The 57671-nt window shown below is 39.0% G+C and carries 55 protein-coding genes (1 of these 55 running past the window's edge); 16 read left to right on the top strand and 39 right to left on the bottom strand.

What is annotated here, in order from left to right; genetic code table 11:
- Positions 1 to 467: the beginning of an LLM class oxidoreductase gene (locus MWU82_RS04690; RefSeq protein WP_247095419.1), read on the bottom strand. 508 nt of this gene lie to the left of the window's left edge; the window shows 467 of its 975 coding nt (coding positions 1-467); its start codon is at positions 465 to 467; its stop codon lies beyond the left edge, outside the window.
- Positions 468 to 1052: 585 nt separating this feature from the next.
- Here MWU82_RS04690 and MWU82_RS04685 point away from each other — a divergent pair.
- On the top strand, positions 1053 to 1442 hold the full coding sequence (locus MWU82_RS04685) for a DoxX family membrane protein (RefSeq protein WP_247095417.1): 390 nt from the start codon (positions 1053 to 1055) through the stop codon (positions 1440 to 1442).
- Positions 1443 to 1454: 12 nt separating this feature from the next.
- On the opposite strand, the gene MWU82_RS04680 is transcribed toward MWU82_RS04685, so the two are convergent.
- From MWU82_RS04680 to MWU82_RS04670, 3 genes are all read right to left on the bottom strand, one after another.
- Positions 1455 to 2276, bottom strand: coding sequence for an SDR family NAD(P)-dependent oxidoreductase (locus MWU82_RS04680; protein WP_247095416.1), 822 nt, complete (start codon positions 2274 to 2276; stop codon positions 1455 to 1457).
- Complete coding sequence (locus tag MWU82_RS04675) at positions 2273 to 3250, bottom strand: LLM class oxidoreductase (protein WP_247095415.1); 978 nt, start codon at positions 3248 to 3250, stop codon at positions 2273 to 2275. The genes MWU82_RS04680 and MWU82_RS04675 overlap by 4 nt, the downstream gene beginning before the upstream one ends.
- Positions 3251 to 3538: 288 nt before the next feature.
- Positions 3539 to 4213, bottom strand: coding sequence for an NAD(P)H-dependent oxidoreductase (locus MWU82_RS04670; RefSeq protein ID WP_247095414.1), 675 nt, complete (start codon positions 4211 to 4213; stop codon positions 3539 to 3541).
- 167 nt (positions 4214 to 4380) lie between these two features.
- Between MWU82_RS04670 and MWU82_RS04665 the strand changes: the two genes are divergently transcribed.
- The gene (locus MWU82_RS04665) at positions 4381 to 5265 is read left to right on the top strand and encodes an AraC family transcriptional regulator (RefSeq protein ID WP_247095413.1); all 885 of its coding nucleotides are present in this window, start codon (positions 4381 to 4383) and stop codon (positions 5263 to 5265) included.
- A 45-nt stretch (positions 5266 to 5310) separates the two neighbouring features.
- On the opposite strand, the gene MWU82_RS04660 is transcribed toward MWU82_RS04665, so the two are convergent.
- Positions 5311 to 6612 (bottom strand): MFS transporter, encoded by a 1302-nt coding sequence (locus MWU82_RS04660; RefSeq protein WP_247095412.1) that lies wholly within the window; start codon positions 6610 to 6612, stop codon positions 5311 to 5313.
- Positions 6613 to 6892: 280 nt separating this feature from the next.
- Between MWU82_RS04660 and MWU82_RS04655 the strand changes: the two genes are divergently transcribed.
- Complete coding sequence (locus tag MWU82_RS04655) at positions 6893 to 7999, top strand: Gfo/Idh/MocA family oxidoreductase (RefSeq protein WP_247095411.1); 1107 nt, start codon at positions 6893 to 6895, stop codon at positions 7997 to 7999.
- 67 nt (positions 8000 to 8066) lie between these two features.
- Here the strand turns inward: MWU82_RS04655 and MWU82_RS04650 are convergent, their stop codons facing one another.
- Positions 8067 to 8537 (bottom strand): RidA family protein, encoded by a 471-nt coding sequence (locus MWU82_RS04650; protein ID WP_247095410.1) that lies wholly within the window; start codon positions 8535 to 8537, stop codon positions 8067 to 8069.
- Between the two features lie 66 nt (positions 8538 to 8603).
- Positions 8604 to 9617: a zinc-binding alcohol dehydrogenase family protein gene (locus MWU82_RS04645; protein WP_247095409.1), complete on the bottom strand. Its 1014-nt coding sequence runs from the start codon at positions 9615 to 9617 to the stop codon at positions 8604 to 8606.
- Between the two features lie 397 nt (positions 9618 to 10014).
- Here MWU82_RS04645 and MWU82_RS04640 point away from each other — a divergent pair, with 397 nt between their 5' ends.
- Positions 10015 to 10230 carry a hypothetical protein gene (locus tag MWU82_RS04640; protein WP_215948133.1) on the top strand — a complete coding sequence of 72 codons (216 nt, stop codon included), beginning with the start codon at positions 10015 to 10017 and terminating at the stop codon, positions 10228 to 10230.
- A gap of 20 nt (positions 10231 to 10250) precedes the next feature.
- Positions 10251 to 10616: an ArsC/Spx/MgsR family protein gene (locus tag MWU82_RS04635; RefSeq protein ID WP_247095408.1), complete on the top strand. Its 366-nt coding sequence runs from the start codon at positions 10251 to 10253 to the stop codon at positions 10614 to 10616.
- A gap of 305 nt (positions 10617 to 10921) precedes the next feature.
- On the opposite strand, the gene MWU82_RS04630 is transcribed toward MWU82_RS04635, so the two are convergent.
- The 9 genes from MWU82_RS04630 to MWU82_RS04590 form a co-directional block, all read right to left on the bottom strand.
- Complete coding sequence (locus MWU82_RS04630) at positions 10922 to 12025, bottom strand: heparan-alpha-glucosaminide N-acetyltransferase domain-containing protein (RefSeq protein WP_215948131.1); 1104 nt, start codon at positions 12023 to 12025, stop codon at positions 10922 to 10924.
- A gap of 195 nt (positions 12026 to 12220) precedes the next feature.
- Positions 12221 to 12643 (bottom strand): OsmC family protein, encoded by a 423-nt coding sequence (locus MWU82_RS04625; RefSeq protein ID WP_247095407.1) that lies wholly within the window; start codon positions 12641 to 12643, stop codon positions 12221 to 12223.
- A 66-nt stretch (positions 12644 to 12709) separates the two neighbouring features.
- Positions 12710 to 13258, bottom strand: a complete 549-nt coding sequence (locus MWU82_RS04620; RefSeq protein ID WP_247095406.1) for a carboxymuconolactone decarboxylase family protein — start codon at positions 13256 to 13258, stop codon at positions 12710 to 12712.
- A 68-nt stretch (positions 13259 to 13326) separates the two neighbouring features.
- Positions 13327 to 14187 (bottom strand): helix-turn-helix domain-containing protein, encoded by an 861-nt coding sequence (locus tag MWU82_RS04615; protein WP_215948128.1) that lies wholly within the window; start codon positions 14185 to 14187, stop codon positions 13327 to 13329.
- 288 nt (positions 14188 to 14475) lie between these two features.
- Entirely contained in the window at positions 14476 to 15504 is a 1029-nt protein-coding gene (locus MWU82_RS04610; RefSeq protein WP_247095405.1) for an agmatine deiminase family protein, read from the bottom strand.
- Positions 15505 to 16386 carry a carbon-nitrogen hydrolase gene (locus MWU82_RS04605; RefSeq protein WP_215948126.1) on the bottom strand — a complete coding sequence of 294 codons (882 nt, stop codon included), beginning with the start codon at positions 16384 to 16386 and terminating at the stop codon, positions 15505 to 15507.
- 103 nt (positions 16387 to 16489) lie between these two features.
- Positions 16490 to 16696, bottom strand: coding sequence for a hypothetical protein (locus tag MWU82_RS04600; protein WP_247095404.1), 207 nt, complete (start codon positions 16694 to 16696; stop codon positions 16490 to 16492).
- A 14-nt stretch (positions 16697 to 16710) separates the two neighbouring features.
- Positions 16711 to 17811, bottom strand: coding sequence for an MBL fold metallo-hydrolase (locus tag MWU82_RS04595; RefSeq protein WP_247095403.1), 1101 nt, complete (start codon positions 17809 to 17811; stop codon positions 16711 to 16713).
- Positions 17812 to 17912: 101 nt separating this feature from the next.
- Complete coding sequence (locus tag MWU82_RS04590) at positions 17913 to 18485, bottom strand: TetR/AcrR family transcriptional regulator (protein WP_215948123.1); 573 nt, start codon at positions 18483 to 18485, stop codon at positions 17913 to 17915.
- Between the two features lie 196 nt (positions 18486 to 18681).
- Between MWU82_RS04590 and MWU82_RS04585 the strand changes: the two genes are divergently transcribed.
- Positions 18682 to 19071 (top strand): DoxX family protein, encoded by a 390-nt coding sequence (locus MWU82_RS04585; protein WP_247095402.1) that lies wholly within the window; start codon positions 18682 to 18684, stop codon positions 19069 to 19071.
- Positions 19072 to 19301: 230 nt separating this feature from the next.
- Here the strand turns inward: MWU82_RS04585 and MWU82_RS04580 are convergent, their stop codons facing one another.
- The 9 genes from MWU82_RS04580 to MWU82_RS04540 form a co-directional block, all read right to left on the bottom strand.
- Positions 19302 to 19751: a KTSC domain-containing protein gene (locus tag MWU82_RS04580; protein ID WP_215948122.1), complete on the bottom strand. Its 450-nt coding sequence runs from the start codon at positions 19749 to 19751 to the stop codon at positions 19302 to 19304.
- A 118-nt stretch (positions 19752 to 19869) separates the two neighbouring features.
- The gene (locus MWU82_RS04575) at positions 19870 to 20064 is read right to left on the bottom strand and encodes a cold shock domain-containing protein (RefSeq protein ID WP_031444295.1); all 195 of its coding nucleotides are present in this window, start codon (positions 20062 to 20064) and stop codon (positions 19870 to 19872) included.
- Between the two features lie 327 nt (positions 20065 to 20391).
- Positions 20392 to 20775 (bottom strand): DUF3037 domain-containing protein, encoded by a 384-nt coding sequence (locus MWU82_RS04570; RefSeq protein WP_247095401.1) that lies wholly within the window; start codon positions 20773 to 20775, stop codon positions 20392 to 20394.
- The gene (locus MWU82_RS04565) at positions 20765 to 21544 is read right to left on the bottom strand and encodes a HipA family kinase (protein WP_215948120.1); all 780 of its coding nucleotides are present in this window, start codon (positions 21542 to 21544) and stop codon (positions 20765 to 20767) included. The genes MWU82_RS04570 and MWU82_RS04565 overlap by 11 nt, the downstream gene beginning before the upstream one ends.
- Positions 21545 to 21656: 112 nt before the next feature.
- The gene (locus MWU82_RS04560; protein ID WP_247095400.1) at positions 21657 to 23207 is read right to left on the bottom strand and encodes an SDR family oxidoreductase; all 1551 of its coding nucleotides are present in this window, start codon (positions 23205 to 23207) and stop codon (positions 21657 to 21659) included.
- Positions 23208 to 23254: 47 nt separating this feature from the next.
- The gene (locus tag MWU82_RS04555) at positions 23255 to 24568 is read right to left on the bottom strand and encodes a DEAD/DEAH box helicase (protein WP_247095399.1); all 1314 of its coding nucleotides are present in this window, start codon (positions 24566 to 24568) and stop codon (positions 23255 to 23257) included.
- Between the two features lie 5 nt (positions 24569 to 24573).
- Positions 24574 to 25914 (bottom strand): DEAD/DEAH box helicase, encoded by a 1341-nt coding sequence (locus MWU82_RS04550; RefSeq protein WP_247095398.1) that lies wholly within the window; start codon positions 25912 to 25914, stop codon positions 24574 to 24576.
- A 270-nt stretch (positions 25915 to 26184) separates the two neighbouring features.
- Positions 26185 to 28695, bottom strand: coding sequence for an outer membrane beta-barrel family protein (locus tag MWU82_RS04545; protein WP_247095397.1), 2511 nt, complete (start codon positions 28693 to 28695; stop codon positions 26185 to 26187).
- An 89-nt stretch (positions 28696 to 28784) separates the two neighbouring features.
- Positions 28785 to 29594 (bottom strand): helix-turn-helix transcriptional regulator, encoded by an 810-nt coding sequence (locus MWU82_RS04540; RefSeq protein WP_247095396.1) that lies wholly within the window; start codon positions 29592 to 29594, stop codon positions 28785 to 28787.
- A gap of 421 nt (positions 29595 to 30015) precedes the next feature.
- On the opposite strand from MWU82_RS04540, the gene MWU82_RS04535 reads away from it, so the two are divergent.
- From MWU82_RS04535 to MWU82_RS04525, 3 genes are read left to right on the top strand one after another with little or no spacing between them, the layout of a single operon-like run.
- A complete protein-coding gene (locus tag MWU82_RS04535; protein WP_247095395.1) occupies positions 30016 to 30594 on the top strand; it encodes a TetR/AcrR family transcriptional regulator in 579 nt (192 codons plus the stop codon).
- Positions 30595 to 30619: 25 nt separating this feature from the next.
- Positions 30620 to 31618 carry an NADP-dependent oxidoreductase gene (locus MWU82_RS04530; RefSeq protein WP_247095394.1) on the top strand — a complete coding sequence of 333 codons (999 nt, stop codon included), beginning with the start codon at positions 30620 to 30622 and terminating at the stop codon, positions 31616 to 31618.
- Between the two features lie 45 nt (positions 31619 to 31663).
- On the top strand, positions 31664 to 32341 hold the full coding sequence (locus MWU82_RS04525; protein ID WP_247095393.1) for a type 1 glutamine amidotransferase domain-containing protein: 678 nt from the start codon (positions 31664 to 31666) through the stop codon (positions 32339 to 32341).
- Positions 32342 to 32563: 222 nt separating this feature from the next.
- Here the strand turns inward: MWU82_RS04525 and MWU82_RS04520 are convergent, their stop codons facing one another.
- The 4 genes from MWU82_RS04520 to MWU82_RS04505 form a co-directional block, all read right to left on the bottom strand.
- On the bottom strand, positions 32564 to 33457 hold the full coding sequence (locus MWU82_RS04520) for a DUF4382 domain-containing protein (RefSeq protein ID WP_247095392.1): 894 nt from the start codon (positions 33455 to 33457) through the stop codon (positions 32564 to 32566).
- 280 nt (positions 33458 to 33737) lie between these two features.
- Positions 33738 to 35765, bottom strand: coding sequence for a M3 family metallopeptidase (locus MWU82_RS04515; protein WP_247095543.1), 2028 nt, complete (start codon positions 35763 to 35765; stop codon positions 33738 to 33740).
- A 297-nt stretch (positions 35766 to 36062) separates the two neighbouring features.
- Complete coding sequence (locus MWU82_RS04510; RefSeq protein ID WP_247095391.1) at positions 36063 to 36575, bottom strand: hypothetical protein; 513 nt, start codon at positions 36573 to 36575, stop codon at positions 36063 to 36065.
- A 181-nt stretch (positions 36576 to 36756) separates the two neighbouring features.
- The gene (locus MWU82_RS04505) at positions 36757 to 38700 is read right to left on the bottom strand and encodes a helix-turn-helix domain-containing protein (RefSeq protein WP_247095390.1); all 1944 of its coding nucleotides are present in this window, start codon (positions 38698 to 38700) and stop codon (positions 36757 to 36759) included.
- 185 nt (positions 38701 to 38885) lie between these two features.
- Between MWU82_RS04505 and MWU82_RS04500 the strand changes: the two genes are divergently transcribed.
- Together MWU82_RS04500 and MWU82_RS04495 are read left to right on the top strand one after the other, a co-directional pair.
- Positions 38886 to 39278 (top strand): DUF2784 family protein, encoded by a 393-nt coding sequence (locus tag MWU82_RS04500; protein WP_247095389.1) that lies wholly within the window; start codon positions 38886 to 38888, stop codon positions 39276 to 39278.
- A 76-nt stretch (positions 39279 to 39354) separates the two neighbouring features.
- On the top strand, positions 39355 to 40092 hold the full coding sequence (locus MWU82_RS04495; RefSeq protein WP_247095388.1) for a phytanoyl-CoA dioxygenase family protein: 738 nt from the start codon (positions 39355 to 39357) through the stop codon (positions 40090 to 40092).
- 77 nt (positions 40093 to 40169) lie between these two features.
- On the opposite strand, the gene MWU82_RS04490 is transcribed toward MWU82_RS04495, so the two are convergent.
- The 6 genes from MWU82_RS04490 to MWU82_RS04465 all read right to left on the bottom strand — a co-directional run bounded on the left by MWU82_RS04490 (position 40170) and on the right by MWU82_RS04465 (position 46958).
- Positions 40170 to 41558 (bottom strand): FAD-binding protein, encoded by a 1389-nt coding sequence (locus MWU82_RS04490; protein WP_247095387.1) that lies wholly within the window; start codon positions 41556 to 41558, stop codon positions 40170 to 40172.
- A 55-nt stretch (positions 41559 to 41613) separates the two neighbouring features.
- Positions 41614 to 42096, bottom strand: coding sequence for a cupin domain-containing protein (locus MWU82_RS04485; protein ID WP_247095386.1), 483 nt, complete (start codon positions 42094 to 42096; stop codon positions 41614 to 41616).
- Positions 42097 to 42467: 371 nt separating this feature from the next.
- Positions 42468 to 43574, bottom strand: coding sequence for a nickel-binding protein (locus tag MWU82_RS04480; RefSeq protein ID WP_247095385.1), 1107 nt, complete (start codon positions 43572 to 43574; stop codon positions 42468 to 42470).
- A 164-nt stretch (positions 43575 to 43738) separates the two neighbouring features.
- Complete coding sequence (locus tag MWU82_RS04475; protein WP_247095384.1) at positions 43739 to 45157, bottom strand: nucleoside recognition domain-containing protein; 1419 nt, start codon at positions 45155 to 45157, stop codon at positions 43739 to 43741.
- A gap of 10 nt (positions 45158 to 45167) precedes the next feature.
- Positions 45168 to 45932: a FeoB small GTPase domain-containing protein gene (locus MWU82_RS04470; protein WP_247095383.1), complete on the bottom strand. Its 765-nt coding sequence runs from the start codon at positions 45930 to 45932 to the stop codon at positions 45168 to 45170.
- A 3-nt stretch (positions 45933 to 45935) separates the two neighbouring features.
- Positions 45936 to 46958: a DtxR family transcriptional regulator gene (locus MWU82_RS04465; protein WP_247095382.1), complete on the bottom strand. Its 1023-nt coding sequence runs from the start codon at positions 46956 to 46958 to the stop codon at positions 45936 to 45938.
- 359 nt (positions 46959 to 47317) lie between these two features.
- Here MWU82_RS04465 and MWU82_RS04460 point away from each other — a divergent pair, with 359 nt between their 5' ends.
- The gene (locus MWU82_RS04460; protein WP_247095542.1) at positions 47318 to 48094 is read left to right on the top strand and encodes a sugar phosphate isomerase/epimerase; all 777 of its coding nucleotides are present in this window, start codon (positions 47318 to 47320) and stop codon (positions 48092 to 48094) included.
- 135 nt (positions 48095 to 48229) lie between these two features.
- Here MWU82_RS04460 and MWU82_RS04455 read toward each other — a convergent pair whose 3' ends face one another.
- Positions 48230 to 50218 (bottom strand): heavy metal translocating P-type ATPase, encoded by a 1989-nt coding sequence (locus tag MWU82_RS04455; RefSeq protein ID WP_247095381.1) that lies wholly within the window; start codon positions 50216 to 50218, stop codon positions 48230 to 48232.
- A 55-nt stretch (positions 50219 to 50273) separates the two neighbouring features.
- Complete coding sequence (locus MWU82_RS04450; protein ID WP_215948099.1) at positions 50274 to 50687, bottom strand: transcriptional repressor; 414 nt, start codon at positions 50685 to 50687, stop codon at positions 50274 to 50276.
- Positions 50688 to 50946: 259 nt separating this feature from the next.
- Between MWU82_RS04450 and MWU82_RS04445 the strand changes: the two genes are divergently transcribed.
- From MWU82_RS04445 to MWU82_RS04435, 3 genes are all read left to right on the top strand, one after another.
- Positions 50947 to 52254 carry a dienelactone hydrolase family protein gene (locus MWU82_RS04445; RefSeq protein ID WP_247095380.1) on the top strand — a complete coding sequence of 436 codons (1308 nt, stop codon included), beginning with the start codon at positions 50947 to 50949 and terminating at the stop codon, positions 52252 to 52254.
- Positions 52255 to 52318: 64 nt separating this feature from the next.
- A complete protein-coding gene (locus MWU82_RS04440) occupies positions 52319 to 52696 on the top strand; it encodes a MauE/DoxX family redox-associated membrane protein (protein WP_247095379.1) in 378 nt (125 codons plus the stop codon).
- 84 nt (positions 52697 to 52780) lie between these two features.
- Positions 52781 to 53368 carry a pseudouridine synthase gene (locus MWU82_RS04435; protein WP_247095378.1) on the top strand — a complete coding sequence of 196 codons (588 nt, stop codon included), beginning with the start codon at positions 52781 to 52783 and terminating at the stop codon, positions 53366 to 53368.
- Between the two features lie 49 nt (positions 53369 to 53417).
- Here MWU82_RS04435 and MWU82_RS04430 read toward each other — a convergent pair whose 3' ends face one another.
- Both MWU82_RS04430 and MWU82_RS04425 read right to left on the bottom strand, forming a co-directional pair.
- On the bottom strand, positions 53418 to 54116 hold the full coding sequence (locus MWU82_RS04430; protein WP_247095377.1) for a protein-L-isoaspartate(D-aspartate) O-methyltransferase: 699 nt from the start codon (positions 54114 to 54116) through the stop codon (positions 53418 to 53420).
- A 169-nt stretch (positions 54117 to 54285) separates the two neighbouring features.
- Positions 54286 to 54981 carry a DUF1080 domain-containing protein gene (locus MWU82_RS04425; RefSeq protein WP_247095376.1) on the bottom strand — a complete coding sequence of 232 codons (696 nt, stop codon included), beginning with the start codon at positions 54979 to 54981 and terminating at the stop codon, positions 54286 to 54288.
- Between the two features lie 244 nt (positions 54982 to 55225).
- Between MWU82_RS04425 and MWU82_RS04420 the strand changes: the two genes are divergently transcribed.
- Entirely contained in the window at positions 55226 to 57514 is a 2289-nt protein-coding gene (locus MWU82_RS04420) for a DNA topoisomerase 3 (protein WP_247095541.1), read from the top strand.
- The last annotated feature ends 157 nt before the right edge of the window (positions 57515 to 57671 follow it).

Genomic DNA, 57671 nt, shown 5'->3' with positions numbered 1-57671 from the left:
TCAAAGGCCTCCCGAAACAATTCCCCACGGTTCTCATATTCGATTCCCATTGCGGGATATTCTTCAGATCTATCGCCTGAAGCCACTCCTAAAAGCAACCTCCCACCTGATAATTGGTCTATGGTGGCAGCTGATTTCACCACATGTACCGGATGGTGTAGTGGCAAAGCTATACTGGAAACACCCAATGCTATTTTTTTGGTTTTGGCTGCCAAAAATCCCAAATAAGTAAAGGGATCGTACATCTGGCCCGAATCGCCAAAGGAGGGTACATTAAAGGGTACGTCACGAATCCAAAGGGCCTTGAAGCCAAATTCTTCCAATAATTCCACACGTTCCAAGTGATGCTCCATGGTAGGCATTAATCCTTGATCGTAGTTCTCTATAGGCATTGCAATTCCAATGCTCAGTTCATCGGGTTGAAATACACTGTTATATGCCTTGTTAATAGGTTCAAAATCCTTCATACTCTTTTCTTCGGGGGTTTAACTATTTTATTCTATGAATCTGTCCTACAGCTTCATTAATACTCTGGCACCTGCTACCCTACTTTTTAATATAAACGTTATATCTCAATATACGTGGAAGCTGTCCAAAGTTGCACTTACCAAAAATAAGTTAGCGAACTATTATCCGGGTTTTAGGCATTTCCAAGTTGCTGTGCAATTTTCATACCGTTCCTGGATATTGATAGAACGCCTATCGTATACCCCAAACCATTAATGACCTATAGAACACATATCTACCTAAGTCACAGCCTTGAACGGTATAATTACTTGATTGAACTTGAGTATAAGGTTTTTGTCCTTTATGGATATAAAGCATTAAAAGGTTCCAATTTTAATTGGAAATCACAGCGTATTGTGTAAAACAATCCTGCCGTACTTTTTACAAAGATACTAAAAATCAATTTTACAGTATTTTTAAAGGTAGCAAGAATAAAAATTGACCGATAAATTGCACATCATCTAAAAGAGGGGGTAAAAACGTTCTTGACACTGTCAATATAAATGCACCCTCCCACATTTTTATATATTTGCTACAAAAAAGTAATGAACAATATTAGTTATTTAATGTTGCGCCTGGCGATAGGGTTAAGCATGTTTGGGCACGGATTGGTACGCTTGCCCAAACTTTCGGGTTTTAGTAAATGGATGGTCAAAAGTTTTGAGGGCTCCATGTTGCCAGAGATCATTATTGTGCCCTTTAGTTATGCACTTCCCGTACTTGAACTTTCTATAGGGCTTCTTTTGCTTATAGGCCTTTTTACCAAGCAAGCGATTCTTTTGGGGGCGCTGATCATGCTCATGTTGATCTTTGGAACCACTTTAATAGAGAACTGGTCTATATTACCGTCACAACTTTTCCATGAAGCCTTTTTTGCAGTACTGATGAATTATATTGACGATAATAGCTGGGCATTGGACCTCAAATTCAAATGAGCGGACAATCATTTAGGAGACTAGATTTCCCAAAATTTCATTGGTGATCCCTATAAGTTGTCTTATTTTATCTTGGTCATAAGCATCGGTATGGGCTGGGGCAAATACTCCTCTATCCTGTCCCATATCATTATTAAAATATTTTCCGGAATCGTTTTTATACATTTCTGAAATAGCCAGGTCCACTAATAAATTTGACCCTTTTTCAGCTGGGGCCCAATGCTGTCCGTAGGCTTCATTAGCCATTTTAGTGTTTAATAGGGAACCGGGGTTCACAGCAATTACTGTAATTGCTGGTTCTTTTTTGGCTAAATTGAAACTCCACATGGTCAAGGCCAATTTGCTCTGTGCATAGGATTCGTTTTCGGATAGCCGCGTTTTTCCAAACACAACGTCATCTGATACAGGGGATTGAGCAGCGGAGCTTAAATTAACAATTCGTGCTTCTTTCGATTTTTTTATATTGGGAAGAATGGCATTCGTCAACATATAAGGTGCCAGATAATTAACCACTATTCTAGTATCCAATCCATTTTTGTTGGTAGCGGTCTTGCTTTTAAAAATACCCGCATTATTAATGAGAACATCAATTTTGGGGATTTCGTTTTTAATTTGTTCGCCCATTAAAGAAACCTCATCCAAATCTGAAAAATCGGCCACAAACCCTTTTACATTTTCATTTTTTGAAAGTTCTTTAATTTCTGAAATCACCGCAGTGAGTTTTTTTTTATTTCTACCGTGTAGGTAAACTTTGTGGCCTTTTTTAGCCAATTGTATAGCGGCCACTTTTCCTATGCCGTCCGTGCTTCCTGTAATTACTATTGTTTTGCTCATATTATCGCTTTCTCTTTTTTAGTGGTATGAAATTCAGGCAATACTTTTTCTGCCAGTCGCTCCAAGGTTTCTTCCATGCGATTGGAATTGAACCTTAAATTTATACTTACATGATTTACGCCAATTGTTTTTAAATGTTGCAAATAAGTATTTAAATAATTTGCACCCGTTCTTAATCCCAAATGTATGGGTTGGGGCATAAAATTATCGTCTTCCTGAAGATCCACATATAAAGGTTGCATAAAAGGTTTGTCGAATTCGCCCGATTCGGCCACCAGTGCCCGCCATTCTTCAATTCTGTATTTCTGTTGTCGGGGATCCCTGGGGTAGTACATCCACCCATCCGCCTGTTCTGCATTCCACTCCAAGGACTGCTGACTAAAACCGGTCATCAACAAAGGAATTTTATGGTTTTTAGCTTTTGGAAGTATATCTATATGTCCTTTTAAATCACCAAAGTTTTTAGTTTCCAATACAGGAAAACTCTCCTGCGACCTACGAATGTATTGGAAGGCTTCCCGAAATAACTCCCCGCGATTATCATAATCGATGCCCATGGCGGGATATTCGTCAAATCGATCACCAGAAGCCACCCCTAAAAGCAACCTCCCGCCCGATAATTGATCTATGGTGGCAGCGGATTTCGCCACATGCACCGGATGGTGCAAGGGCAAAGCGATACTGGAAACACCCAATGCTATTTTCGACGTCTTGCCCGCCAAAAATCCCAAATAGGTAAATGGATCATACATTTGACCCGCATCGCCAAAGGAAGGCACATTAAAAGGTACATCCCTAATCCACAAGGATTTAAAGCCTAGATCTTCAATAAGTTCTACACGTTCCAAGTGATGCTCCATGGTAGGCATTAGCCCTTGGTCGTAGTTTTCTATAGGCACTACTATTCCAATGCTCAATTCATCAACTTGAAATACACTGTTGTAGGCTTTATTTATGGGTTCGAATTCTCTCATATTAAATTATCTTGTCAAAAAGCCAAACTTTCTATAATAAGCTTATATCTACTATAGAAAGATGGTGTAACCTTACTATCCTATCCTTAAAATCAAAATATTAATACTGCAAAGGTGTGAATTGAAAGAGCTTGAATATCAAGAAATCGGCCAATAGCCCAATATCTTAAGTGAATCAAGAGTAATTTCCAATAAGTTCAATTTGATGGTTATTATTTACTGACTTCAATAATCGCTTTAGACCAATAAATATTATGGCTTTAAAATTCCCTCTTTTTACGCTTATGACTACAACCAGGTAACTATATCTTCTTTATTCCTTCTCGATTTGGCAAAAGCTGGTTCTTCCTTTCTGTAACCAAATGCCGCCATATAGGATAAACCGTATTTATCCGTATCCACACCGAATTTCTCTCGCAATAGGGCTTCTGCTTTTTCTTGATGGAATCCTTCAATAGGACAACTGTCTATACCTATCAATGCCGCGGAGGTCATCATGTTTCCTAAAGCAATATAGGTCTGCTTTGAGGCCCAATCGAACAACTTTTTATCGTTATCCAGATTAAAATCGCGCTCCTGGAATTCCCTATAAAATTTGGAATACATTTCTATTACCTCTTCAGGTAATTGCTTTACATCCTTCATCATGGACATAATATATTCCGAATCCCATTTGGTCATGGGCGCCTTCATACTCAACCCCAATACAAAGTGGCTTGCAGTATCTAATTTTACAGGTGCTCCCCAAGCTACAGGTTTTAGTGCTTCCCTTAATTCCTTATCCTGGACCACTATAAAATGCCAAGGTTCAAAACCAAAAGAGCTGGGGGATAAATGAGCCGTTTCCAAAATGAAATTCATATCGACATCCGATACTTTCTTGGTAGCGTCAAATTCTTTGGTAGCGTGTCTAAATTGAAAAGCGTTTATAATGTCCTTTTTTGAAATGTTTGGTGTATTCATTTTTTATTTTTTTGATTCCGTTTTAAATTCAGGGACAAAGTTACCTGCACTGGCCACGAACTTTTTGGTAAAAAAATTGGGTATTTATGTATTTTTAAAGGTTAATGTTGTCTAAAAATGATTCCTTATGCTTATTTTATTTAATTTTGACCTTAAAATAGTTGAAAATGCAAGTATTACAGACATATAAACCTTTTGAAATACAAGAACTGGAATTATCGGAATGGAAACAGCGCCCGGTCAAAAACAACTTCTTTGAACTGGTTTTAATAAAAGAAGGAGAAGGTACGCAGTGTATCAACTATAATGAGGTTGCCTATTCTAGAGGCAGTATCTTTCTACTGCCTCCTCTAAAATGTCATTCTTTTACTATTGAACAACCCACAAGGTTCGTCTTTTTGAAGTTTACAGATTCATTTTTCAAAAATACCAAGGGCATGTCCATTATTAGAAATGAATGGTTCAAAGAAGCTTCCTATATACTTTCCAACTACAATCAGTTACCCGGAGATATCATTAAGAACGATTTGGACAAACGTCATATGGAAAGTTTAATTTCCATGATTTTGCAAGAATCCAGAGACTACGGCCAAGAGTCCATAAACCTGATAACAAGTCTAATGACCAGTATTTTGGAGATATTGATCAGGAACATCAAAAAAACCAATTATTTTGACCGACCAAAAAATAATACCGATGATAAAATCTCAAAGATGCTCACCTATATCAACGAGAATATTGATAAAACAGAGCTTTTAAAAGTAGAAAACTTGGCAGATGTCTTTATGTTGTCTACCACCTATGTAAGTGAGTATTTTAAAAAACAAGTGAATATGCCTTTACGTGAATATATTATTAAGGCCAAATTGAAATTGGTGGAAATCCGTTTACTGAACTCCGATTTTACACTGACCGAAATTGCACAGGAATTGGGCTTTACGGATGTTAGCCATCTTTCAAAAACCTTCAAAAAGTATGTAGGCATCTCCATTCGAGAGTTTAAGAACAACGGAGAATATAGGCTTTTAACCCGAAATGCCTGTACCGCATAAACCCGATGGCTATTCCATAACCAAGGATAAAAAATACACTGTTTCTTATTGTGGATTCTTCACCTTAAAAGACCCAATGATCAAAAACAATAAAAAAGCTAAGGTGATGTAACTTATATATCTATAAGATCCCAAGGTTGTATAGCAATAGCTAAAAAGACTAGGCGCAACGGCGCTGGCTATAACCAAAAAGCTCATTACTTTTCCTGAGATAGAACCTAAATACCTTCTGCCGAAAAAACTGGGCCATGTAACTGCATTGATTACTGCAAATAAACCACCCATGGTCCCTAGCCCCCCGACCAACAAATATACCCCTATAGGATTAGCGAGAAACAATAGTCCCAACGAGGCCACTACCCCACTTGCCAACATAATGAACAAATAGATTTTATGCTGAATGTAATCACTTAAAATGTTGCAGGTAGTTGATACGAATATTGCTATTATGGACATGGGCAAAAAAATAGCGATGGCTTCGGCCTTTGTGTAATCCTGACTTCCAAAAATAGAGACGATATGAAATGTAAATCCCGTTACATAAAAACTATTGAAAGCCAAAACTAGTCCAAACATCCAAAAGGCCCGGGTTTTTTTAGCTTCTTTTAAGGTGAAGTCGGTCTCGATTTCCTCAGCCTCTTGGTCCACTTCCTTCTTTTCATGTCCATCGGGAAGCAAATCGAAATCCTCCGGCCTATTTCTATAAAACAGTAAAATACAGAGGCAAAAAATAAAAAGGGACAGGGCCATTATTTGCCAACTGCTGGCCCAGCCATGGTCGTCTATAAGCCTATTCAACAGAATCGGGGCACTGGAAAAGCCTAGGGATACTGTAATACTGCTTATGGAATTAATTTTTCCCCTATTTTTCTTAAACCACATCATGATCATATTCCTAGAGGCCATGGTCAATACCCCCTGACCACTAAACCTAATTAAAAAAAATAAAAATGTGATCAATAAAAACGGAATCAACCAGGAATCAAAATTAAAAAGCGCCTTAATGGCCCCACTAATTTCAACGGAAACAGAAAATATTAATAGAGACACCCCCAAGAGCAGGGTGGCAAAGAATGCCACATATCTAGCACCATAGGCATCGAACCATCGCCCGGCCCGCGCCACCAAGGCAGAACTCAACAAGGTACCGATCATATACGCGTTACTAAACTCATTTCTTGATAATCCCAAAGCATCTTTTACGGGATCCGTAAAAACAGATACGCCTATGGTCTGCCCCGGAATACTCGCTAAAATGCCAATACTACCAATAAAAAGAACCACATAACCATAGAAAAAAGGAAACTCTTGAGGCTTTATTAAGGAAATTCTATTTTGATTTTGCATGTGCCGATAAAAGCCTGCAAAGGTAACCTTTTATCAGGATCTACTGTCCACTGCACTTTAAAACGCTACCATGGGTTCCTTAATAGTCCATTTAAACATTGATATTTTTCAACGCCGAAATAGGTTTAGGCTTTGTATTGGCCAAGGACAGAACGCCTAATTTTTCGTCGTCAATGAATATGGATTTCAGAAGGTCTCCAAATTTTGACAAAACATTTCTTTATCTATTGCCGGTATAACTTCATTTTAGTTATTTTTAGGACACACAAATACGATCATTATGGGTTCTAGAAGAGATTTTTTGGGAAAATTAACCGTTTCCGCAATCAGTTTACCAATTTTATACAGTCCAGCAAAGCTGTTTGCTGCTTCCAGCAAGCCTTATGATGGGCCCATTTTAAGGGTTGCCATAATGGGACTTGGAAGTTATGGTACTCGAGTTGCCAAAGGCATGGAATCTTGCCAGAGAGCCAAGCTGGTGGGACTTATAAGTGGTACTCCATCAAAAGTGGTGGACTGGCGTGCCAAGTATGGCATACCCGAAAAAAATTGTTATAACTACGACAACTTTGATCAAATTAAAAACAACCCGGATATAGATGCCGTTTATGTTATTACCCCTAACGGACTGCATAAGGACCAAGTAATTAGGGTAGCCAAAGCAGGAAAACATGTAATCTGTGAAAAACCCATGGGCATCAATGCCAAAGAAGGGCAGGAAATGGTAGATGCCTGTAAAGCGGCAAATGTAAAATTATTGGTAGGCTATCGCATGCATTATGAACCCAAGACCGTAGAAGTAATACGCATGCGAAAGGCTGGAGAATTTGGAAAGCTCAAGTTCTTTCAAGGGCTATCTGGATTTACCATTGGAGACCCTACACAATGGCGATTGAATAAAAAACTGGCCGGTGGTGGCGCAATGATGGATATTGGTATTTATTCCATTAACGGAGCCCGGTACATGCTGGGCGAGGAACCAATTTGGGTTACGGCCCAAGAAACCAAGACAGATCCCGTAAAATTTAAGGAAGGTGTGGATGAAACCATACAATTTCAGATGGGGTTTCCCAGTGGTGCAACAGCTTCGTGTCTATCTACCTATGCCATGAGACATTTGGACCGTTTTTTTCTAAATGGAGAAAAGGGATTTGTAGAAATGCAACCCTCCACAGGCTATGGCCCAATTAAGGGCAGAACACATCAGGGAGAACTAACCCAGCCACATATAACCCACCAGACCCTTCAGATGGATGGTATGGCCCAACTTATTTTTGAAGGGGTACAACCTATTGTACCCGTCGACGGGGAGGAAGGTCTTAAAGATTTGAAAATTATCGATGCCATTTACAAGGCGGTGAAAACTGGAAAAAGGGTTGATTTATAATGTTTTAGCCTATTGTATTGCAGCTAATAATTTAAAACTAAAGTTGAGGTTTATTCCAAAACTTCACTTAATCTATCTCGGCAATTAAATAGACTATTACCGGAACATCCAATGGCGATTGATAAATGCCTATTGCCGATCGGGTGTGGATTCCCCTATCCCCAAACACTTCATTCATTACATCCGAAGCTCCGTCCAAGACATCTGAATGATCCTTGAACCCCTCAGCGGCCTGTATATGGCAGTCCAAGCGGATAATTTTTTTGACCCTTTCCAAGTCTTTTACTGCACCCTTTAGTTGGGCAATGGCATTAATGGCACAAATACGCGCACAGTTATACCCCTCCTCTATATTTAGGTCGCTCCCTACCCTACCGGTATAAGCCAAAACTCCAAACTCCCCATCTTTCCATGGTAACTGACCAGAGGTGTAAAGGGTATTATTACTAATTGTCCAGGAAACATAATTCCCCACTCCCCTAGGTGCCACTTTGGGCAGCACAATGCCCATGCTTACCAATTTTTCTTCAATGGTCATACATCCAATATTTTATCAATACAATACAAAAGTAACCTTTGAAAAATAAAACAATTACCTGTGTCCTTAAAATAAAATTACCGTTTTACCAATAGTTTTACCGGACTCCTGCATTTCATGTGCAGTCTTTAAGTTATTTACCGTAAGCCCGTAAAGCGTGGTAGTCAATGTAGTTTTTAAAGTGCCCTCATCCAATAATTGGGACATATGGTTTAAAATATCTTGTTGGCGCTCTATGTCCTCTGTATTATACATGGAGCGGGTGTACATAAACTCCCAAGAAAAGGTAACGCTCTTATTTTTTAATAAATTTAGATTTAAGGGTTTACTGCTACCAGTAATGGAAACAATGTGTCCCTGGGGTTTAATTATATCGGTCGCCAATTCCCAATAGCCCTCCAAATCCACGAAATCCAAAATATAGTTGACCTGACTATGACCAATCTTCTCCAATTCCTCTTTTAAATTGTAGTGATTCACTACATGATCCGCTCCCAAATCTTTGCACCAGGTTATGGAATCCTCCCTGGAAGCCGTGGCGATAACCGTAAGGTTACACAATTTCTTGGCCAATTGAATGGCGATGGAGCCTACCCCGCCGGCACCCGCTATGACCAGAACCGTTTTACCCCTGTCTTTTTCCGGGTCGATCCTAATACGGTCGAACAGCGCTTCGTAGGCGGTTAAGCTTGTCAAGGGCATGGCCGCTGCCTCGGGTACACTCAAATTTTTAGGTTTGTGCCCAACAATCCGTTCATCTATTAGCTGATATTCGGCATTGCAACCACTTCTGGTAATGTCTCCGGCATAATATACCTCGTCCCCTACCTTATACTTTGAAGTTTTATCACCTACGGCCTCCACGATTCCTACCGCATCCCATCCAATAATTTTAGGAGTGTCCAACACCATATCCTTTGCGGCATTTTGTCTAATTTTAAAGTCGACCGGGTTGACGGATATAGCCCATATTTTAACCAACAAATCATATCCCGTTGGGGTTGGTTTCTCAGTTTCAAAGGCTATAAAACTATTCTTTTCCGTAATGGGTAATGATTGTTTAAATCCTATTGCTTTCATTATTATTTTTCTTTTTATTGGCCCTTAAGTTTAGTAGTACCCTACCAACTGTACATAGCAGTGACATTTTTAAAAACCTATAAATGTGCTTTTGCACAAGTAAAGCTTCTAGATTCATAAATATAATTGAATTGTTCCAAATAGAGATGGTTTCAAAAAATTAACCCAATATGGAGGTACAATAAGCCTTTAATTACTTTAAAAATAAAAGAACAGGACTTTGGTTCGTCGAGAACAGGACATAGGTCGTAATCCATATCAGTTTTTTTTATTATTGAGTCGGCTTCCTATTCCATGAAGTTTTTCTGAGGAGGAATTATGATTTACATGACCGTCATCAGGGTTTAAAACTAAAAACTTCTTTATATTTATAGTATCAATCAATACATTTTTCACCATGAATGATTTAAGAAAAGTATTAGGCGAAATTTCGCAGCTCACTTCCGATATTGAAACCAATTATCCTGAGCTATATCGTTCTTTGGATGAAAATCCTTTGACTATTCCTGCAAAAAGTCACCCCCATGTAAACAAGGAAGATTTAAAAGAATATTTGGAGAGTTTAAAGCAATTGATAAAACATCATTTAGAGACCCATACAAAAAATGGGTAAGACAATTTTAAAATAAACCTATGGGAGAAATAGCTACCTCGGAAAGACAGATAACACTATATTACAGTTCCAAATCCACAAGAGCCAAGCAAACCTTGGCCTATGCCAAAGCTGAAGGATTGCCGATATTTGAAATTGACATCCTTAAAGTCCCTTTAACAGGGACCCAAATTGCTGAATTGGCGGATAGGTTAGGTATTGAGGTAAAGGATTTGGTGAACCAAGAACATCCATCTTATAAAGCCCATTTTGATCCCCACGAATTTTCTACAGACGATTGGATAAAAATGATTAGGCACAACCCTGAGATTATGAAGCAACCCATTGCCATCCGCGGTAAAATGACCATTTTAGTGGAAACCCCTACGGATATTATTAAAATTTAATATTTCTCATTTATCTTTAGTTGACATAAATTAACTATATATTCATATCCTGCTTTAAATCAATCAATTAAAATATTTATATCATATCCCCTAGAGAACAGTCGGGAAATCCGTGTTTTTCAAAACGGTAATAAGGATAAGGTCTCGACTGCGCTCGACCTGACATACCTCCACTGCGCTAAACATGACAAACCTATACTACGCTAGACCGGTCCTTTAAGGAAGCCTCTTAATTTTAATTTCTTTCTTAAGGTTGATTTTGCAAGTTGCCATACAACTTCCCTTGTTCAAATACAAGGTAGGGATTAGACCTTAATGTAAATCTTCTTTTTGTCCAACCAAAGACCTATCAACCAACATAACATCATAAAGACCAAGGCGAAGACGAAAGACCCGTAATAAGGTCCGAACCAACTGAATCCCTTTTCGTAGATATAATTGTACAAACTTTGATTTTCATTAACGCGGACAAAAAGCAAAGTAATGGCCAAATATTCCGAGAGTAGGTAAATGAAGAGCGAGTTCTTTCCAAAGACTTCGAAGAAATTAAAGTTTATCGGCTTTTTAAGAAATTCTATAGCATAAATAAGAATGGACAACACAACTATGTCGAGGCCAATGGTAAGAATCACAAACGAACTTGTCCATAACTTCTTGTTGACAGGAAAGCTTAAATTCCAAAAATACGCAACGGCCAATAACCCTGCAGCTATCATGAACATTTTGGCCAATTTTTCATAAGAAATACCCCCTTGAATAACAAACTTTCCAACTAGATACCCTGCTATTACATTACAGATAGCCGGCAACGTACTTAACAGCCCTTCTGGATCGAACGGAAGTCCATCACCCCCATAAAGGTGACTGTCACCAAGAATTAACCTGTCAAGGGTTCTCACCAGGTTGCCTTCTAAGGTATAGTCGCCAAAGGCACTGAGCAACCCCCAATAGCCAAGGAGGATAATTGCAGAGGCGATAATAAGCTGGCGGTTGGTAAGGAAATAAATCATGGTTGCTCCAATAAAATAACAAATTGCTATTCGCTGTAACACTCCCAATATCCGCGTTTCACTAAATGGAACCAAGGCCAGGTCCCCGGAGTCTGTCCATGACACAAAAGGAAACCAATACATTAGATATCCCAATAAAAAGATAATTAAGGTCCTTTTTATAATTTTCTGAAAAACTTCGGACAGGGGTTTGTCGGCCCATCTGGTCTTAACGAATGCAAAAGCATTTCCTACCGCAAAAAGAAAAGAAGGAAAAACCAAGTCGGTCGGAGTAAAACCATTCCATTTTGCATGTAATAACGGGGCGAAGGTAAGGTCCCAATCCCCTGGAGTATTAACGATTATCATTAAACAAATAGTCAATCCGCGGAAGACGTCGAGAGCCTTGAATCTTTTCATGATAAATTACATATTATTTAAGCTCTAAGTTAATCAGTACAATTGTTCTACCAAATTAATTACTCTTTTTCATTGATTCTTAATAAAATCTATATATACGACCTTTAAGACTGGAATGTATTGTGGGATATTAAAAAAGTAACCCCGATGTAAACACCGGGGCTAATTTAATTGAAAATATAATGGATTATTAATCTATACCTCCACAGGCTCCAATTGTGCTGATTCCTGAAATTCCCATTCTCCCCTGACCAGTCTGGTAACATAACAATTGTCCGCCTCACGGACCAATAGCTCCCTTTGCTCCTCGGTGAGATTTCCCTGAATTTGGATGTTGGATTCCACTATGGTTTTAAAGCTGCCATTGGGCTGGCGCACTGCCGTTTGTTCCAATTGGGCATCCACCTCCCCTATTTCCCAGCCTTTTCTTCTGGCAACATTTCTTATTGTGGCCACTTTACACATGGAGATTCCTGCCAATACCAATTCCACTGGGGAAAACCCTAAATCGGTACCTTTGGAAGGGATGGGCTCGTCCCCAAGTATAGCGTGTTTTCCATTGCTTATGACTGACTGGTAGCCTACCGGTAAATTCTTGATGTTTATTTTTGTACTCATTTTGTTTCTTATTTTTGACCCATTGGATTTATTGACACCCAAGGGTGTTTATTTACTAATACTGATTTATATATCTGCTGTCTGGAGTTCTTCCGCTAAAGGGAAATCTATTTTAAAATTCGCCAAATTGTGAATTAGATTACTAATCGTCTTGTCTCCAATAACTATAACCACATCGATCATATTGGCCTCGGTATAACCGGCACCAAAAAGTTCTTCCTTCACTTTTTCAGAGGCCTTTCCGTTATTCTGAACTGTAGACAATACAAACTTCGCCAAAGCATCCAGTTTCGTGTCAAAACTTGCAGCACCCGTCCTAATCTCTAAAATTTGATCTTCGGTAAACCCGTTCATTTTACCAATTTGTGTATGGGCAGATAAACAGTAGTTACATCCATTGAACTGACTCACCACTAGATTAATAACTTCTTTTTCCTTTGCCTTTAAGGTAGTTTTACGATTCTGCAATGCTAGGTAATCGCCCAATGCCGTCTCATTCTTTGCATAATAGGCATACAAATTAGGGACGAATCCTACTGCCTTTTTCAGATTGTCGAAAATTGCTTGATTGTTCGTTGATACTTCTTCTCTAATTGGTACTTGAAATCTTTCCATTGTATTGTATTTTAATTGTTGTACTTAATTTTAACAATGCAAAGATGCGACCTGGAAGATGGGTTTTGTTAGGTAGTAATTCCCGAAGAATTGGCAATTGTTCCCAAATCCCCTTTTTCTTTATATTCCGAAGGGGAAATACCCTCTTGTTTCTTAAAAAATCGACTAAAAGCCTGGATGTCATCAAATCCAAGTTCGTAGGCGATTTCCTTGACGGGCCTATCTGTATAGTACAGCATCCGCCTGGCTTCTAAAGCTATCCGGTCATGGATATATTTCAAGGGCGATTTCGAATCCATTTTTGAAAAAACATTGGATATGGTTTTTGGAGACTTATGCAGCAATTCGGCATATTCCGCAACACTATGTTTGTATCTAAAATGCTGCTCAACTAGAAAATTAAATTCCCTAACAAGATCGGTTTCATTACGCTCTGCGGGATAGTTTTCCTGATTTTTATAACGTCTGGCGCACAATATCAAGTAACGCTTAAGCATCATTTGCAACATATCTATCTGCAAATTATCATTGGATTCCATTTCTATTGTGAACATTTTCCAAAGCGTATCAAATTTTTCATGATCCTCCTGGGCAAGGGTTATAACCGGGAGTTGGGAAGCGCCAAAGAACAGGATACCCTTACATCCTACCTCGCTGTCATGATCAAGAATACAGTAAAAAGGTCTATTAAACCTTAAAAATCTAATTTCTCCAATTTTCTTGGGAACAATTTGATGGAACTCCGTTAAAAAAATGATTTGGTTTTTAGAAAACACTTCTTCCTTTCCATCTATAACAAGAATATTGGTATCGGATTGAAACCACAAAATAGTGAGGCTACTTTCAATTTGCTCTTTTAATATATCACAACTATGGTTATCAATAGTTTTTAAAAAAAGATACTCATCCGTATGCCCTATAAATTTCATAAACCGCTCCTTGTTTTTCAAATACTTTTTATACGTACATAGATTGCTCCACAATACCCGTAATTAGCATTTTCTTCTCTTTGTTGGTCGTAAGAATATACTATTGCTTTCATGTCAAAAGCAATGCACACCAATATGTAAAATAGAATACAAAAACTTTTTGCTAGGGCAACTTGTAGCCATCCAAAATATAGAGCGCAGATTGAACCTACCTATTGGAAGATAGGCATGGTCTAGTAATGAAATGTCTGGAGGAACAAAGTAGGAACCTATTAATAGCCAATAAAACTAGACCGGGATTTGCTGGCTCAAACAATGCAGCGTCCCAAAACCCCATATTAAATCAATGGCACTAATACCTATGACTTCCCTATCCGGAAAGCAGGTGGCCAAAGTATTTAACGCAATTCTATCTGCAGCATCATTGAATGTAGGAACCAACACACAGTTGTTAAGAATCAAAAAATTGGCATAACTGGCGGGCAGGGTCAAACCCTCAAAAACTATATCCTTTGGCATAGGAAGGGCTACGATTTTTGGCGATTGACCATTTTCCAACTTAGCCTCTTTTAGGCGCTGTAAATTATCTTGAAGGGCCTTATAATTTTTGTGCTTCGGGTTGGACTCCACTACCGTTACTATAGTTTCAGCATCCACAAATCTGCACAAATCGTCAATATGACCATGGGTGTCGTCTCCTGTAATGCCATCTCCCACCCAAATGGTATTGGTTATACCCAGGTATTCCTTAAAGATAGCTTCATAATCCGTTTTGGTAAAGTTGGCATTTCTTATCTGTATTGTTGGATGTAAAAGACACTCCTCTGAAGTAATCAAGGTTCCCTTACCATTCACTTCCAACGCCCCACCTTCCAAAACAACGGGTTTTCCATTGTAAACCACTTGTGTCAAAGGTACTTCCAAGATTTCCGAAATGGCCATGGGCACCTTTCTATCCAGTTTATAATTGGAATATTTGGCCCAACCATTAAAATTAAAGTTTAAGGCTTCCCGGTTCTTGCCATTTTTAACAATAATGGGCCCGGAATCCCGCATCCAACTACGGTTGGTTTTCTGAACTATAAAAGTTATCCTTTTAAGATTCACGGTGGCCATTTCCAACATTTCCGTAACCTTTTCCCGGTGTTGGGCACTGTCCACTACCAAAAAAACCTGTTCATAGGATGTTACCTTCTTAATAAATTCTACAAAGGCCCATTGTATGGCCCCGTACTTACCTGGCCAATCGTTACCGTTATGGGGAAAACAGAGCAAAATGCCCTCCTGTTTTTCCCATTCTGCAGGAAACCTTCTCATTTAGTCCAAAGCTCTTTTGGTGATATCGGCAAAGGCATCTATACGACGATCCCTAAAAAACGGCCAATTCTGACGTACATTTTCCTGTAGATCCAGATCCACTTCTGCTATCAGGATCTCTTCCTTATCATGGGAGGCCTCGGCCAAAATTTCACCTTGCGGGCCTGCAATAAATGACTTTCCCCAAAACTCAATACCGGCTGTATTGGGGAGGTATTGCTCCAAGCCAATTCTATTGGCAGCAGCCACAAATATCCCGTTGGCCACGGCGTGACCTTTCATTACATTCATCCAAGCATTATATTGCTTTTCCCCATATTCTTCCTTTTCTTGGGGATGCCAGCCAATGGCAGTTGGGTAAAATAAGACTTCAGCACCTTTAAGCGCAGTAAGTCTAGCCGCTTCAGGATACCATTGGTCCCAACATATTAGGGTGCCTATATTACCTTTTTTGGTGGGATTGTTCTTAAAGCCCAGATCCCCAGGGGTAAAATAGAATTTTTCATAAAAATGTGGATCGTCCGGAATGTGCATTTTTCTATATAGTCCGGCTTCCGTACCGTCGGTATCAATGATATACGCGCTGTTGTGATAAATACCGGCCATTCGCTTTTCAAAGAATGGTACAATAATTACCACCCCCAGCTCCTTGGCCAAAGCACTAAAGGCTTTAAAGGAGGTACCGTACAATGGCTCTGCCAAGGCAAAATTGTCCGTATCCTCACTTTGGCAAAAATAATGGCTACTGTATAGTTCAGGGAGACAAATAACCTCTGCCCCTTGCTCAGCTGCTTTTTTAACCCAGGTGATGCACTTTTTTAAATTGTTTTCGGCAACATCATTGAGGTTTAACTGTACTACTGCAATCTTATATTTCTTCATATTGTTATAATAAAAGATGCTGCAAAAGTAATATTTATTATATAATATATGGCCCATTTATAGGCTGGGCACAAAAAGAACTTATCAATGGTAAACCACGCCCCTAAATCAGCTCTTTGCAGAAATAACCGTTGGAATTTAATACTACTTCCACATGCGTTGCAATATCTCCAACAGTTTCAATACGTAGTATATTATCGGAATCCTCAAAATCAAAATCTACTTTTAATATCTCCTTGAACAGATTTAAAAACTGTCTGACCCTTGACTCTTGTTCTTCATTTATATTAGTCTTAAAAATTGTTATCATAAGCTATTTCAGGGTTATTTCCACCACTCGGAGGTTGATTCTTCCAATCGATCAAGGTTGATAGGTTCGCCAATTCTTGGAGTCAACACATTCAAATTTAGTTCCTTTGCCCTGTTGGTAACCCGTTCTACAGGTTCTGTCCAAGGATGCATTGCCAACTTAAAGGCCCCCCAGTGAATTGGCATTATTTGTTTTGCCCTCACATCCAATCCTGCCTGGGCCGTCTCCTCTGGAAACATATGAATATCGGGCCACATCTCATTGTACTGTCCGCATTCTATCATCGCAAAATCGAAAGGTCCGTATTTGTTTCCTATTTCCTTAAAATGCGGGCCATAGCCACTGTCTCCGCTAAAGAAAATATTATCGGTTTCCGATTGTACTATCCAAGAACTCCATAAAGTGTTTGCCCTATCGGTAAATCCCCTTCCTGAAAAATGCTGGGCCGGGGTACATCTGAAAACCAATCCCTCGTGGGTTACTTCCTGCCACCAATCCAACTCCACAATACGCTCTTTTTCCACTCCCCATTTTTGCAGGTGTGCCCCTACCCCTAAAGGAGTATAAAACATATTCACCTTCTCTTTTAATTTCTGTATGGAACCGTAGTCCAAATGATCATAATGATCATGGGAAATAATCACGGCATCTATTACCGGAAGTTTTTCTACAGCAATCGGTAGTTCCCTACTAAATCTATTACTACCCAACATGGGATGTGGTGCAGGCACCTTACCGAACATGGGATCGATCAAAATTGTTATGTTGTTCATTTGCAACAGAAAAGCCGAATGACCAAACCAGATAAGACGTGTACTGTCTTTGTAATTAACTATATCTATGGAATCCAACTTCTCCACGGGAATATTCCGACCGGGCTTGGTATGGGTTGAGGCTCCAAAGTAGCCTGCCAGACTTTTTCCCATATCGCGCATACTCATATCAAGTTTTACGTGTTCCTTATTGATGAACTTACCATCCTTATAGTTGGGCGATTTAATATAGATCCTTTTCTGCTCCATGGTAGGAGCACCTCCAAACTCGGGGCTTAAATACAAAAACAGAACCCCTATTACTACCACTAATAGAAATCCACTTCCAATTACTATACTCATTTTCTTTATTATTTTTTTCAATGGACAATTACTTTTCGCCGCGAATGCCGCATTTGATACACTTATTATCGAATATTTATTCTGTTTTGATTCAAAAAAAACTAGCTTTTAATGGCATCCCAAACCATAGAGAACATAAAGTCGATATTTTTCTGGTTCAATTCCATTTTTCCATCCATAATTAATTTTACGGTTTCCCCCATTAAGGCTCCAATTATGCCCATTAGTATGTTATTGTCTACATTCTTGAGCAGGCCTTCCTTTTTCCCCAGTTCAATAAGGTTCATTGCCATTTTACTTTTAGTCTCCTTTACGGATATGGGTACTTTTTCGTAATAAGGCGATTTTTTCAACTGCTCTAAAAAGCTCATTTCCCTTTTATGGTTAATACTGAAATTGATCCAAAATAACCATAACATTTTTAGTTTTAGTTTATAGGGCAAATCCTCCGTTATTTCCTGTTCGCTTCTCTGGGTTTCCCTTTCTATAAGCTCTATGGCAATAGATACAATTAAATCTTCTTTATTCTTGTAATATACATAGAGTGTAGATACCGAAAGACCAACGCGATTGGCCAGGTCCGCCATCTTTATTCCGGCAAATCCCCTTTCAAAAACAACATCCAATGTGTTTTCTACAATCGCCAATTGTTTTGTTTCATCTTTTACCCTCACGCCGCAAATATATAATTTAAAATCGAATAAATATTCGTTTATACAAAATTTTGTTATTTAACGTATCACTGCTAAAACAATTGATAAGGCAACTTAAAAATAGAATCAATAATTTAATACTTAGTGGAAATTCAATGGGATAATTCCTATATTAGGAATGAAAAACCTTGACCAATTTTAAATTAACCAAAGACCTATGCTTATTTCTTACTTCATGATTGCGGCCAAGATCATTATTTTTATAAGCATTATAAATGTATGGTTTATTCGCTTCAACAAACCCACTCCATGGCGAGGAGGTGATTCCAAATCCATGAAGGAAGAATTTGAAACTTATCGCCTTTCGCCTGCAATTATGTATACAGTAGGCACCATTAAGGTTACTCTTGCGGTATTATTATTGGTATCTATTTGGATAAAGGATCTGAGTACCCCTGCCGCAGGTGCCATGGGAATATTCATGTTAGGTGCTATTGCCATGCATTTTAAGGCCGATGATCCAAATATTAAGTCCTTGCCCGCCTTGATCTTATTTCTGTTATCAATCGGAATTGTTGTTGCCGAAGTACTCTTGGAGGGCATATAAATACCGAATTGTATTAGATTTTTTATTAGCCCATACTGTTTTAAGCAAGGAATAGTCCTTTGGAATTAAATTTCCAAAGTAGGTTTGTTTTGATTAGTATAATAGTTAAAGCGCAAACCAACGTTTCAACACCGCCTTAAAAAAGAAAAAGCCCAATGGGCCTTTACTTTTTACGTCCTACAGCAAAACAATTCAAATGGCTCAACTGGCCAAATAATTATCTTAACGCACTATGCTTCTTGCAGCTGTTTTTTGGATTGTCTATACGTATATTTAGGGTAGATCATGCGCTTTGCAAAACGATTCACCGTATTGGAATTGACCATCTTTATATAAACCTGTTTGGTAACGCCAAAGTACTCATAAGTAGACCCATCCATAAAGGTAATTTCCAATAAAAGGCCTTTGTGATGATAATCGGCTATACCGGAATTGGTTATTGTTTCCGTATAGGCCTCCAAGTTTGCAGCTTTGGTTTCAGGAGCTATACTCACCAAAAAATGGTAGCCGTCTATAATCTTTCTACTGTTCACTTCTGCCTCTTCACGCTTACTGTCCCCTTCTTGAAATTTATCCGGATGCCATTCCTTTACCAAGTCGCGGTAACTTTTCTTAAGTACCTTTAGATCGATCTCCCTTTCTATTCCAAATAATTTCTTGTATTCGTTTATGCGCTTCATAATAATAATTTTACAGGGCGCGAAACTACGTCTAATTTCTTACAACCCGATGTATTTAACAAACAAAAAAAAGCCCATCAGATTTGATGGGCTTTTTCATTAAACATGGAAGTATATATTATATAACTTGTACGTTTACTGCGTTTAATCCTTTGTTACCTTCTTTTAGGTCAAAAGATACTTCATCGCCTTCGCGAATTTCATCAATTAAACCTGAAATGTGTACAAAATGATCCTTTTCAACACCTTCTTCAGTGATAAAACCAAAACCTTTTGTGTCGTTGAAAAATTTTACTGTTCCTTTACTACTCATCGTAATGTAATTAAATTTATTATAATATTATCCTGCAAAGATGGCGCTAATAATTTAAAAAACAGCTATTTACTTCATTTATATTTACTAACAATATTTTTAGAAACATAAAACTGGGTGTTTTTACTTAAACAATTGCCCATTTAAAAACACTGTATCCTGCTATAAGCCTGACCTTTATACCTTTTCTACGGATTAACCCCTAAGGTCATATATAAGCTCGTGGTGGAATAAATAAACTTCAATTCTCGAATATGAACTCCCTGTTTTAAGATCAACAATTAATCATTAAATTCATGTATACCCTACTCTACGCCATCGTTCCTACTATAAAACGTAGCTTTCGAATAGATTTTCCAATTCTTTTTTTGGATCTTGGCATAGGCCCGAATGAGTTTCCGAACTCTGAATCATAGTACTCCTGGAGGCAGTTAACCAACGGAACCTATCAGGTAAATCCAGTTTGCCGATAGTTCCTCCAGAAGGTGCTCCCTTACATACCAATGTCCAAGCCTTTAAATATTCATCTATAGCATTAATATCAATTTCGTTTGTGAAACATTTCAATTTTTTGGGGTCTACTAAATATTTTACTTCCAAAAATTTCTTCCGTCTTGAAAAAAGTATTACCCCAATATTAAAGAACTCGGCACGCTCCACTTTAGGAACAAGTCTAATAATTGCGTATTCGTATTTGTCCTTATCTTGCATTTTCAGACTCTTTAACTAATGTATCGATCATGGCAAGTTTGGCATTTATATATTCGATATAGGCCGCTCTAATTTCATCAGGATTTAAATCATCGGCCTCGTCCAACAACCATTCCTCAGGTATTAACGCAATGATTTCAGCAATTTTATCAGTATTAAGTGAACTTTTAATTACCAATGCCGCCTCATCCAACTCAGTGGCAAACTCTAAAAGCACATGGTCTTTTATTAGCGGAAAGGTTCTTGTAAGATGATTTTTCCAAGTTTCCCAGTTATGGTGAAAATAAAAACTTGCACCATTATCAATTACCCACAATTCATTGTTCCATTGCAATAAGTTGGTGTTTTTTGCCGTCCTGTCAATATTACTCATAATGCTATCCAGCAGTACAACTTTAGATGCGATCAAAGCATCTACCTTGGAAACCAATGGATCATAAGTTATGGCACTGGACAAAAAATGCAAGCCTAGGTTGAGACCTACACTAAATTTAAGTAAATCCTGAACTTCCTCATCCGGTTCTGTCTTGCTAAATGAATCATCTAGATTCATAAACACTAATTCAGGTACCTTAAGTCCTATGGCCCGGGCCAACTCGCCTCCAATTAGTTCCGCTATTAATGCCTTTTTTCCTTGACCTGCCCCTCTGAATTTTAAAACATATAAAAATCCATCGTCGGCTTTTACAATCGCCGGCAAGGAACCACCTTCACGTAAAGGTTTTATATATTGAACAACATCAACCGTTCTTATATCAATTGAATTCATAAGCACGAAGATAAAAAAAGTTAGTTGTGTAAAATAGAATTTGTATTCCCGTGAATTGGTCTGTTTTTTTTCAGATCGAAGTAAATTCAAGTTATAATTTGACCAGATACAATTACCAATCAATTGGAAAGTAATCCTTCAGGAATTTACCAGACCAATGTTTCCCGGTATTTATTCCGTCTATTAACGGATCCATAACCCTGGCAGCACCATCCACAATATCCAAAGGCGGTTGAAAATCATAGACTTCCTTTTTCATTTTAGAGAGTTCAGCGGGGTCTTCATCAGTAACCCATCCAGTATCCACGGCATTCATAAATATTCCTGCTTTGGCCAATTCCCCTGAAGCGGTATGGGTAAGCATATTTAAAGCGGCCTTGGCCATATTGGTATGTGGGTGGCGTGATTCCTTAAAAGAACGATGAAATTTCCCTTCCATTGCCGAAACATTAATGATATGTTTTTGTCCTGTATTCTCCTTCTTCATTAATTCTGCCAAACGGTTGCACAATACAAAAGGGGCAACGGCATTTACCAATTGTACTTCCAACATTTCAGTAGTTTCAATTTCTCCCAGTTTAAGTCGCCAACTATTTGTTTTACGTAAATCTACCTGTTGAAGATCGGCATCCAATTCCCCCGTGGGAAATACCTCTTTTGCCACCAAGACATTGTCAAAACTATAGGGAATTTGCGATAATTTGGCCGAAGCCCTTATTCCGATTCCCGCTTCCGGTCCATGCCAGGTAACCGGCATATTCTGATTGGGAGATGCTCCTGAGGTTAATTCTTTTAATTCCTGTAAACAACCTGTATGATCGCTCAAAACTTTTTGTGCATCTGGAGGAAGTAATGTTATGGGGCTTTCTTCTTTGGACATCAGATGATGGTAAAAGCCAGCGGGCCGCCTAACGGTCTGCGCTGCATTATTTATAAGAATATCCAATCGGTCATATTGCCGCTCTATATAATTACAAAATATTTCCACACTTGGAATATGACGTAAATCCAGACCGTGTATTTTTAATCGATGCCCCCATTCCATAAAATCATCCTCTTTGGAAAAGCGCAATGCCGAATCAACAGGGAACCGGGTAGTAGCGATCACAGTAGCCCCACCGCGTAATAACATTAAAGTAATATGATATCCAATTTTTAATCTGGAGCCAGTTACAACGGCAACTTGCCCTTTTACATCGGCTGTTTGAAAACGCTTGGCATAGTTAAAATCACCACATTTTATACACATGGTATCATAAAAATGATGTAATTCGCTAAACTCCGTTTTACAAACATAACAGTTTCTTGATACCTCCAGTTCCTGTTTTTTATGATTGACCAATTCTGCAGAAGGCATAAGTTTAGGGGCAACAAATATGTGGGCCTCGCGTGCATTTCTAATACCTGTTTCCTTCCGAGCCTTTTTATCCCTTGCTTCTTTTTTACGAAGGGCACTTTTCTTACCGTCCTTTTTTCTTCTGGAAAATTCTTCCCTATTGGGTCTGGAAAATTGGCCCGATACTTTTATTAAAGCGGTTCTTTTTTCTTTTGGAATATCAAATATCTGATCTGTGTGGTCCACTAATTGCTGCAAGAGTGCAATACAATTATCAATCTCCTCTGGAGTGATCGCAGCTTTATTCCCTTTTAGATCTTCTTTCATTTTTAATATATTCCAACGGATAAATATTTAGTTTTTACTCCAAAAAATTAGAGAATCGTAATGCGAACTTTTTTCTTTTTTAAACGTGAATTGTTCAATTTATCCACCAATTGATCGGCAATCGACAAAGGAACCGCAACAAAGGCGCAGTCCTGTTTTAATTCTATCTCACCCAATTGGTCCTTGTTGACATTTCCCTGTTTAAAAAACAGCCCAGCAATATCACCCTTGGAAATTTTGTCCTTTCTTCCTCCTGAAATAAACAAGGTTTCCCAAAACTGTTTCATAGGTGCCGCTTTTTTGGAGATATCCATATCGCCAGTATCCTTTATAAACTCAGGCAATTGCTCCTTTTCCCATTTTAATACATAGGCGGTGCCTTTGGCATTTACCCTTGCCGTTCTGCCATTTCTATGGGTAAACTCCTCCGAAGAATGTGGAAGCTCGTAATGAATTATATATTTTAACTCCGGGATATCTATTCCCCTTGCCGCCAAATCCGTGGCAATTAAAATTTGACTGGTTCCGTTTCTGAATTTGATAAGGGAACGCTCCCTATCCTTCTGTTCCATTCCTCCGGAAAAGCAAGTGTGCCCTATTTTATTTTTCTCCAATAAAGAACTCACTTCCTCTATACTATCCCTGAAATTACAGAAAATGATTCCCGGCTGATTTCCCAAGTGTTGCAACAGCTCCAATAGCCTTGGTAATTTATCCTTGGCAGGCGATAACACGATCTTAATTGCTAATTTTGAACCAACTTCTTCCTCTAAATAATCGATAAGTACTGGCTGGTCCAATTTTACAAAACTTGGAATCTCAACTCCCTGGGTAGCGGAAGTCAAGATCCTTTTTTTAATATTGGGCAATTCACTTAGAATTCCTGCCATTTCCTCCTCAAAACCTATTTCCAGAGACTTGTCGAACTCATCCAGCACCAAGGTTTTAATACTTTCCTTTGAGAACCGGTCACTATCAAAATGATCCAAAATACGCCCTGGCGTCCCTATTAAAATAGAAGGATTATGTTTAATTTCAATCTTATCCTTGGACATAGGGCGTCCGCCATAAACGGCATTTACCTTATAACCAGTCCCCATATTTCTAACCACTTGTTCAATTTGTATAGCCAATTCACGCGTAGGTACCAATATCAGTGCCTGTACTTCATCAATATTGGGATCTAGAGTTTCGATCAATGGTAATAGGAACGCCAAAGTTTTACCCGTACCCGTTGGTGACAGAATAATAGTGTTGGTGGATTTTCCAATTACAGCAATAGCTTCCTCCTGCATGGGATTCAACTGCTGGATATTTAGTTTTGCTAAAACATCCTCCTGGTCTTTAATATTATTTGCCATGGCTATTATTTATTTTTTTTCTTTTTGGGCGCTTCTACTTTTGGACCGTGACCCGTAGATTGCGCCAAGTAATTCGCCAATATCTTATCTATAAGTTCCTCTTTTGTCAAATGATGGAAAACTGTTCTTATTTCTTCCCTAAACTCTTGGGAAATATTTCGGTTGGGCTTGGTCTTGAATATTTTGTTAGCCCATATCAAGGCATTGTTTTCTTCAATACTTTGGGCATCCGCCTTTTTAAATTCCTTAAAATCTATACCCAACTCCTTTTCAAAATCGGCAATATCCTCCACTTCCTCTTTTTGGATAACACTTAATGAAAATCCTGCTGCCCCTGCCCTAGCGGTACGTCCACTTCTATGGACATAGGTATCATAGGTGTCCGGTAAATGATAGTTTACCACATAGGATATCTCCTTAACATCGATACCACGGGCAGCCAAATCGGTTGCTACCATGACATCTATATTACCTTCTCTAAATTGTCCCATCACCCGATCTCTAATTCCTTGGGTTAAACTGCCGTGGATGGCTCCTGATCGGAATTTATTGATGGCCAAATTTTTCCCCAATTTATTGACCGCCGCTTTCGTCTTGCAAAAAATAATTCCCCTTTCGCCTTCCCTGGACTTTAAAAAGTGTAGCAGAACTTCCAATTTCTCTATGGGTTCCACTACAACATACCTATGCTCTATGCCCTGATGCCCTACGGTAACCATGTCCGCTTCTATCTGAACCACATGTTTGGACATATAATTCTGGATCAATTGTTTTAAGGCTCCCGGCATGGTGGCGGTAAACAATAATGTTCTTCTGGTTTTAGGAATTTCTGAAATAATATTATCCAGGTCCGCCTTTAAAGCAGTTACCATTTCATCGGCCTCATCCAAAACCAAATACTTGATATCTTTAATATTGATGGCCTTCCTATTCACCAAATCCACCAGGCGGCCTGGTGTGGCCACTACGATATGGGTGATACTCTTTAAACGTTCAATTTGAGGTTTAATAGGGATTCCTCCACATATGGAAGCAATGGAAATAGACGGACTATGGGTGGAAAAGGAAACCAGATTTGCATAAATCTGTTGCCCCAGTTCCCGTGTAGGCGCCAATATTACCAATTGTATATTGCTATTATTTGTATCTATCAATTGTAATAAAGGCAACCCAAAAGCAGCTGTTTTACCGGTTCCTGTTTTTGCCAGACCAACTACATCTTTGTTTTGCTCCAAAATCACAGGAATTACCTTCTTCTGAATATCAGTGGGCACTGATATTTGCTGGTCTATTAAACTTTGAAGTAGGTGTTCGTTAATTCCTAAATCAGAAAACTGCTTTGACATATAATAATTTTTGACAAAGATAGACACAGTTTTTGCGGCAATAACACTAATTGCTCAATATTCCTGTTTAATAAAGTCACGGACTTTTAAAGTAGCAAATAAACACTACCCTTTTTGTCTTATAATCTGAAATGGACCTAGTAGAAATTCAATTTGCCTACTATTCGTCCTATTTCTTTCCTTATGACCAAATTTAATGGAACAAAAAAAGGTCTAGCAAATATTATTTACTAAACCTTTTTCTGGCGTAAAACTACTACGTCTGCCTATTTAGAATTCTTTTTTTCCAAACTCACTTTCTATAAACTTCGCCTTATTTTTTATGGCATTAAACGTATAGGACAAATTAATGGATATCATATCTACCTCATACCTATAATTGGTAGTAGTGTAAAATTCATTGGCTTTATAGGTAGTAATTCGCTGTTCATTGGTATCCAACAACCCCATATCCATATTCTGCCATTGAAGGGTTGCCGTTAATTTATCGTCAAAAAACGACTTTCGGAAGCTAAGATTTGGGGAATAGAACCTGGAATCCTCTCCTTGGGCCGTATTTGTTTCGGACAAATAATTAAAAGTAAATTGTAACGAGGCATTTTCCCAGAAAGAATAGGTAGAATTTACATTGAAAGAGTAAATGGTAGCACTACTATTTACATCGTAATTTCTGGTAATACCATCCCTATGCCGAAATACAAAGGCTCCATCAATATCATAGGAATAAATATTAGCTCCTATATAATTGCTCCAATTTTGGCTTGGTTTCAACTGAGCCCCTAATTCAAGTCCAACAGCATTGCTTTTGCCCACATTGGAATAAACTCTATTAATAATACTGTCCAATACAGCACCATTGGTTTCATAGGCCAAGGTGTTTACACGGTTTATTACATTGTCTACATGTCTAAAATAAGCCGTGGCACTGACCGAATTACCTCCTTTAAAATTTTTGATGACTCCCAATTCTACCAAATCTATGAATTCCGGTCTCAATTGATTGTCCCCTTGTTCAAAAACCTCTGAGTGTTCCCTTTCTGCAAAACTGTTCATTTTTAGGGTGGTTGTACGTTCTACCCTTTTGCTATAGGCCGCCTTCAATTTGGTAGCATCGTTAACAGTATATTGCAAGGAGGCCGATGGAAATAACTTAACAAAATCATATGTATAGGTTTGCTCGGGATCGGCAGTCCTTAAATCCTCTGAATAAGTTCTATCCATGGATTCCAATCGTAGACCTCCGGCATAGTCCCATTTATTACTTGCGCCTGTAAGTTGGGTATATCCAGAGTGAATGGTTCGCTGAAGACTTATATTACTGGAAAATTCAGGTACCAGAACGCCATCGCGCTCATAAACAAACTCACCTGTATGATCAATATCCCTAAATTGGTAGCCTGTTTCCAAGGTACCAAAAGAAAATGGCTTAAATTGGTAATCCACATTTACCCGATACCCATTAAGTGGGTTGTCATTGGTATTGTACTCCTGCTGATAAACAATATTACGATCAGTAAGTCCCAAATTATCATTATAGGTAGGACCGCCCAAAAAAGTATATTCATACAATAGGGAAGTAGACAACTTGGCATCATTGTTGAATTTATGGGCATAATCAAAACTGCCCAGGGCAAAATCGCCTTTTCTAGTTCTTAAATTATGATTATAATACTGAAAAGTATAGTCCCTATTGCCACTGCCAATAGGAGAAATGGCATGATTGTCATAATAATCGATATCGGCCAAACGATCTACGGTATGCTTTCCCGCATAGAAACCCAAGGAATAGGTATCAGCATCATTAGGTGTAAAATCTACTCCAAAACGCCCATTGTAGCTAATATCATCAAAACTCCTCTCCCCATCGGAAGGCAAAAAAGTTTGCTTGTCCTCGGCTTGATTGATAACAAAAACCTCACCTTCCCTCCTACCTGTTTTATCATTACGCTGGTAGCTTGTTCCGAAGGACAGGTTCCATTTATCGGTTCGCTTGTTCAAAGTTGCATCAATACCATATCGCTGAGCTGCCACCTTGGTATCATAGGGTTCTATGGAAGGTAATCCACCACGAACATTAATTTGGGCATAAACTCCATTGGTGGCTCCTTTTTTTGTTATAATATTTAAAATACCTCCTTTACCCTCCGGATCATATTTGGCCGAAGGCGCAGTAATCAACTCCACTGTTTCCAATGCATTTGCCGGTAATTGGGACAATATGGCACTGGCATCACCTTGGGTAGGTTTTCCGTTGATTAGGACGGCAAATCCAGAACTGCCCCTTACACTGATACCGCCTTGTGCATCAACAGTGACCGACGGCAAGTTTCTAACGACATCAATGGCATTACCACCCTGACTGCTTTGGAATTTTTTGGTATCGAATACCTGGCGATCTATTTTATGAAGAACTGTGGCCCGTTCACCCTGAATGACAACTTCGTCCAATTGGTTTCCTATGGATAGGCCAATTATGGATAGGTCTTTGGCGGGTTGCTTTTTATCTATGGTGATGTCGGATATGGTTTTGGTATCGTACCCCATAAAGGAGGCTTCCATATAATAGGTTCCAGGTTTTACCCCAGCTATTATAAAAGAACCATCTTGAGAGGTAACAACTCCCGTAATCAGGGAACCATCTGCCTGATTATAGAGGGCTGCGGTGGCATATTCCAATGGTGAATTATCGGTAGCATCTATAATTTTTCCCGAAATTTGGGCTGTTGACACTTGTATGCCCACCAATAGGACAACAAACATTAAAAAGTTCTTACAATTCATAAATATCAATCTTAACTTAAAATTTTGACAAAAATAGAGGAGCCTTCCAATTTAAAATGGTGTATTTGAAAAAGGAATGGTACTAATACTTAAAGTATGTTTTTTCTATATTGTAATGGGGTAAGTAGTGTATATCGTTTAAAATATTTGGTAAAATGCGAAGTATCCTTAAATTCCAAGTCATAGGCAATATCACTGATTGATTTGTTTGTATATGCCAATTGTCTTTTAACCTCCATAATTATATGTTCTGCAATAACATCCGATGCCGTTTTGTTGAACGCCTTATGACATATAGCATTGAGGTTCTGCGAAGTAGTATTTAAAGTCTCTGCATAGAACGAGACATTATTTTTTAAATTCTCGGACAATAAATTTACAAATTGAATAGTCTTATCCGTATTTTCCCCACCTTGCAAAGAAGCGTATTTAACCATTTTTGACAATATGGCCTTTAATCCCCCCTCTACGGCTTCCTGATTTAAATTAGCTTGTTTCATCTCCCAACACAAAGACTTAAACAAAGCCTTTAAGGATTTATCCTCGTCTTCAACCGTTATTTTTTGGCAGTTGTTCAGTTTGATCAACTGTGTATTAATGTATTTGTCCAGTGTTCTTTCCAAAAACGATTCCTTGATAATGATAACATACCCCTTGGGTTTTGTGGTAATCTCCCAATGATGAACTTCATCCTTTTTAACCAAAAATAACAAGGGAGGCTCTATACTGTGGCTTTCCATATCCATATGATGAAAACCACTACCTTTCACAAAATAAATTATTTCAAGATACTTGTTGTGTTTGTGAGGCTTGGTATACCTTTTAGTAGCATCAAAAGGTTCTATTTTTATACCAACTTCAGAGTTAATTTTGTTGTATGTGCTAATAGTATCGTTCAAAATGGCCTGTAGTTATCAAAGTATAATATCAGTAAATGTAAATATTACGTTTTAAAATCGATTTTAGCAAACTTAACTTTATGATAAATTTATAATAAGTTTTAAATAACCTTCCTTTCCCAAATACTCATGTCATAACATACCTAGAGTGTAAAACTAGTTGAATACTGCGATTTTGGCAGATCACATCAACGTTGCATTTTACGTTGATAATAGACCTCCCAAATAAACCACTATCCCCTATCACGTGCAAATAATCAACTTATAATAACATTATCCTATTTTATTTGATTTTTTTATACCTGTAAACTTTTGTTAAAGTACCAGTAAAAAGAATGAACATTCATTTTTAGCGTTACCTTTGTACCCATGCTGCTATCAACGTTGAACAGCACCCTTATAAATTCGCATTTAGAATATTATGGCAAAACTCCAAAAAAGTATAGAAAAGCGAAATGCCTTGGTAAAAGCTACCATTAACCTGGTCAATAACAATGGGTTCCATGCTACTCCCATGTCCAAGATTGCAAAAATGGCGAACGTCTCACCCGCCACTATATACCTGTATTTTGACAATAAACAGGACTTGGTAAACAAAGTGTACATAGAAGTAAAGGCGGCATATACCGCTTATGTATTTAAAAACTTCACTAGTGACATACCTGTATCCAAAGGTTTTGAAATAATTTGGAAGCGCATTGCCGATTTTAAACTGAAGGAAGTGGAAGAAGCTTTGTTTCTGGCCCAGTGCGACAATACCCCAATGATCGATGAAAGCAGTAGACAGGAAGGCCTAAAACACCTTCAGCCATTACTGGACTTATGGGAAAGGGGAAAAAAGGAAGGAATTATAAAGCCTTTGTCGCCCTACCTATTATATGCGTACTCCATAAATCCCCTCTCCTTTTTAATGGTAATGCAACAACGGGGTGTTTTTCAATTAAACCAGGATCACCTGGAGGAAGCCTATCAAGCGGCCTGGAACAGTATTAAAAAATAGAACTCAAAACACTTAAAACAACATTATGATTCAGACAATTTTATTAAAAAATCGACCTAAAGGGAAACCTACATTATCGGATTTCCAATTTCTAAAGGAGGATAAAGAACTAAACATCCAAGAAGGAGAAATACTTTTGGAGGCGAACTATATTTCCGTTGACCCCTATTTAAGGGGAAGGATGAGTGATGCCAAATCGTACGTTCCACCTTTTGAGGTAGGAAAACCCATAACTTCTGGGGTAGTTGCCAAAGTTATAGCTTCCAAAAACGCTAATTTTAAGGAGGGCGATTTTGTTTCTGGTATGTTGGACTGGAAAACCCTACAAATTTCAAAAGGTGAAGGACTATTAAAAGTAGACAAGGACAGAGCTCCACTCAGTGCATATTTAGGCATCTTGGGTATGACAGGACTAACCGCCTATTGTGGGCTCACCCAAATTGGTAAACCCAAGGCCAAGGAAACCTTAGTGGTCTCTGGTGCTGCAGGTGCCGTGGGCAGCGTAGTAGGACAGATTGGAAAAATACTAGGGCTCTATGTTGTTGGTATTGCTGGGACGGATGAAAAAGTAGAAATGCTTACCTCCGAATTCGGCTTTGATCATGCCATTAACTATAACACTACAGAGGATATGGGAACTGCCCTTAAAACTGCTTGTCCTGATGGCGTAGATATTTATTTTGACAATGTAGGCGGCCCTATTTCCGATGCTGTGTTATTTAATATCAACAAATATGCAAGAATGATTATTTGTGGTGCTATTTCGGTGTACAATAACACAGAAATCCCAAAAAGTATTAGCGTTCAGCCCTTTTTGGTAAAAAATAGCGCTCTAATGCAAGGTTTTATAGTTTCCAATTATTCGGAAAAGTTTCCCGAGGCTATGAAACATTTATCCACTTGGTTGGCCGAAGGCAAATTAAACTATACCGAAACCGTAGTAAACGGTTTTGAAAATACCCCGCAAGCATTCTTGGATTTGTTTGAGGGTAAAAACAAAGGGAAAATGATCGTGAAAGTCTAGGCTTTGATTACTTCCCAAATTTCATAAACAGTAAATTAAAAATAAATGAAAATACTATTTGTACTAACATCACACGATAAATTAGGAGATACCGGAAAGAAAACAGGATTTTGGATCGAAGAATTTGCGAATCCATATTATACCTTATTGGACAAAGGAGCCGATATTACCTTGGCTACACCAAAAGGTGGTGCTGCACCCATAGACCCCAGTAGTGATACTCCCGATGCCAGTACCAAGGACACGGAGCGCTTTAAAAATGATGCCGTGGCAAAGGAAAAAATAAAGCATACGCTGGTATTGGGAGAAATTGACCCCAATGATTACGACGCGGTATTTTATCCTGGAGGTCACGGACCCTTATGGGATTTAGCGAATGACAACACATCTATATCGCTCATTGAAACCTTTAATAAGCAGAGAAAACCTATTGGCTTTGTATGTCATGCCCCGGCAGCACTAAAGGGTGTTAAAAACGAAGATGGAACTCCTCTTGTAAAGGGTAAAAAAGTAACAGGGTTTACAAATTCGGAAGAAGAGGCTGTGCAACTAACGAATGTAGTTCCATTTTTAGTGGAAGACATGCTCAAAACAAATGGCGGTATCTTCTCCAAAAAAGCGGATTGGGCGGCATATGCAGTGCAGGATGGCAATTTGATTACAGGACAAAATCCGGCATCTTCAGAATTGGTAGCGGAAAAACTATTGGCGTTTCTTAATTAGAGAATCATCTTTAGGCTATAAAAGCCGAACAACTTGCAATAGTTGTTCGGCTTTTTTTTGTTAAAGGCCTAAGTCTGGTATTTACTTAAATTGAGTACCAATGATCTCTAATTATTTCATAAACTAGATCCCCTCTAGTCTTGAAAATCTAGCCAATCTTAAAGCTTTTACAAAAAAAGGTGGGCTATTACACCCACCTTATTAACTTCATATAAAATATTCTTATTCCCCTGCCACCAAAATAAAATCTTGGGAGGTCTTATTACCGGCAACTATATCTATGCCAGTAACTGTTTCTTTTAAGTAGGTTGATAATTCTACCTCAACATCATATTCTCCGGCCATTAGCCCCATAACCATATATTTTCCGTCAGCATCCGTAAAAGTAGTCGTATTCAAAGTGTCGGCTGCAAAAACGGCTACTTGTGCCCCTTCCAATCCTACAGCAACTTCTTCCTGAAGAGTTGTAACCATACCGGACAAAGTGCCAGCGGTGGACATATTGCAAGCTTTAATGACTGGTTTAAAATTAAAGCCGGTTATATTTTCAAAGTTACTTCCTCCGCCTTTGGCTACAAAGGATTTGCTTACATCGAAGTCCAACAATAGATCAGCACTTAGTCCACCATTAACTACAAGTCCGGGCTTAATGAAAATTTTAATACCACTTTGCTCTCCGCTAGGTACTTTTAAATCAAATGTGGAGCCATCCGTTAGTACTACATTTACTCCTTTTACGTAGACCCTTATAAGGTCGTAAGTACCAACCGGTACTTCAAGGTCGACCAAATTTTTAGTAACTCCGTTGGTAAGATCCAAAAGGTTTACCTCCATTTCATCTTCCATTAATACCATAAAAGAGGATTTTTCTTCTGTTTCCATCGAAGAATCAGAATTGTCACCAACCTCAGAATTAATATCCATATCCCCTTTGTAACGGGCTTCTAACTTAAAAATAGTCACGTTTGCCTCCGCTACCAGGTCATGGGGAAAAGGTGCGTCCGTTAGATTAACGGAAAGCCGTCCATAATCACTGTTCTTATCATCATTGTCCGTACAAGAGATGAAAACGGTAAATACAACAAAAAATGCGATTGTAAATAATTTAAATTTCATAGTTATAAATTTTAATAATTAGTAATTATTAATACACCCCCACATTTAAAGGCTATATATAACAACAACCAAAGATGGGCCATACCCTACCACAATCTCAATATTTTTGATTCTTTTCGATGAAATGCACACGATTAATGAAACTTCACGGAGTATTAATGCCTCTTAGGTCCTAAATTTAGGTGTACAAGGATTACTCAATTTTCCAATTCAGATCAAAGAAAAGGGCCCTCTCCGGGCCCTTTACTATTTGCGATTGCAACGTATTAAGTTTCATGTTTTATTGTAGACCCCTGGCTTTTAGCATGGGTTCAATTTTTGGATCCCCGCCGCGCCAATCCTTGTACATTTCTTCCAATGGCATGGTATTGCCACGGGAAAGAATCATATCCCGTAAACGCTGACCGTTTTCCCTAGTAAGTCCGCCATGTGTTTCAAACCAATTGTATGCATCATGGTGCAGCATTTCTGTCCACAAGTAGGAATAATAGCCTGCGGCATAGCCACTGCCAAAGATATGAGCAAAATAAGTAGATCTATAACGTGGTGGGACGGCCGAAACAACATCCAATTTCGTTTTATGCAAGGCCTCTTTTTCAAAGGCATTAGCATCCTCTATTTTGGTGTCCGATCCAATAGTATGCCATTGCATGTCCAAGTTGGAGGCCGCCAAATTTTCGGTTAGGCTATATCCTTGATTAAAAGTGCCCGATTTCTTTATCTTATCTATGAGCTCTTGTGTAATTTGTTCCCCTGTTTTGTAATGCAGGGCATAGTTTTTCAGGATTTCTGGATACAGGGCCCAGTTTTCATTGAACTGGGAAGGAAACTCAACAAAATCCCTCGCCACCGAGGTACCGGATAATGATGGGTATTGTTGGTCGGCAAAAAAGCCGTGGAGCGCATGTCCAAATTCATGGAACATGGTCTCTACCTCATCATAGGTAAGCAAGGCCGGCTCACCCGCTACAGGTTTCGGATAATTACAAACATTGTAGATCACAGGTTTTTTATTGTAAAGTTTGGATTGATCTACAAAATTACTCATCCAAGCCCCTCCCCGTTTACTTGGGCGGGAAAAGAAATCGCCATAGAATAATCCCAATGGATCTCCGCTCTCCTCAAAAAGCTCATACACCAGTACATCTTCGTGATAGGTTGGGATATCCGTTCTGGCCTTATAGGTAATTCCATATAATTTCTCGGCAGCATAGAAAACCCCTTTTTCGAGTACGGTCTTCAGCTCAAAATAAGGCTTGATCTGATTTTCATCCAAATCGTATTTCGCCTTGCGTACCATTTCGGCGTAGTGGTTCCAATCCCAAGGGGCAAGGGTAAAATCCCCTCCCGTTTTCCGGATCATTTCTTGAATCTCCATCGCTTCTTGTCCCGCCTTGGCCGTAGCTGAAGGAACAAGTCCGTTAAAGAGTTTAAATACATTTTCCGGCACTTTGGCCATGGTATTCTGCAAGCTCCATTCTGCGTAATTGGCAAAGCCCAACAGGGCCCCTTTTTTCGCTCTTAATTCCGCAATTTCCGTAATAATGGACTTGGTGTCCTGAGCAGTACCATCGGCACGCAACCAAGCAGCCTGAAACAACTTCTCCCTTGTCTCCCTTTTTTTCAAGGATTGCAACATAGGTTGTTGTGTGGTATTTTGAAGTGTAATTTTCCAGCCTTCCCCATCCTTGTTTTCCAAAGATTTCAAATCGGCATCGGAGAGCCCAGCGAGGTCGGACTTATCTGTAAAGGTTACAGCTCCGGCATTATTGGCCTCCAATAGTGTTTTATTAAAGGTGTTGCTTAGGATAGCCAAGCGCGAATTATAGGTTTTCAGGGTCTCCTTGTCTTCTGCCGATAAGTTGGCACCGGCAATTTCGAAATCTTCAAAATAGGTTTCCAATAATTTTAAGGATTCCGCATTCAAATCCAAACTTTCCTTTTTATTGTATATGGTTTTTACATGCTGAAACAATTTATCGTTTAAATAAATGGCATCCCGAAGTTCTGAAAATTTAGGCGCCATTTCCTCTTGTACGGCCTGCAGGGTATCATTGGTATGTGCTCCGGTAAGTGCCAAAAATACATTTCGAACCCGATCTAAAAGCACACCGCTCTTTTCCAGTGCCAGTATGGTATTTTCAAATGTTGCTGGATCAGTACTGCTTACAATTTTTTTAATGATTTCTCTTTTTTCGTCAATTCCTTGCAATAATGCTTCTTTGAAATGATCGTTTTTAATTTTGGTGAAATCGGGTGCGCCATACGGTAAGGTACTTTCAGCGAGCAATGGATTATTGGAATTCATGGAATTTTGGGAGGTTGGATTATTCTTGGTACTGGAGTCCTTACATGCGGAAAACATAACCGTTAATAGTAACATGGAACAAACTTTTTTCATTCACTGATGTATTTGAAATTTTAGCGCTAAAATAATGAAATTAGTAGAATCCATGTTCTTTGGTAGTTTCAATAAATTTATCCAACATATGTTCTTCATTACCCAATTTACAATGATGCAGCAATTGGATTCAGATGACATACGACCATAAAAAAACCTTACCGGAGGAATAAGGTTGTAATAAACTGTACGGTACTTCAGTTGTTATTCATCAAAATCGAAGGTCATTTTCTTCTTCTGGTTTCCATCGGTCAAAGTAACCTTGTACTGTTTTTTTGTCAAATTGTCCTCGGAAAATACACATATATACCGGTTCTTTTCCATTTTCCAACCTTCATTGCCGTCAAATACCATTTTCCTTACTGTCATTGGCAAGACGATATTTTCAAAGTTTTCAAAGGCTGTTACAATAGAACCATCGGAGGTATAGGAGGCTATAATGTCTCCATTACTAGCTTTGAATACAACTTCGAAAGTATGGATGTCCTTTTTATCGTATTCATTCAAAGAGGTTACATCAAAGTTGGCAGCTTTGTATTGTAATTCCTGGACCACTTCCGGAGTATTACCATCATTTACTTTCTGCAAATAATCTACATTAACTGGTGAAACCGTTATGGCATCCAAGGTTACAGCGGTTATTCCGTCATGCTCTTCCTGTGCAAAGACGAAGCATGTAAGACCTAAAAAAATCAATAATGTTACAAATTGTTTCATGATAAGGTGGTTTAAATTGTTATTAATTCATTGCAACCCGAAGATATAATTAGTTGTTAATCAATACATAACAATTATATACACTTTACTTATAACTTATTTTTGAAGTAATTAACTAATGAGTTAAAGCCTTACAGTTATGTTGAATTTAAAGAAAAAAAGACCTGTAGTCGCAATAGCCTCAATCCGGAATAGTAAGTGGAGGTACGGGAAACTTCATTTTCTTATACAAGTCCAAATACATGGGGTCCTGCCGATAGGGTGCCAGTAAAGGTTCGGCGCGTAACCAAGTCATTTCTACCTCGTGGCTTTTATAGGATTTTTGAAGCCAATTGAAAACTTCCTTCCTATTTTGGATATGACAGTAATAAAGTGCCATAAACCAGGCCGGACTGCCGGAAGAACCTTCTTTGAATTGTTTCTGCAAGGTGGTGAGACTTTCTTGAACACCCTCTATATTATTGGCCATTTCATAATGTAATGCATTAAGCCAAACTACAATAGGCGGACGGTCTGTAAAATTATTCATCAATTGCTCCAGTTTTTCTTTAGAGGCATCGTATGCTCCAAAATAATAATACCACTTGGCCGCTTCCCTTAGATAGAACATATCATCCATAAACAGCGGATCATATTGCTCTAAATCTTCTTTTGCCTCCTCACTGGAAGAAACGAAAAATATCACTGAGGCCCTAATAGCAAATAACCACCCATAGGATGGATCTTCCAAAATAAGCTTATTTAATTCCGATAGGGCATATGAATATTTGCCGGTCTTAAGGTAATAATCAACAAAGAGATATTCGTTCCAATTATCAGCCCCTAAACGGGCAGAGGTTTCTGCTACATATTGCTCCACGGCCTCAAAATTCCAATCAAAATAAAATTTACCAATATGCAATTGATCGGACAACTGTATATTATCGCCATCAATTAACGAAGCCTTTTCCAAATAATATTTGGCATTTCTCCATGCTTCCTGCTCACCATACATACCCCAAACAGCTCCACCTGTAACATAAATATCGGCCAGGCCAAGATAGGGTTCAATAAAAGTTGAATCCAAGTCCAAGGCCTTTTCATATAAGGGTATTGCATTTTTGAATGATGACTGATTAAATTTATTGTTTTGATATTTGGCCAAGAGATAATAATTATAGGCTTCTTCATTTTTTGTTGGTATGCCTTTAAAGGCATCATAGTCCTTTTCAGTAAGTTTCACATTCATTATAGTGGCAACCTTTTCTGCAACCTTCGATTGAATTTCGAATATTTCATTCGCCTTCCATTCTCCAGAATAAGAGCCGGACCATAGTAGTTTATTCAAAGGACCATCATTTAATCGCAGATTTATTTTAAACAGATTACCCTGTTTTTGAAAGTTTCCTTCAAGAATGTAAAACACTTTAAGTGCCTTTGCCAATTCGGGCAAACTTTTCTCGCTGTTCTTAAATTGGAGACTGGACGTAAAAGGAACTACCCTATCCATTTCCCTAATTTCAGAAATTCTGCTGATTACGGCATCGGTCATCCCATCACTTATGTATTCCAATTTGGGGTCCCCACTCCAATTCTTTAGGGGCAATACCACAATGGACTTGGTACTGTGGCTGGAAGGCATTGAAGAAGTTGTGGGAGTATCAATTGGAGGTTTTGTCCAAAGACTATTATACTGAAAATAGCCATATAGAAGTATTAGAAAGAGAATTACCGAAGCTAAGGTAAACTTCATCTTTTGATTACCGGATTTTTCAAACTTCGGGCGTTCTTGCTGCAGGTGTTCACGAATTTTGGCTTCCCCAGGAGTAAAACCAAAATACTCCTTAAAGCAAGTATTAAAATAGGTGGGGCTGTGAAAACCTACGGAATAAGCAATTTCAGAAACCGTAGCCATATCTTTTTGGAGCAGCTCCATAGACTTTTCAAGCCTCAATTCGCGAATAAACTGACTAACGGATTTTCCTGTTAGCTTCTTTAAACGCCTGTGCATATGCGAGCGACTCACCCCATAGATACGGGCTGCTTCCTTAACTCCAAATTGTTCGTTATCGAAATTATTACGAATAATTTCAGTCAATTTTTGAAGAAAACAATCGTCTTGACTCTTTGAATCTGAATTACCCATAAAATATTAGGTTAATAATTCAGGGGGGAAATGGCACTCTTTTAAAGTTACGAAATATTAATTATAATAAACTGATTAATAATATTTTAAGCACACCCTGGCATACTACTTTTCCTCGAATTCCACAAAATCGTTAGGGCAGGATAAAATTGCTATCTTTTCAGAAAAACCAATCCTTCTACATAATGGACGATGCATTTTTAAGAATAGCCAATATTTTTTTCTATGTTTTTCATACGGTTCTCATTATTTTTAATTTGTTTGGATGGATATTAAAACGTACACAAAAACTTAATCTTATCACCTTGCTTTTAACCTTTGGGTCTTGGGGTTTGTTGGGGATTTGGAAAGGTTGGGGCTATTGCTTTTTAACCGATTGGCATTATGAGGTCCTTGGACGATTGGGCGAACACAATCTACCAAATAGCTATATTGGTTTTTTGATTAAAAAAATAACTGGCTGGTTGCCCAATACAGAATTGATAGATTTTTACACCCTTAGCTTGGCTATCTTGGCATTATTATGTTCGGTTTGGGTCAACCTTATATTACCAAGGACAAGGAGAAAACCCCGTTAAATGTGGCAAAAAAAATATTTAAGACAATTATATCGTATCTTTTTTAGCTTGAAATCATTTATTAATATACTTAAGCATGCTCACAAAGGAGGAAATTGAAATTTTGGAAAATAAGGGTTATTTATCCCTGGGCAAACTATTGACGGATGCACAGGTAAAAGCCATAAACGACAGGATTGATGCCATAATGCTGAATGAAGGTCAGGCTGCCGGATCGGAATTGGCCGAATCCAAATATATAAGGCATCCCAAGGAAGAGGGTGCCGATCGCTTGGCCGATCTGGTTAACAAAGGGGACGTTTTTGATATTTTTTACACACATCCCAGGGTACTGGCCGGCATTGCCGCCGTACTAGGCCCATCCTTTAAATTATCCTCCCTAAACTACAGGGCTGCAAAACCCGGTCTTGGACATCAGAATTTACATGTAGATTGGGGCAATAAAATGGTGGAAGGTGTCTACAAAGTCTGCAATTCCATTTGGTTATTGGATGACTTTACAGAAAACAATGGGGCTACACGTATCGTGCCCGGCACCCACAAACTTGGAATATCGCCCCAAGTAAAAATGGAGGATCCCAGCCTTCCCCATCCTGATGAAATAATCATCACAGCACCGGCAGGATCTGTTTTTATTTTTAACTCACACGCCTGGCATGGAGGAACTACCAACCTTACTGACAAGCCAAGAAGAAGTATACACAGTTATTTTTGTACCTCCGACCAACCTCAACAGATAGATCAAAAAAAATATATTACCGAGGAAACCAAACAACGTGTAGGTAAAGAAGCCCTAAAAATTTTGGATGTTTAGTGGACTTTAAGACCTCGATAGGATATATCATTGTTGGCAAGCTATCTAATTGGCTTGCCAACAATGTTCCCTGACCCTTAGCCACTAGGAAGGATATTCTGATTTACCCTAAACAAGTTATTAGGGTCATGATGTTTTTTTATATGGGCCAATCGCTGGTAGTTATGCTTATAGCTTGCTTTTACCCGTTCCTGACCTTCATTCATCATAAAATTGGAATAAGCTCCCCCAGAGGAGTGTGGGTGCAATTCATTGTAATAATCTTTACACCAATTGGTTATTTTTCCTGCATTGGCGGCATCTGGATCTACGCCTACAATAACGCCTGCATATTTTGCATCCCTATAAGCCCATGGAGTATCAGTATTCCCTACCCTGCCTGCAGCTCCACTAATTGGATATAAATGCATTTGCGAAAGCGGTGTCGGGATTTTTGAACCATATTTTAAATGGGCCGACCTAATTTCTGTTCCTAACTTATTGAAAAAGTCGGCCCTCCAATACCATTGCAATCCAGGAGGCAATAATCCATCGAACATTGTTTGAATTGAAGGATAGGGCATTTCACCAACATGTTGGAACAAGGGTTTTTTATCCAATACAGGTTTAAAGATTTCTTCAAATTTATCTGGATGACCAGTATAGCACCATACAATTCCACAGAATTGCTTATTGTGCAAATGTTCGGGAAATGGTGGGCCGGGAATAACCATAGTTGCAATAAAACCATTTAAGTCTTCCGGGGCTTTATGTATAAATTCATCATACCAAGCCATAATTTCTTCAGTTTGTTCAATGGGCCATAAAGTAGGTCCACCAATAACCGTTTTTAAAGGATGGGCCTGAAACTTAAATGAAGTTACAATTCCAAAATTTCCACCACCCCCACGAATGGCCCAAAAAAGATCAGGATGCTGCTTGGCGTTCACGGTAACAAAAGAACCATCGGCCAAGACCATATCGGCCTCCAGCAAATTGTCTATGGTAAGTCCGTATTTCCTGGTAAGGTAACCCACGCCACCTCCCAATGTTAAACCGCCTACACCTGTTGTAGATATCATTCCACTCGGAATTGCCAGTCCAAAGGCATGTGTGGCATGATCTACTTCCCCCCAAATGTTACCCCCTCCAACACGTACAGTATTATTGGAAGTGTCCACTTGAACAAATTTAATTCCGGATAGATCAATGACCATACCGTCATCGCACAAGCCCAAACCCCCGCCATTATGTCCACCTCCTCTAACAGCGATCAACAAATCGTTTTCCCTGCCAAAGTTTACCGAAGCTATTACATCGGCCACATCCACACACTTTACGATCATGCCAGGATATTTATCGATCATACCATTATACACCTTGCGGATACTATTGTAGCTACCATCGGAAGGCATTACTACCTCTCCCCTTATTTCTTTTTTAAAGGATGCTATGAGGTCTGCATCCATACCGATAACCATTTCCATAATCTTGATTTTAAATTAATTTTTTATTTTATTTTCTGTTAATGTGTACTTACCATTATTCTTTAAGTACCATTGGAAAAGCATCCAAAGGTTCCTCAAAGGCAATAAAAAGTATACAAGGATCTTTGTCCCCACATTTAGCGGTATGAGGTTTAGTAGATGGGCCAAAGGCATAGGAGCCAACTTTCATTATCTGTTCCTTTTCGCCTTCATAAGTAACACGCAATTCTCCAGAAACAAGAATCATGCGCTCGGCTGAATTATGCCAATGTTCAGGTATTTCATAGCCGGCAGGTACTTTAAAGAATACATCCAAGTTTCTTTTGGCAGGGTCACCGTGCAATACCGATATTGTACAGCCTTCAGGCATAAAAGATGGGCAAGGGCCCCATTGTAAATCTTTATCCTCATGTGTCCTTACTAAGGAGGTTTCCTTCGCTTCTTTTATGTCACCTTGGCCAAATAAGGAAAAACTTGCAAAAAATGTCAAAACCAAAATGACAACTTTTAATTGGGAATACTTTAGAGTGTTGTTCATGACTAAAATGTTTTAAGATTAATAATTGTTAATATCAAATAAGAGGCACTGCTCCTAAAAATGAAACATTGGAAGTTTAACCAATTCACCTTCCAGTTTAACATGCATCCACAACAAGTGGCTGACAAGCTGGAATTGAGAAAAAGTACGCGATCGGTTATCTAATTCTTAAACAAGGGGGATACGGGTAAAAAACTAAGTAGCAATGATTATTGACTTGTTTCAGGTTCCTGAATGGGAAACAAACACTATTTGTTTCAGGACACTTCCATTTATCTAAAGTAAAATTAAAGCAAGTAAAACCTAATGACCTCTACATTTAATTCAAATAATTACAAAATTTGAGCATGTACAGGTTTGCACTATAACGTTTAAACCGTATAGCTTTGGATATATTTGGACGGAAGGATTCCAAAATTATCCATAAAACATTTTGAGAAATAGGCCGGACTGTTAAATCCTGTTCCAAAAGCAATTTCAGAAATATTATTGGCTTTTTTATCCAATAATTGCATGGCTTTTTCCAATCGGTAATCTTTTATAAAGTTGTTGGGGGACTTCCCTGTAAGGGCAATCATTTTTCTGTATAATTGGGATTTACTGAATCCCATATTTTTACTAAAATCATTGGAGTTAAATGCGGCATTGGTCCATTCTTTCTCAGTAAAATCCATTAATAGGTTTATAAATTTTTCCTCTCCAACATTTAGGGTTTTAAAACTCTTATGGTTCAATTTAACATTCAAATTTTCACTTTCATACAATTCCCTAACTTCAGGGGAAATAACAATTTTCCCGTGGACCATTTCACAAAACCGTTCCGCAAGTTTAATGGTATCTTCAAAAATACTATCTTTTTCGGTCACTGGAACGCCAGCATTTAATCCTATGCTCAATTGAAAACCATTATTAAGGTTCTTTGAGGAGGAATTAAGATGGGAATGTATCTCTACAGCACAAAGTACAGCATTGGTAACCGAATTAAAGGACAACAAAAAATAAGCTGTTTTTTGCCTTACAATCCTTCCCAAAAATTTTTCTACAGATCCGATAATAAATTTACTATGTTCACTGAGTTCCCTATTCATAAGCCTGGGGTCAACACCCTTAAGGGATGCTTTTCTTAAACCAATGACCATTATGGTTCTAAAAGCCGGGTCGTTGATTATATTTAACTCTGTCTTTTGAGATTTTTCGGGATCCTCTATTCTACCCAAGAACGATTCCACAATGGAACTCTCCACTTCAATAATTCTGTGGGGAACTTCTCCGTGTGCATGATTGTGCATATCCTGAATGGCCTTTTTATTGGGGGCTTGGATTAAACAAAAGGCAGTTCTCCTTTTCTCATCGCACCAATAGGTCATACCCTTACATCCGTAAAGATGCTCAATTTTTAGATCTTCCCGATGCATCTGTGCAACATGCACCGCGGTAATTTCCTTAGGAATTTCATGACGATCCATGTAAATAGGCATAACAGTAGATTTTTATACAAGTTAGTGATTTTAATCTAGTTACATGCGTGTTTTCCTGGCTGGTTTTTGCCTAATTTAGGGAACCTCCAAGAATAGAAATATTCCCATAAAAGGTTTAATTCAACCTGGAATGTTTTATTAAGACCAGTAATGACCTGGAGTATTTACGCAAGTAATCTCCAGATCTGTGCTACCAAAAATGTCACCACAAATCCCATAATTACAGGTAATATTGAAGCTACAATAGTCCATTTAACACTTTTAGTTTCCTTATAAATAGTATAAATGGTGGTACTACAGGGATTGTGCAACAAACTGAACAACATTAGGTTAATAGCAGTCAACAACGTCCATCCCCCTGCTCTTAGAATATCCCCTGTAGCCGTTACGGAATCCAATTCGAACATTACACCGGCGCCGGCGCCAGCGGAAATTCCTGTAACCAGAACAGTCAACATCAGTATAGTGGGGATCACAATTTCATTGGCCGGAATAGCTACAATATAAGCCACCAAAATAACACCGTTAAGGCCCAAAAGGAAGCCAAAGCCATCCAAGGAATCTATCAACCATGAGGCAACGCTGGCATCACCCAAATAAATATTTGAGATAAGCCAAATTACGGCTCCTGCAGGGGCAGCAAAAACAATTGCACGCCATAACACGATCAAAGTCCTATCTATTATGGAAGTATAGATGGTTTTCCAAAATCGTGGAGGACGATAGGGTGGTAATTCCAAATTAAAGGTAGATACTTCTCCTTTCAAAATTGTTCTGGACAAGCCCCATGATACCAAAAACATAAATATCATACCCAACACAGCTATTCCTATTACCGCCGCCAATGACATAATTCCCGAATAACTAGCTGGCACCAGGGCTCCCACAAATATGGTAGCAATCAGAATCTGTGTGGGCCAACGCCCATTACAAAGGGAAAAGTTATTGGTGATGATGGCAATCAATCTTTCCCGGGGGCTGTCTATGATCCGTGTAGCCACGATACCTGCAGCGTTGCAACCAAAACCCATACTCATGGTCAGCGCCTGTTTACCATGGGCGCCACTTAGTTTAAATAAATGATCCAAATTAAAGGCTACCCTTGGCAAGTACCCGAAATCTTCCAATAATGTAAACAATGGAAAGAAAATAGCCATTGGTGGCAACATCACTGCTATGACCCAAGCCACTGCCAAATATACCCCGTCTATTAAAAACCCGTCCAACCACCATGGCATTCCAATAGTGGAGGCGAATCCCTTTATGGCCGGATGGATCGTGTCCAGGAGAATGCCGGACAGCATGGCTGAAGGATAATTGGCCCCAACGATCGTTAGCCAAAGGACTACTGCCAAAATCAAAAACATAAGTGGAAAACCCCATATCTTGCTGGTAATGATCTTATCTATTTTGGCGTCTATCCTATATGCCCCAGTCTCATCCTTCTTATGCACCGAGTCCTTTACTATTTCCGCGGCATCTGCATAGATCCCTTCCGCCAGATTATCATGGAACTCATCGCCAATTTGCCAACGAAGGTCATTGGAAAGGGAAATAATATGATCTATTTTTTTAGTGTCCATCAAAGTTAAGTTATACGAATTCACCCGTTTTAAGGGTCTCAATAATATTTCTGTCCCCTTCCAGCAAGCGCAACGCGATCCATCTACTGTTGGGAATATCCGGATATACTTCTTTTATTTCCGTGCTTAATTTTTCCAAGGCCTGCTCTATATTTTTTGGTATATTCTTTATACGATGGGGCTTGCAAAGAATTTTACCGTTGGCCAGTTCACTAACGGTCTGGATCAATTCCGGAATTCCCCTATTATACCTTGCGCTGGTGGGTACCACAGGAATACCCAGATCCCTTGCCAAAGTACGGGTATCTATTTCCAGATTATTTCTTTCGGCCTCATCCATTAAGTTTAAACACAGGACCGCATTATTCGTAATTTCCAAAATCTGTAATACCAGATTTAGATTTCTTTCCAGCCTACTGGCATCTACCACGATGACGGTTACCGAGGGCTTCCCAAAAAGAATGAAATTTCGGGCAACTTCCTCATCTTCAGAGGTGGAGAGCAAAGAGTAGGTCCCTGGCAAGTCTACCAGCTTAAATTTCTGCCGATTGTACTCAAAAGCGCCTTCTGCCCTGGTTACCGTTTTGCCAGGCCAATTTCCTGTATGTTGACGCAAACCCGTCATGGAGTTAAAAACAGTACTTTTTCCCGTATTCGGATTACCTGCTAAGGCAACTACAAAATCAAAATCGGAGGTATTTACCCCTAATTTTTTCAATCCCTCCGCATTGAACTGGGCACAGGTCTCACATGCACTTTTAGGTTTAACTTCCATGATTTAATCTTTTTGTATTAAAATTTTCGATGCTTGATTTTGGCGAAGGGCAATACTTGTGCCCTTGATTAAAAAGGCTTTGGGGTCGCCCAAAGGATTCAGAAGATCTATCTTGACCTCAGCTCCTTTCACAAAACCCAAATCGAGCAACCTTCTTCGGCTATCTCCCCTAATTTCCTTTGATATCCCTATAATCTTGGCAGTTTCATTTTCTTTTAAAATGGACAACCTCGCTAAATTTTCTTCAAATACCACGTCCTTTTCCAAAACTGATACTGTAATATTCCCCGCCATTATGGGCGCCAATACAAAGGCCTCCCCCTCGGAATGAAATTCAATGCGGGCAGGTGTCTTTTCCATAATCCGTATCACAGATCCAATATGGATATTTTCTGCCAAGATCTGTTTGTAAATTATTTCGGGCTTATCCTTGATGTTGACAATTCTTCCAATTGTTCCAATGGGCAGCTCCGATACAGGAATCCCCTTAACTTTGGCAATCTTACCAGTATTGGTCGGTATGGGATCTCCGTGCGGGTCAAATTGGGGATTGCCTAACTGGGAAGCCAGCATATCTGTATCCATCTTGGAAAGTTCATGTTCCATTCTTTCTGCCCTCTCATGCCATTCCGCCTCCTTGAACCCTGTTTTTTCGGCCAAAAATTTCTCCCAAAGCCTATGGGCCCTAACAATTCGCAGGGCATAATCACTGCCCGATTTTGTAAGTTTCACACTATCTCCCTGTATACTTATCAGCTCATGGTCCGACATTTTATTGATGCTTTCAAGTATGAGTCTGTCATTGTATTTTAATGTCCTAATAATATCATTGATGTTGAGATGCTTGTCCGCATTTTCATTGTGATATAATAACTTTAAAACATCCTCAACAACTATTTTATCATTCGAAACAGAACTGTTTTTTATCAGCCAAAACCATCCCTTATGAGGTCTGAAAAGCAGATAAGCCAAAATTGAAAGTGCAAAAAACACCGCTAGGGCTGTTATAGGATTGTAGGTATTCATTAGCTAGATATACATATATTTTTGGCCCGATTTTTAACAACCGCACATTTACATTGTAGGTCAAGGCCCATATCAATCTTAATTTTATAATTGATATAAAGATAAATATTAATTTTTAGATTCACCTAAAAATATATTTCACATGACCTATATTTATATTGACTACTAATGGAAGCTTCTCTAAAGAACCAACTACCAACATGGGCCTTTGTTTATGTGAAAGTTTTTATTGTTTTAATTGTAGCATATTTATAAAAACATATGTTACTTTTAAAAAAATATTATTTACAATTATTATGAAAAAGTTATTGACTTCTACTGCCTTGAAAAAATTAATTCTACCGTTGTTAATAGTCGGTATGTTTACAGCCAATGCCCAGCAAAAGGTTGGTGGTCTGGCACTCTATACGGTCCGGGATAATATGGGAGCCGATGCCAAAGCTACTCTTAAGGCTGTTGCTGACGCTGGGTATAAAAATATTGAAGCTGCAGGATACAGGGATGGAAAATTTTACAATATGACCCCAGAGGAATTTAGCAAACTGCTTAAAGAAGTGGGATTAAAGCCAATTAGCACACATCAGGGCGGGGTTACACTAGAGAATGCGGATACCATGATTGCCGATGTTAAAGCGGCCGGATTTAAGTACTTTGTAATTCCGGTACCACCCATGGGACTAAGGGGCGACTATAAACAACTTGCTACTGTTTTGAGCACCCTTGGTGAAAAATGTCACAAGGCAGGATTGAAATTACTATACCACAATCACGCTTTTGAATTCGAAAAAGGGGATGATGGTGTAGTTACCTATGATTACTTGCTAGAAAACACAAATCCGAAATATGTTAATTTTCAGATGGACCTTTATTGGGTAACCAAGGCGGACAAAGATCCAGTAGCCTATTTCAATAAATATCCAGGAAGGTTCATAATGTGGCACGTGAAGGATATGGACGATCAAGGTAGGTTTGCCCCAGTAGGTAACGGCCAAATTAATTTCTCCGAAATCCTGGCCCAAAAAAAACTATCCGGGATGAAATATTACATGGTTGAGCAGGATAAAACTTTTGATATGACCCCGTTGGAAGCCATAAAAATTAGCCATAAGGGCATTATGAAAATAGGATTTAAATAAGGATATCACCAATTTCAACTGCCTATAACTATGGTGTTGACAATGAATTGGTTTCAGTATAACTAAACGGCTGCCAGGGTCTATCCTTGACAGCCGTCTGTTTTTCAAAACTCCACATTTATTAACGTACTAGGGTTAATCTAGATCAAACCTTAAAAGTCGTAAGGCATTGATTACCACCAACAAGGTAGACCCTTCGTGAATGGCAACAGCAATACCTATATTGGCAAATCCAAAAAGGGTGGCCGGAATTAAAAATGCTACTACGCCCATACTGATCCAAAGGTTTTGTTTGATAATGGATTTGGATTTTCTACTCAACCCGATGACAAAGGGAAGGCTCTCTATCTTGTCCGACATTAAGGCTACGTCTGCGGTTTCCAGAGCTACATCGCTCCCTGCAGCCCCCATTGCAATACCTACGGTACTGCTGGCCATTGCAGGCGCATCGTTTACGCCATCACCTACCATGGCTATTTTAACTCCCTTTTTCTGAAACGCCTGAATAGCCTTTACCTTGTCTTCCGGAAGCAAATTTCCTTTGGCCTCGGTAAGTCCAATCTGTCTGGCAATGGAGTCGCCCACGTTTTGATGGTCCCCTGTCAGCATAATCATTTGTTTTATCCCTATTTCCTTTAGTCGCTCCAAGGTAGGAGCAGCACTTTTTCTGGGAACGTCCATGACACTCAACAGCCCGATTATAGTTTGCTTATAACCCACTGGCATAACAGTTTGTCCGTCCTTCTGCCATTGGCTAATTTGGTCTAGGGTTTCAGATGAAATTTGGATTCCTTCCTCCTCCATCAATTGCACATTGCCTATAAAAATATAATCACCGTTATATTGCGCCTTTACCCCCTTTCCCTGAACGGCCTGCATATTGGAGGCCCGGTGTTTACTTTCAATGTCATATTCGTCTATAAGATCTTTTGTAATAGCTTTTGCCAAAGGATGATTACTTAAACTCTCTACGTCTACCACCAACTCCAGAAACTCATTTTTATCAAATCCATTTATGGGAAGGACATTTGTCAATCTCGGTTTGCCTTCGGTGAGTGTCCCTGTTTTATCAAAAGCTATAGTGGTAAGGCTGCCCAAATCTTCCAGGGCACGTCCACCCTTTATGAGCACTCCTTTTTTGGCTGCTCTGGCAATGGCACTCAATACGGCACTTGGTGTTGAAATAGCCAAGGCACAAGGACTGGAAGCTACCAATACGCTAATGGCCCTATAAAGACTTTCTTTCACCGTCTCGTCTATAACCAAATGGGCAAAGCACAAAACAACGACCAAAACAATGACCGCCGGCACAAACCATTTCTCAAATTTTTTGGTCAGTAATTGGGTGGGCGATTTTTTGGTTTCCACCTCGCTTACCATTTTTACCAATCTGGAAATGGTGGCATCCTCATTCAATTTTAAAACTTGAATCTCCAGCATGGCATCCCCGTTAATAGTACCCGTAAAGACAGTGTGGGACTGTTCTATTTCACTAAATTCGGGAAGATTATTGACATTGGAAACTGCAGTTTTGTCTACAGGGATACTTTCTCCTGTTATAGGTGACTGATCTATACTACTACTCCCCTTTACAATAACTCCATCTGCAGATATCTTAGTGTTTGGTTTTACCACTATTATATCTTTCAACTTCAAATCCTCTACGGGAACTTCCCTTATATCCTTACCATTTTTCAAGAATGCCGTCTTGGGGGAAAGCTCCCCTAAAGCCTTAATGGATTTTGTGGCCTTGTTCATGGCATAGTGCTCCAACGCATGTCCCAAACTAAACAAAAACAACAGTAGGGCTCCCTCGGCCCAACTATCTATATAGGCAGCTCCCAAGGCGGCAACGAGCATTAAAAAATCAATTTCAAATTCCCCTTTCCTAATCTTGGCAATTGCCTCGAGCAGGGTGAAATATCCTCCAAAAAAATAGGCCGTTATATAACTCACCAATGGTGCCCATGCCGGGGCATTAAATATGGTGGACAAAATCAATCCAATTAAAAAGAATACCCCACTTAAAATGGCAAAATAGAGTTCTGTCTTTTCACCAAAAACCCCACCGTGGTCGTGTTCATGATTGTGGTCCTTACTCTTGTGATCATGCCGATGCTTCATACATAAGTTATTTAAAAGCAAAATTAACCGTTATGCCCTTGCAATGTATGTGCATTTATTGGTTGCAGTGCTCGCAAACACCCTTTACCAGCATATTTACATCTTCTGGGATAAATTTTTCCGGAAGATTTATTTGAGGTATCCGATGCTCGGTTAAGCAAGTGGTTTTATTACATTTTGTACAATGAAAATGTAAATGAAGATCCGAGTGCCGTGCCATACCTTCATCATGATCGCAGAGTGCATATTTGGGGATTCCTGTTCCATCGTCTATTTGATGGACTATGCACTTCTCCTCAAAAGTCTTTAAAGTCCTATATAGGGTAGTCCTATCCGATTTTTCAAAATTCTCCTCCACGGTGGTAAGGCTAACCGCCGACTGCTGCAAGGCCATAAACTGATGCACCAAAATGCGCATAGCTGTTGGCCTAACACCAAATTTCTTAAGTTGTTTCTCGGTTTCCTTCATAATATCGTTGTCCTCGTGATTGCTTTTTTTTATTTCTTCACTGTCGATTAGCGTTCCCGATCACCAAGGTATTATTTTCTAATGTATCCTTAAAATCCAAACCTTTGAAGTTTTCATAATTATAATCGAAACCTTACGCCAACTAATGGTCATTGAGCAAAGTGGTATGCTACAAATAGTCCAATTCACTTTTGTCAAAGCATTTTCAGATTGAATAGTTGATATAATATTTTGTATTTTTAAGCTAAACCAAAAACTTATGATCAAACCAACTTATTTCCGTTTTGCCCATCTGCAAATATTACTTTGTTTTCTCGTTTTCAATTCTGTTTTATACGCCCAAACCGAATCTTTTCTATACGGTGATGCCTTGCCGGATGCTCCAGAACTATCGGCACGTGGTACCTATAAAATTGGAGTACGAACTTTGGATTTTGTCAATAAGGGACAGGCGGATGTTTTAAATTCGAAAAACGGTATAGACCCCATATATGATCGACCATTAAGGGTAGAAGTCTGGTATCCTGCACTATTAACCAATGGAGCTACAGAGTCTGTTACATATAACGAAGTCATGGGAACCGCCCATGATTCCCTTCGCCCTTTGACTCCCATTACTTTTAAAGGTAGGGCATCCCGTGATGCCGCACCACTGACCACAGATGGTCCTTTTCCCCTTTTAGTAGTAGCCCACGGGTATGTTGGCTCCAGATACCTTATGACCTATCTAACGGAGAATTTGGCTTCCAAAGGATACGTTGTAGTAGCCATAGACCATACGGATTCGACTTTTAAAGATGCCTCGCCCTTTCCAAGTACTTTGGTGAACCGCGCCAAGGATATTTCCTTTGTGCTAAACCAAACGGTGAACTTGGGCAAAGCTAGGGACAAAAACTTTTTATCGGGATTGGTAGATTCTGAAAATATTGGCATCATAGGGTATTCCATGGGAGGTTACGGTGTTTTAAATGTAGCAGGAGCTGGATATAGCGATGGAATGGTAGGTTTCTTTTCCGGCATGACCGGTGGTAGCAAAGCAATAGCAGAGTTGGCCATGAGCAACCCTAAATTTCCAAAGGTTGACCCTAGAATAAAAGCGGTCGTAGCCTTTGCTCCCTGGGGAATGGAGCGTGGGGTTTGGGATGCCGAAGGTTTAAAAGGGCTAAAAGTTCCTACCTTTTTTGTTGCAGGAAGCCAAGATGACATTTCAGGATACGAAAAAGGAATTAAGGCCATCTTCACAGGGGCCGTTAATGCGGATCGATATTTACTTACCTATAAAAATGCAAGGCACAATGTAGCCCCAAATCCTCCACCAGTAGAATCTTTGGAGCCGGGCCTCCATATTGATGAATACTATAGATATGCCGAACCTAGTTGGGACGAGAGAAAAATTAATAATGTAAACCAACATTTTTTAACTGCCTTTTTAGGGATACACCTAAAACAAAAGGATTATTCAAAATTTTTAGAGTTACAGGAGGATTCCAATGAAAAGGATTGGAACGGATTTAAGCCCCGATCATCAACAGGCATGGAACTGCTACATGAAAAACCTACTCCTTAAAGGAGTCTTATTCGGGTATTCCTTAACTCAATATTTATTTAACATTTTTCAAAACAATTAGGCCATGAAGCTATTTTGGACCATTCTTAAAATACTATTGGCCCTTTTTATGATATACGCAGGAGTACAACATTTTTTAAAACCATCCTTCTACCTGCCTTTCGTATCCCCATTTTTACCTTTTAAAATGTTCGTCATTTATTCATCGGGAGTATTGGAGATTGTTCTAGGAGTAATGCTCCTCCTTCCCAAATACGCTAAATTGGGAGCTACGGGGATATTATGGCTTATGATTATTTTTCTACCCATACATATTTGGGATATTTTTTCTGACCAACCCGCCATTGGAAGCCATGAGGCTGCTATGATTCGTTTGCCAAAACAATTTGTCTTTATAGGCCTTGCCTGGGGTGTTAGAAAATATGCGACAGGAAAAAGCTAAGATCAATATTTCAAATGGTATAAATCAAAAAAAAAATAAACCTTTGGGGTTCCAACCCTTTACAAAACAAAGTACCTTCGGCCCATGCTGGAACCCGCTCATATTCACTTTAAAATTCACAAACCTTTCGGAATGCTGAGTCAAATGCACTCCAATGATGACAAGGAGTCGCGCAACAAACGTTTCTTAAGCGAACTATATAACTTTCCTGAAGGCATAATGCCCATCGGTCGTTTGGATGAAAAATCGGAGGGATTGCTTCTGCTCACAACGGATGGAAAATTGAGCGATCAGATCAACCGTTCGGGCGTGGAAAAGGAATATTATGTACAGTTGGATGGAGAAATAACCAATGAAGCTATCAAATTATTAGAGCATGGAGTGGAAATAGGATTCCATGGCAAGAAATATACCACAAAAAAAACCTCTGTTCATAGATTGTCCATCCCCCCTGTCCTACCCGACCCGGATAAAAAATTGAGAATAGGACGGCATAGGCCCACTTCCTGGATCAGTATCACCATCACTGAAGGCAAGTTCCGTCAGGTCCGTAAAATGACTGCAGCCGTAGGTTTTCCTACATTACGGTTGATCCGTATCCGCATTGGTAATATTAATTTGAAGGAATTAAGCCCGGGAAAAGTAATCCCGATCAAGGAACTATCTTTTTAAATGCCAATCCATGGCCTATGTAACAGGGCCCTTACCATTCCAAAAAACATTACTGCTTTCTAGTGAAGGGTACAAAGCGAACAGGAAACAAATTTTTGGTTATTATTCTATCCTTCTTTTTAAACACACTAACCAAATAGGTAACATTATCACTTGGCCCAACAGGGATTACCATATGTCCACCATTTTTTAGTTGGTCCACCAATGGCTGGGGAATCGACTCTGCTCCTGCAGTGACCATAATGGCATCAAAAGAGGCTTTTTCTGGCCATCCATGGTACCCATCGCCCCATTTAACTATGACATTATCAAATCCTAAATTCTTCAATCTACTTTTAGCGGACAAGGCCAAGTCTTTAATTATTTCAACCGTAAACACAGAATCCACAATTTTGCCAAGTACCGCCGCCTGGTATCCCGAACCTGTTCCTATTTCCAAAACTTTATCAGTAGATTTTAATTTTAGTGTTTGGGTCATAAAAGCTACTATGTAAGGTTGGGAAATAGTCTGACCACTACCTATAGGCAGTGCCCCATCTTTATAAGCATGTTCCACCAAGTTTTTTGGCACGAATTCATGCCTTGGTACATTCAGCATGGAATATAAGGTTAAAGGGTCTTTTATTCCCCGGGCTTCTAGTTGTGTCTTTACCATCTGTTCCCGATTTATGACTTGATCGTTTTGGGCAATAAGTACACTTGTGAAACAAAGCGTAAGCCCATAAATGAAGAGGGATCTATAATTCATTGCTCCTGATTTTTAAACATAACTTATTAATAATTAATAAGATAAAAAATAAAAACTAAGCATTCTGCGCCCCTTTGTTAAAAGAATATGCCTTTTAGACCATCAATTCTATTATAGGACCAAACCAAATTTAGAAGTAACCATGGTGGGACGTGCAGGGCAATGTTAATCACGGTGCTGTTTCACTGTGCTTGTTTATAGGTGTCAGCATTACTTTTCGAAATTCTACTTCCGCACCTTCTGCCTGCAAGGCTATATTTCCACTACTTGCTGTAGCATTGTAACCATGATTTACCAAATCGCCATTTACCCATACCTTTATTGAGTTTTTAAGGCACTCAATGGTCATGGAATTCCATTCACCCAAAGGTTTTTCCGAACCATCGGTCAAATTTTTTATTCTTCGCAGTTTACCTTCGGTTATCCCCCATTCTTCTTTAGGCCCTCGCCTTTCCAACATATTGTCTGTCTCGATATCCTGTACAATACACCAAAAATCGCCGGCATTTTCATGCATCATTTGAACCTCAATAGATTTAGGGAACATTTCATATAGGGATCTAGGAGTGGAGGCAAATACCAACACACCACAATTACCAGGTTTTCCAGCAAAACGATATTCCACTTCCAATCTAAAATCCTGATAAATGGCATCCGTAATAAGATGGCCCTGTGGTTCTCCCAAACTCACCAACATACCCTCCCTTACTATAAAAGGATTAATGGCACTGGGATCGTTATCCATTTTGGGCACATCTACATGCCAACCCTCCAAATCCCTCCCATTAAAAAGACTTTTGGAAGACTGGGAAGTACAACTAATTAGTGTCAAGAAAGCGGTAATTACCAACACTATAATTTTCATTTGTTCATTTTTATTGATTATGGTATTCCACATAAAATAACTTCAAATCCAATATCCCTTAAATGTATTATTTTCCATTGACATATTATCTATCAAGATTGTCTTAATAGAATTTTCCCTTTATCACCAAAAACCCAATTAGTTATAATTCACAACACGAATGTTGAAGAAAATACCTTACAATGCAAATGTGGGGGTTCAGTATAAATTAAGTAATTTGCACCCTTTCAAAACAATAATAAAAGTGAAGGTCTGTATTGCGGAAAAACCCAGCGTGGCTAGAGAAATTGCTCAAGTATTAGGAGCAAACACTAAGCATGATGGGTACTTTGAAGGAAATGGTTACGCAGTTACCTTTACCTTTGGCCATCTCTGTACTTTATTTGAGCCCAGTGACTATAAACCCTATTGGAAAAGTTGGGATTTGAACAATTTACCCATGCTCCCGGAGAAATTTAAAACAAAAGTGGTGGACAATGCGGGAATCCAAAAACAGTTCAATATTGTAAAAAGTCTGTTCGATAAAGCGGAAGTGGTAATCAACTGCGGGGATGCAGGCCAGGAAGGAGAGCTTATTCAACGTTGGGTAATGCATCAGGCCAACTACAAAGGAGAAGTAAAGCGTTTATGGATTTCTTCCTTAACAACCGAGGCCATAAAAGAAGGGTTTACCAAATTAAAGTCCTCACAAGATTATGACAATCTCTATTATGCGGGCTTTTCCCGGGCCATAGGGGATTGGCTTTTAGGAATGAATGCCACTCGCCTTTATACGGTAAAACACGGTGGCTATAAACAGATGTTGTCTGTCGGTCGGGTACAGACCCCCACCTTGGCCATGGTGGTAAATAGGTATTTGGAAATAGAAAACTTTAAGCCCCAACCCTATTGGGAATTACAAACCCTTTATAGGGATACGGTTTTTAATTATGAAGAGGGTCGTTTCTTAAAGATGGAGGATGGAAAAGTTCTTGCCAATGAAGTAAAGGAGCACGAATTCGAAATAGTCAACATTACCAAAAAGAAAGGCAAGGAATACACTCCCAAGTTGTTCGATCTAACAGGCCTACAGGTGTATTGCAACACAAAGTTTGGATTTACGGCAGATGAAACACTTAAGATTGTCCAAAAATTATATGAACAAAAAGTGGTTACCTATCCTAGGGTGGATACCACCTTTTTACCTAATGATGTTTATCCTAAAGTAGCGGGAATACTTCGCAATCTAACCCAATACGAGCAGTTGACCTCTACCCTATTGGTAAAAAAGATCAGGAAATCCACAAAGGTTTTCAATGACAAAAAAGTAACGGACCATCATGCAATCATTCCTACTGGGGTTGAAATAAAGTTAGGTGTAGCCCAGCAGCAGGTGTACGATAGCATTGTTAGAAGATTTATCGCCGTATTTTACGATGACTGTGATGTCTCAAACACAACGGTAATAGGCAAGGCTGCCAATATCTCTTTTAAAACCACCGGGAAGGAAATCCTCAAAAAAGGGTGGCGAATTGTTTTTGAGACTGCCAAAACAAAAGAAAAAAAGGAAACAGGGGTATTACCCAATTTTGTGAAGGGAGAAAAAGGTCCCCATGAGCCTTCATTTTTGGAAAAGCAGACCAAACCACCAAAACAATTTACGGAAGCTACCTTGCTAAGAGCCATGGAGACAGCAGGAAAACAAGTGGATGATGACGAAATGCGGGAACTTATGAAAGAGAACGGAATAGGTAGGCCATCAACCCGCGCCAATATTATAGAAACTTTATTTAGGCGCAAGTATATTGAAAGAAAAAAGAAGCAGGTATTGCCAACTCCAACTGGCATTCAACTAATTGATACGATACAAAACGAATTGCTGAAATCTGCGGAATTGACCGGGTTATGGGAAAAGCAGTTGAAAGATATAGAAAAGGGCAATTTTAGCGCTGCATTGTTCATCAAGAATATGAAAAAAATGGTAGACGAATTGGTTTACGAAGTTAGGAGTGAAACAAAACGTGCCAATATCTCCCATACCCAGGAAACCAAAAAAAAAGAAACCAAAAAAAACAAAATTAGTACTGGAGGTATTACCGAGGAAACCTGCCCAAAATGCAAGAACGGGAATCTTATAAAAGGGAAGTCGGCCTATGGATGCAGTGGTTACAAGAATGGTTGCGATTTTTTACTCCCCTTTGTCTTTCACAATAAAAAAATATCGGAAAATCAGTTCACGAGATTACTTCAAAAAGGTTGTACGGTTAATTTAAAGGGGTTTAGCTACAATGGTGTTGAAGATGTTGAAGGCCTCGTACGCTTTGATGAGCAATATGGGTTGATTCTAGAGCCAAAGAAAAAACCAAATACCGATACTCCAAGTTGCCCCAAATGCAAAAATGGAATGATTATAAAAGGAAAAACCTCCTATGGTTGCAGTAATTACAGCAACGGTTGCGATTTCAGGTTCACTTTTGAGGAAGTAAAAGCCAAAGCTGCCGATAGACCCTTGACCAAAGCCCTTGTCCTTTCTATTTTAAACGGCAATTCTTAGCATAACTTTTAAAGCGGGGCTGCTCTGATGGCAGAGCCTATTAAAACTCTAAGTGGAGAATGGGATTGAGTCGTCCTAAAATAGGTTGACGGTTTTTAAAGAATATATATTAGACCTGTGAAGTTAACTTCACAGGTTTTTTGTTATGTATAAAATT

Source organism: Arenibacter sp. S6351L, assembly GCF_023016025.1.
In the GTDB taxonomy this organism is placed as follows: Bacteria; Bacteroidota; Bacteroidia; order Flavobacteriales; family Flavobacteriaceae; genus Arenibacter; species Arenibacter algicola_B.
The sequence above is the reverse complement of the archived record's forward strand: the minus strand, read 5'-3'. Positions and strand labels throughout refer to the sequence as shown.

Excerpts from the sequence above, each read along its gene's own strand:
- MWU82_RS04545 (WP_247095397.1), bottom strand. The coding sequence starts at position 28,695 with ATGAATTGTAAGAACTTTTTAATGTTTGTTGTCCTATTGGTGGGCATA.
- MWU82_RS04555 (WP_247095399.1), bottom strand. The coding sequence starts at position 24,568 with ATGGCAAATAATATTAAAGACCAGGAGGATGTTTTAGCAAAACTAAAT.
- MWU82_RS04495 (WP_247095388.1), top strand. The coding sequence starts at position 39,355 with ATGCTCACAAAGGAGGAAATTGAAATTTTGGAAAATAAGGGTTATTTA.
- MWU82_RS04615 (WP_215948128.1), bottom strand. The coding sequence starts at position 14,187 with ATGAAATTTATAGGGCATACGGATGAGTATCTTTTTTTAAAAACTATT.
- MWU82_RS04455 (WP_247095381.1), bottom strand. The coding sequence starts at position 50,218 with ATGAAGCATCGGCATGATCACAAGAGTAAGGACCACAATCATGAACAC.
- MWU82_RS04645 (WP_247095409.1), bottom strand. The coding sequence starts at position 9,617 with ATGAAAGCAATAGGATTTAAACAATCATTACCCATTACGGAAAAGAAT.
- MWU82_RS04490 (WP_247095387.1), bottom strand. The coding sequence starts at position 41,558 with ATGGAAATGGTTATCGGTATGGATGCAGACCTCATAGCATCCTTTAAA.
- MWU82_RS04430 (WP_247095377.1), bottom strand. The coding sequence starts at position 54,116 with ATGAATTATAGATCCCTCTTCATTTATGGGCTTACGCTTTGTTTCACA.
- MWU82_RS04565 (WP_215948120.1), bottom strand. The coding sequence starts at position 21,544 with ATGAATTCAATTGATATAAGAACGGTTGATGTTGTTCAATATATAAAA.
- MWU82_RS04670 (WP_247095414.1), bottom strand. The coding sequence starts at position 4,213 with ATGAATACACCAAACATTTCAAAAAAGGACATTATAAACGCTTTTCAA.
- MWU82_RS04450 (WP_215948099.1), bottom strand. The coding sequence starts at position 50,687 with ATGAAGGAAACCGAGAAACAACTTAAGAAATTTGGTGTTAGGCCAACA.
- MWU82_RS04435 (WP_247095378.1), top strand. The coding sequence starts at position 52,781 with ATGCTGGAACCCGCTCATATTCACTTTAAAATTCACAAACCTTTCGGA.
- MWU82_RS04625 (WP_247095407.1), bottom strand. The coding sequence starts at position 12,643 with ATGAGTACAAAAATAAACATCAAGAATTTACCGGTAGGCTACCAGTCA.
- MWU82_RS04550 (WP_247095398.1), bottom strand. The coding sequence starts at position 25,914 with ATGTCAAAGCAGTTTTCTGATTTAGGAATTAACGAACACCTACTTCAA.
- MWU82_RS04530 (WP_247095394.1), top strand. The coding sequence starts at position 30,620 with ATGATTCAGACAATTTTATTAAAAAATCGACCTAAAGGGAAACCTACA.
- MWU82_RS04440 (WP_247095379.1), top strand. The coding sequence starts at position 52,319 with ATGAAGCTATTTTGGACCATTCTTAAAATACTATTGGCCCTTTTTATG.
- MWU82_RS04485 (WP_247095386.1), bottom strand. The coding sequence starts at position 42,096 with ATGAACAACACTCTAAAGTATTCCCAATTAAAAGTTGTCATTTTGGTT.
- MWU82_RS04675 (WP_247095415.1), bottom strand. The coding sequence starts at position 3,250 with ATGAGAGAATTCGAACCCATAAATAAAGCCTACAACAGTGTATTTCAA.
- MWU82_RS04475 (WP_247095384.1), bottom strand. The coding sequence starts at position 45,157 with ATGGACACTAAAAAAATAGATCATATTATTTCCCTTTCCAATGACCTT.
- MWU82_RS04480 (WP_247095385.1), bottom strand. The coding sequence starts at position 43,574 with ATGCCTATTTACATGGATCGTCATGAAATTCCTAAGGAAATTACCGCG.
- MWU82_RS04560 (WP_247095400.1), bottom strand. The coding sequence starts at position 23,207 with ATGAAAGAAGATCTAAAAGGGAATAAAGCTGCGATCACTCCAGAGGAG.
- MWU82_RS04525 (WP_247095393.1), top strand. The coding sequence starts at position 31,664 with ATGAAAATACTATTTGTACTAACATCACACGATAAATTAGGAGATACC.
- MWU82_RS04515 (WP_247095543.1), bottom strand. The coding sequence starts at position 35,765 with ATGAATTCCAATAATCCATTGCTCGCTGAAAGTACCTTACCGTATGGC.
- MWU82_RS04510 (WP_247095391.1), bottom strand. The coding sequence starts at position 36,575 with ATGAAACAATTTGTAACATTATTGATTTTTTTAGGTCTTACATGCTTC.
- MWU82_RS04680 (WP_247095416.1), bottom strand. The coding sequence starts at position 2,276 with ATGAGCAAAACAATAGTAATTACAGGAAGCACGGACGGCATAGGAAAA.
- MWU82_RS04465 (WP_247095382.1), bottom strand. The coding sequence starts at position 46,958 with ATGAATACCTACAATCCTATAACAGCCCTAGCGGTGTTTTTTGCACTT.
- MWU82_RS04445 (WP_247095380.1), top strand. The coding sequence starts at position 50,947 with ATGATCAAACCAACTTATTTCCGTTTTGCCCATCTGCAAATATTACTT.
- MWU82_RS04610 (WP_247095405.1), bottom strand. The coding sequence starts at position 15,504 with ATGAGAAGGTTTCCTGCAGAATGGGAAAAACAGGAGGGCATTTTGCTC.
- MWU82_RS04635 (WP_247095408.1), top strand. The coding sequence starts at position 10,251 with ATGGGAGAAATAGCTACCTCGGAAAGACAGATAACACTATATTACAGT.
- MWU82_RS04425 (WP_247095376.1), bottom strand. The coding sequence starts at position 54,981 with ATGAAAATTATAGTGTTGGTAATTACCGCTTTCTTGACACTAATTAGT.
- MWU82_RS04535 (WP_247095395.1), top strand. The coding sequence starts at position 30,016 with ATGGCAAAACTCCAAAAAAGTATAGAAAAGCGAAATGCCTTGGTAAAA.
- MWU82_RS04665 (WP_247095413.1), top strand. The coding sequence starts at position 4,381 with ATGCAAGTATTACAGACATATAAACCTTTTGAAATACAAGAACTGGAA.
- MWU82_RS04660 (WP_247095412.1), bottom strand. The coding sequence starts at position 6,612 with ATGCAAAATCAAAATAGAATTTCCTTAATAAAGCCTCAAGAGTTTCCT.
- MWU82_RS04520 (WP_247095392.1), bottom strand. The coding sequence starts at position 33,457 with ATGAAATTTAAATTATTTACAATCGCATTTTTTGTTGTATTTACCGTT.
- MWU82_RS04570 (WP_247095401.1), bottom strand. The coding sequence starts at position 20,775 with ATGCAAGATAAGGACAAATACGAATACGCAATTATTAGACTTGTTCCT.
- MWU82_RS04580 (WP_215948122.1), bottom strand. The coding sequence starts at position 19,751 with ATGAAGCGCATAAACGAATACAAGAAATTATTTGGAATAGAAAGGGAG.
- MWU82_RS04595 (WP_247095403.1), bottom strand. The coding sequence starts at position 17,811 with ATGAGTATAGTAATTGGAAGTGGATTTCTATTAGTGGTAGTAATAGGG.
- MWU82_RS04620 (WP_247095406.1), bottom strand. The coding sequence starts at position 13,258 with ATGGAAAGATTTCAAGTACCAATTAGAGAAGAAGTATCAACGAACAAT.
- MWU82_RS04585 (WP_247095402.1), top strand. The coding sequence starts at position 18,682 with ATGCTTATTTCTTACTTCATGATTGCGGCCAAGATCATTATTTTTATA.
- MWU82_RS04605 (WP_215948126.1), bottom strand. The coding sequence starts at position 16,386 with ATGAAGAAATATAAGATTGCAGTAGTACAGTTAAACCTCAATGATGTT.
- MWU82_RS04630 (WP_215948131.1), bottom strand. The coding sequence starts at position 12,025 with ATGAAAAGATTCAAGGCTCTCGACGTCTTCCGCGGATTGACTATTTGT.
- MWU82_RS04505 (WP_247095390.1), bottom strand. The coding sequence starts at position 38,700 with ATGGGTAATTCAGATTCAAAGAGTCAAGACGATTGTTTTCTTCAAAAA.
- MWU82_RS04460 (WP_247095542.1), top strand. The coding sequence starts at position 47,318 with ATGTTTACAGCCAATGCCCAGCAAAAGGTTGGTGGTCTGGCACTCTAT.
- MWU82_RS04640 (WP_215948133.1), top strand. The coding sequence starts at position 10,015 with ATGAATGATTTAAGAAAAGTATTAGGCGAAATTTCGCAGCTCACTTCC.
- MWU82_RS04685 (WP_247095417.1), top strand. The coding sequence starts at position 1,053 with ATGAACAATATTAGTTATTTAATGTTGCGCCTGGCGATAGGGTTAAGC.
- MWU82_RS04575 (WP_031444295.1), bottom strand. The coding sequence starts at position 20,064 with ATGAGTAGTAAAGGAACAGTAAAATTTTTCAACGACACAAAAGGTTTT.
- MWU82_RS04470 (WP_247095383.1), bottom strand. The coding sequence starts at position 45,932 with ATGGAAGTTAAACCTAAAAGTGCATGTGAGACCTGTGCCCAGTTCAAT.
- MWU82_RS04500 (WP_247095389.1), top strand. The coding sequence starts at position 38,886 with ATGGACGATGCATTTTTAAGAATAGCCAATATTTTTTTCTATGTTTTT.
- MWU82_RS04650 (WP_247095410.1), bottom strand. The coding sequence starts at position 8,537 with ATGACCATTGAAGAAAAATTGGTAAGCATGGGCATTGTGCTGCCCAAA.
- MWU82_RS04655 (WP_247095411.1), top strand. The coding sequence starts at position 6,893 with ATGGGTTCTAGAAGAGATTTTTTGGGAAAATTAACCGTTTCCGCAATC.
- MWU82_RS04600 (WP_247095404.1), bottom strand. The coding sequence starts at position 16,696 with ATGATAACAATTTTTAAGACTAATATAAATGAAGAACAAGAGTCAAGG.